Annotated in this window: 54 protein-coding genes and 1 tRNA gene (2 of these 55 cut by a window edge); 32 read left to right on the forward strand and 23 right to left on the reverse strand. The window is 60.0% G+C overall.

The genetic code is table 11. The features are described from left to right. Positions 1-306, forward strand: the 3' end of a protein-coding gene (locus AC07E3_RS01150) for a DUF2865 domain-containing protein (protein WP_478360044.1). It extends 792 nt beyond the left edge of the window; only the last 306 of its 1,098 coding nucleotides appear in the window; the start codon falls outside the window, past its left edge; it ends in the stop codon at positions 304-306. On the opposite strand, the gene gltX is transcribed toward AC07E3_RS01150, so the two are convergent. Then, complete coding sequence (gltX, locus tag AC07E3_RS01155; protein WP_478360045.1) at positions 224-1,597, reverse strand: glutamate--tRNA ligase; 1,374 nt, start codon at positions 1,595-1,597, stop codon at positions 224-226. The genes AC07E3_RS01150 and gltX overlap by 83 nt on opposite strands. A gap of 50 nt (positions 1,598-1,647) precedes the next feature. Beyond that, positions 1,648-2,865 (reverse strand): MFS transporter, encoded by a 1,218-nt coding sequence (locus AC07E3_RS01160; RefSeq protein ID WP_478360046.1) that lies wholly within the window; start codon positions 2,863-2,865, stop codon positions 1,648-1,650. A 158-nt stretch (positions 2,866-3,023) separates the two neighbouring features. Between AC07E3_RS01160 and AC07E3_RS01165 the strand changes: the two genes are divergently transcribed. From AC07E3_RS01165 to AC07E3_RS01175, 3 genes are read left to right on the forward strand one after another with little or no spacing between them, the layout of a single operon-like run. Further along, positions 3,024-3,338: an ArsR/SmtB family transcription factor gene (locus tag AC07E3_RS01165; RefSeq protein ID WP_478360047.1), complete on the forward strand. Its 315-nt coding sequence runs from the start codon at positions 3,024-3,026 to the stop codon at positions 3,336-3,338. Beyond that, entirely contained in the window at positions 3,335-3,691 is a 357-nt protein-coding gene (locus AC07E3_RS01170; protein WP_336068600.1) for an SRPBCC family protein, read from the forward strand. The genes AC07E3_RS01165 and AC07E3_RS01170 overlap by 4 nt, the downstream gene beginning before the upstream one ends. Before the next feature lie 60 nt (positions 3,692-3,751). Next, positions 3,752-4,372, forward strand: a complete 621-nt coding sequence (locus AC07E3_RS01175) for an ATP-dependent Clp protease proteolytic subunit (protein ID WP_478360048.1) — start codon at positions 3,752-3,754, stop codon at positions 4,370-4,372. 36 nt (positions 4,373-4,408) lie between these two features. Here AC07E3_RS01175 and AC07E3_RS01180 read toward each other — a convergent pair whose 3' ends face one another. From AC07E3_RS01180 to rpiA, 8 genes are all read right to left on the reverse strand, one after another. Continuing rightward, positions 4,409-6,094: an NAD+ synthase gene (locus AC07E3_RS01180; protein ID WP_223003974.1), complete on the reverse strand. Its 1,686-nt coding sequence runs from the start codon at positions 6,092-6,094 to the stop codon at positions 4,409-4,411. Between the two features lie 86 nt (positions 6,095-6,180). Then, positions 6,181-6,774 (reverse strand): hemerythrin domain-containing protein, encoded by a 594-nt coding sequence (locus AC07E3_RS01185; protein ID WP_478360049.1) that lies wholly within the window; start codon positions 6,772-6,774, stop codon positions 6,181-6,183. Next, the gene (locus tag AC07E3_RS01190; RefSeq protein ID WP_478360050.1) at positions 6,771-7,202 is read right to left on the reverse strand and encodes a GFA family protein; all 432 of its coding nucleotides are present in this window, start codon (positions 7,200-7,202) and stop codon (positions 6,771-6,773) included. Before AC07E3_RS01190 ends, AC07E3_RS01185 begins: the two co-directional genes overlap by 4 nt. A 100-nt stretch (positions 7,203-7,302) precedes the next feature. Next, complete coding sequence (locus tag AC07E3_RS01195) at positions 7,303-8,679, reverse strand: class II 3-deoxy-7-phosphoheptulonate synthase (protein ID WP_478360051.1); 1,377 nt, start codon at positions 8,677-8,679, stop codon at positions 7,303-7,305. Positions 8,680-8,812: 133 nt separating this feature from the next. Further along, positions 8,813-9,397, reverse strand: coding sequence for a gamma-glutamylcyclotransferase family protein (locus AC07E3_RS01200; protein WP_478360052.1), 585 nt, complete (start codon positions 9,395-9,397; stop codon positions 8,813-8,815). A gap of 19 nt (positions 9,398-9,416) precedes the next feature. Further along, the gene (gene gor, locus AC07E3_RS01205; protein WP_478360053.1) at positions 9,417-10,802 is read right to left on the reverse strand and encodes a glutathione-disulfide reductase; all 1,386 of its coding nucleotides are present in this window, start codon (positions 10,800-10,802) and stop codon (positions 9,417-9,419) included. Between the two features lie 164 nt (positions 10,803-10,966). Next, positions 10,967-11,509 (reverse strand): DUF2059 domain-containing protein, encoded by a 543-nt coding sequence (locus AC07E3_RS01210; RefSeq protein WP_336068582.1) that lies wholly within the window; start codon positions 11,507-11,509, stop codon positions 10,967-10,969. Positions 11,510-11,531: 22 nt separating this feature from the next. Beyond that, positions 11,532-12,248 (reverse strand): ribose-5-phosphate isomerase RpiA, encoded by a 717-nt coding sequence (rpiA, locus tag AC07E3_RS01215; protein ID WP_478360054.1) that lies wholly within the window; start codon positions 12,246-12,248, stop codon positions 11,532-11,534. 129 nt (positions 12,249-12,377) lie between these two features. Here rpiA and AC07E3_RS01220 point away from each other — a divergent pair, with 129 nt between their 5' ends. The 11 genes from AC07E3_RS01220 to AC07E3_RS01270 all read left to right on the forward strand — a co-directional run bounded on the left by AC07E3_RS01220 (position 12,378) and on the right by AC07E3_RS01270 (position 25,333). Beyond that, positions 12,378-13,061, forward strand: coding sequence for an HAD family hydrolase (locus tag AC07E3_RS01220; protein WP_336068576.1), 684 nt, complete (start codon positions 12,378-12,380; stop codon positions 13,059-13,061). A 78-nt stretch (positions 13,062-13,139) separates the two neighbouring features. Continuing rightward, positions 13,140-13,214: transfer RNA gene (locus tag AC07E3_RS01225), tRNA-Val, on the forward strand. A 185-nt stretch (positions 13,215-13,399) separates the two neighbouring features. Beyond that, positions 13,400-13,603, forward strand: a complete 204-nt coding sequence (locus tag AC07E3_RS01230; protein ID WP_478360055.1) for a hypothetical protein — start codon at positions 13,400-13,402, stop codon at positions 13,601-13,603. 197 nt (positions 13,604-13,800) lie between these two features. Then, a complete protein-coding gene (locus AC07E3_RS01235; RefSeq protein ID WP_336068571.1) occupies positions 13,801-14,286 on the forward strand; it encodes a hypothetical protein in 486 nt (161 codons plus the stop codon). Positions 14,287-14,784: 498 nt separating this feature from the next. Beyond that, entirely contained in the window at positions 14,785-16,584 is a 1,800-nt protein-coding gene (locus tag AC07E3_RS01240; protein WP_478360056.1) for a hypothetical protein, read from the forward strand. Positions 16,585-16,740: 156 nt separating this feature from the next. Next, on the forward strand, positions 16,741-18,711 hold the full coding sequence (locus AC07E3_RS01245; protein ID WP_478360057.1) for a type I secretion protein: 1,971 nt from the start codon (positions 16,741-16,743) through the stop codon (positions 18,709-18,711). Between the two features lie 19 nt (positions 18,712-18,730). Beyond that, positions 18,731-20,854, forward strand: a complete 2,124-nt coding sequence (locus AC07E3_RS01250) for a type I secretion system permease/ATPase (protein WP_478360058.1) — start codon at positions 18,731-18,733, stop codon at positions 20,852-20,854. Between the two features lie 13 nt (positions 20,855-20,867). Then, positions 20,868-22,211 (forward strand): HlyD family type I secretion periplasmic adaptor subunit, encoded by a 1,344-nt coding sequence (locus tag AC07E3_RS01255; protein WP_478360059.1) that lies wholly within the window; start codon positions 20,868-20,870, stop codon positions 22,209-22,211. A gap of 44 nt (positions 22,212-22,255) precedes the next feature. Next, positions 22,256-22,795: a hypothetical protein gene (locus AC07E3_RS01260; protein WP_418792985.1), complete on the forward strand. Its 540-nt coding sequence runs from the start codon at positions 22,256-22,258 to the stop codon at positions 22,793-22,795. A gap of 152 nt (positions 22,796-22,947) precedes the next feature. After that, complete coding sequence (locus tag AC07E3_RS01265; protein ID WP_478360060.1) at positions 22,948-23,748, forward strand: methyltransferase, TIGR04325 family; 801 nt, start codon at positions 22,948-22,950, stop codon at positions 23,746-23,748. A 130-nt stretch (positions 23,749-23,878) separates the two neighbouring features. Continuing rightward, positions 23,879-25,333, forward strand: coding sequence for a TrkH family potassium uptake protein (locus tag AC07E3_RS01270; protein ID WP_223003966.1), 1,455 nt, complete (start codon positions 23,879-23,881; stop codon positions 25,331-25,333). Positions 25,334-25,406: 73 nt separating this feature from the next. Here AC07E3_RS01270 and AC07E3_RS01275 read toward each other — a convergent pair whose 3' ends face one another. Together AC07E3_RS01275 and AC07E3_RS01280 are read right to left on the reverse strand one after the other, a co-directional pair. Next, positions 25,407-27,290, reverse strand: coding sequence for a L,D-transpeptidase family protein (locus AC07E3_RS01275; protein ID WP_478360061.1), 1,884 nt, complete (start codon positions 27,288-27,290; stop codon positions 25,407-25,409). Between the two features lie 122 nt (positions 27,291-27,412). Further along, entirely contained in the window at positions 27,413-28,366 is a 954-nt protein-coding gene (locus tag AC07E3_RS01280) for an alpha/beta fold hydrolase (protein WP_478360062.1), read from the reverse strand. 47 nt (positions 28,367-28,413) lie between these two features. Between AC07E3_RS01280 and AC07E3_RS01285 the strand changes: the two genes are divergently transcribed. After that, positions 28,414-28,866 carry a MarR family winged helix-turn-helix transcriptional regulator gene (locus tag AC07E3_RS01285; RefSeq protein WP_025030722.1) on the forward strand — a complete coding sequence of 151 codons (453 nt, stop codon included), beginning with the start codon at positions 28,414-28,416 and terminating at the stop codon, positions 28,864-28,866. Between the two features lie 31 nt (positions 28,867-28,897). Here AC07E3_RS01285 and AC07E3_RS01290 read toward each other — a convergent pair whose 3' ends face one another. Beyond that, positions 28,898-29,740, reverse strand: a complete 843-nt coding sequence (locus AC07E3_RS01290; protein ID WP_007010402.1) for an AraC family transcriptional regulator — start codon at positions 29,738-29,740, stop codon at positions 28,898-28,900. Between the two features lie 108 nt (positions 29,741-29,848). Between AC07E3_RS01290 and AC07E3_RS01295 the strand changes: the two genes are divergently transcribed. Together AC07E3_RS01295 and AC07E3_RS01300 are read left to right on the forward strand one after the other, a co-directional pair. Beyond that, on the forward strand, positions 29,849-31,051 hold the full coding sequence (locus AC07E3_RS01295; protein WP_336068549.1) for an MFS transporter: 1,203 nt from the start codon (positions 29,849-29,851) through the stop codon (positions 31,049-31,051). Positions 31,052-31,070: 19 nt separating this feature from the next. Continuing rightward, positions 31,071-31,421 carry a VOC family protein gene (locus AC07E3_RS01300; RefSeq protein ID WP_478360063.1) on the forward strand — a complete coding sequence of 117 codons (351 nt, stop codon included), beginning with the start codon at positions 31,071-31,073 and terminating at the stop codon, positions 31,419-31,421. 6 nt (positions 31,422-31,427) lie between these two features. On the opposite strand, the gene AC07E3_RS01305 is transcribed toward AC07E3_RS01300, so the two are convergent. Both AC07E3_RS01305 and AC07E3_RS01310 read right to left on the reverse strand, forming a co-directional pair. After that, a complete protein-coding gene (locus AC07E3_RS01305) occupies positions 31,428-32,057 on the reverse strand; it encodes a pyridoxamine 5'-phosphate oxidase family protein (protein WP_478360064.1) in 630 nt (209 codons plus the stop codon). Continuing rightward, positions 32,047-32,400 (reverse strand): gamma-butyrobetaine hydroxylase family protein, encoded by a 354-nt coding sequence (locus AC07E3_RS01310; protein WP_336068542.1) that lies wholly within the window; start codon positions 32,398-32,400, stop codon positions 32,047-32,049. Before AC07E3_RS01310 ends, AC07E3_RS01305 begins: the two co-directional genes overlap by 11 nt. Before the next feature lie 174 nt (positions 32,401-32,574). On the opposite strand from AC07E3_RS01310, the gene moaA reads away from it, so the two are divergent. The 10 genes from moaA to AC07E3_RS01360 all read left to right on the forward strand — a co-directional run bounded on the left by moaA (position 32,575) and on the right by AC07E3_RS01360 (position 41,433). Continuing rightward, positions 32,575-33,579 carry a GTP 3',8-cyclase MoaA gene (gene moaA, locus AC07E3_RS01315; protein WP_478360132.1) on the forward strand — a complete coding sequence of 335 codons (1,005 nt, stop codon included), beginning with the start codon at positions 32,575-32,577 and terminating at the stop codon, positions 33,577-33,579. Between the two features lie 253 nt (positions 33,580-33,832). After that, positions 33,833-34,783: a DMT family transporter gene (locus AC07E3_RS01320; protein ID WP_336068539.1), complete on the forward strand. Its 951-nt coding sequence runs from the start codon at positions 33,833-33,835 to the stop codon at positions 34,781-34,783. A gap of 112 nt (positions 34,784-34,895) precedes the next feature. Continuing rightward, positions 34,896-36,101: a multidrug effflux MFS transporter gene (locus AC07E3_RS01325; protein ID WP_478360066.1), complete on the forward strand. Its 1,206-nt coding sequence runs from the start codon at positions 34,896-34,898 to the stop codon at positions 36,099-36,101. A gap of 9 nt (positions 36,102-36,110) precedes the next feature. Further along, entirely contained in the window at positions 36,111-36,734 is a 624-nt protein-coding gene (mobA, locus tag AC07E3_RS01330; protein WP_478360068.1) for a molybdenum cofactor guanylyltransferase MobA, read from the forward strand. Further along, positions 36,731-37,249, forward strand: coding sequence for a molybdopterin-guanine dinucleotide biosynthesis protein B (gene mobB / locus AC07E3_RS01335; protein ID WP_336068534.1), 519 nt, complete (start codon positions 36,731-36,733; stop codon positions 37,247-37,249). Before mobA ends, mobB begins: the two co-directional genes overlap by 4 nt. Positions 37,250-37,410: 161 nt before the next feature. Next, the gene (locus AC07E3_RS01340; protein WP_065815155.1) at positions 37,411-38,196 is read left to right on the forward strand and encodes an ABC transporter substrate-binding protein; all 786 of its coding nucleotides are present in this window, start codon (positions 37,411-37,413) and stop codon (positions 38,194-38,196) included. Between the two features lie 163 nt (positions 38,197-38,359). Beyond that, a complete protein-coding gene (locus tag AC07E3_RS01345) occupies positions 38,360-39,073 on the forward strand; it encodes an ABC transporter permease (protein ID WP_336068531.1) in 714 nt (237 codons plus the stop codon). Positions 39,074-39,081: 8 nt separating this feature from the next. Further along, entirely contained in the window at positions 39,082-39,894 is an 813-nt protein-coding gene (locus AC07E3_RS01350) for an ABC transporter permease (protein ID WP_478360069.1), read from the forward strand. 36 nt (positions 39,895-39,930) lie between these two features. Then, on the forward strand, positions 39,931-40,800 hold the full coding sequence (locus AC07E3_RS01355) for an NAD(P)-dependent oxidoreductase (protein WP_478360070.1): 870 nt from the start codon (positions 39,931-39,933) through the stop codon (positions 40,798-40,800). A gap of 9 nt (positions 40,801-40,809) precedes the next feature. Further along, complete coding sequence (locus AC07E3_RS01360; protein WP_478360071.1) at positions 40,810-41,433, forward strand: DUF3299 domain-containing protein; 624 nt, start codon at positions 40,810-40,812, stop codon at positions 41,431-41,433. On the opposite strand, the gene AC07E3_RS01365 is transcribed toward AC07E3_RS01360, so the two are convergent. The 4 genes from AC07E3_RS01365 to AC07E3_RS01380 form a co-directional block, all read right to left on the reverse strand. Next, the gene (locus AC07E3_RS01365; RefSeq protein WP_025030713.1) at positions 41,388-41,882 is read right to left on the reverse strand and encodes an Lrp/AsnC family transcriptional regulator; all 495 of its coding nucleotides are present in this window, start codon (positions 41,880-41,882) and stop codon (positions 41,388-41,390) included. The two genes, AC07E3_RS01360 and AC07E3_RS01365, sit on opposite strands and share 46 nt — an antisense overlap. A 99-nt stretch (positions 41,883-41,981) precedes the next feature. Continuing rightward, a complete protein-coding gene (locus AC07E3_RS01370; protein WP_478360133.1) occupies positions 41,982-42,578 on the reverse strand; it encodes a uracil-DNA glycosylase family protein in 597 nt (198 codons plus the stop codon). Positions 42,579-42,618: 40 nt separating this feature from the next. Continuing rightward, positions 42,619-43,230 (reverse strand): glutathione S-transferase, encoded by a 612-nt coding sequence (locus AC07E3_RS01375; protein WP_478360072.1) that lies wholly within the window; start codon positions 43,228-43,230, stop codon positions 42,619-42,621. 7 nt (positions 43,231-43,237) lie between these two features. Then, positions 43,238-43,780, reverse strand: coding sequence for a thermonuclease family protein (locus AC07E3_RS01380; protein ID WP_478360073.1), 543 nt, complete (start codon positions 43,778-43,780; stop codon positions 43,238-43,240). A 127-nt stretch (positions 43,781-43,907) separates the two neighbouring features. Between AC07E3_RS01380 and AC07E3_RS01385 the strand changes: the two genes are divergently transcribed. Continuing rightward, a complete protein-coding gene (locus tag AC07E3_RS01385) occupies positions 43,908-45,437 on the forward strand; it encodes a sensor histidine kinase (protein ID WP_478360074.1) in 1,530 nt (509 codons plus the stop codon). A 23-nt stretch (positions 45,438-45,460) separates the two neighbouring features. Here the strand turns inward: AC07E3_RS01385 and AC07E3_RS01390 are convergent, their stop codons facing one another. Then, positions 45,461-46,516: a nicotinate-nucleotide--dimethylbenzimidazole phosphoribosyltransferase gene (locus tag AC07E3_RS01390; protein WP_478360075.1), complete on the reverse strand. Its 1,056-nt coding sequence runs from the start codon at positions 46,514-46,516 to the stop codon at positions 45,461-45,463. A 50-nt stretch (positions 46,517-46,566) separates the two neighbouring features. On the opposite strand from AC07E3_RS01390, the gene AC07E3_RS01395 reads away from it, so the two are divergent. Together AC07E3_RS01395 and AC07E3_RS01400 are read left to right on the forward strand one after the other, a co-directional pair. Beyond that, complete coding sequence (locus AC07E3_RS01395; protein WP_478360076.1) at positions 46,567-46,800, forward strand: DUF1289 domain-containing protein; 234 nt, start codon at positions 46,567-46,569, stop codon at positions 46,798-46,800. Between the two features lie 2 nt (positions 46,801-46,802). After that, positions 46,803-47,504: a retropepsin-like aspartic protease family protein gene (locus AC07E3_RS01400; protein ID WP_336068516.1), complete on the forward strand. Its 702-nt coding sequence runs from the start codon at positions 46,803-46,805 to the stop codon at positions 47,502-47,504. A 58-nt stretch (positions 47,505-47,562) separates the two neighbouring features. Here AC07E3_RS01400 and AC07E3_RS01405 read toward each other — a convergent pair whose 3' ends face one another. Continuing rightward, positions 47,563-50,172, reverse strand: coding sequence for a DUF7507 domain-containing protein (locus AC07E3_RS01405; RefSeq protein WP_478360077.1), 2,610 nt, complete (start codon positions 50,170-50,172; stop codon positions 47,563-47,565). A 929-nt stretch (positions 50,173-51,101) separates the two neighbouring features. After that, a complete protein-coding gene (locus AC07E3_RS01410; protein WP_478360079.1) occupies positions 51,102-56,003 on the reverse strand; it encodes a DUF7507 domain-containing protein in 4,902 nt (1,633 codons plus the stop codon). Positions 56,004-56,368: 365 nt separating this feature from the next. Here AC07E3_RS01410 and rpmG point away from each other — a divergent pair, with 365 nt between their 5' ends. Continuing rightward, positions 56,369-56,536, forward strand: coding sequence for a 50S ribosomal protein L33 (gene rpmG / locus AC07E3_RS01415; RefSeq protein ID WP_007008183.1), 168 nt, complete (start codon positions 56,369-56,371; stop codon positions 56,534-56,536). A gap of 649 nt (positions 56,537-57,185) precedes the next feature. Here the strand turns inward: rpmG and AC07E3_RS01420 are convergent. After that, positions 57,186-57,325 carry the final stretch of a PleD family two-component system response regulator gene (locus AC07E3_RS01420; RefSeq protein ID WP_478360080.1) on the reverse strand. The gene runs 1,225 nt beyond the window's last position, so the window shows 140 of its 1,365 coding nt (coding positions 1,226-1,365); the start codon falls outside the window, past its right edge; the stop codon is at positions 57,186-57,188.

Raw genomic sequence — 57,325 nt, forward strand, 5'->3', positions numbered from 1 at the left:
GGGGAAAGGACTGTCGACGCACGCACTCCCGTGCATACCCGACCGGCTCCCGCACGCGAAACCCGGTTGGTGGCGAAAGAGATGTCCGGCGAGACTTCAGCAAGCTTCTACATCGCGACACCCCCCAGACGAGACCCGGCGCAAGACAATGCAGCGGCAGTGCATGTAAAAGGGGATGCTCCCGTCAACCAGGTGCTGGAAGACGATGCAGCCCAGCGCCGTGTCAGGATAGTCGGGCCAGCGTTTCTTCCCGACCCAGAAGAGGCAATAGACCTGCGAGCTCCGGCCCCTGCTCCCGCCCCGTAAGGGCGATGCGGAGCGGCATAAAAAGGCCACGCCCCTTACGCCCCGTCTCGGCCTTGACGGCCGCCGTCCATACGCGCCAGGTTTCGGCGTCCCATGGCTCCTGAGGCAGGAGCTTCCCCGCCTCGCGAACAAAGATGCGGTCTTCGTCCGAAAGAACCGCATCCTGCGCCGGCTTCCCGCGAACGATGGTCCACCAGTCCGCCGCTTCCGCGACGGTCTCCAGATTGCCGCGCACGGCAAGCCAGAAGGCTTCTGCATCATCGCCGGCAATGCCAAGGGCGGCGAGCCGCTCTCTCACATCGCTGAACGTCATCATCTGAATGAGATGCCGGCTGAGGCCAGAAAGCTCCGCCGGATCGAACTTGGCAGCCGATTTCGACGTGGAGGTCGGATCGAACAGCGCCGCCAGTTCATCCATCGAGGAGGCTGCGGTAACGTTTTCGGATGTGCCTATGAGAACCGCAAGCGACGCGAGCGCCATCGGCTCGATGCCCGCATCACGCAAACTGGCAACGGAGAGAGCCCCGGTGCGCTTCGAAAGCCCCTCGCCTGACACCGTTGTCAGCAGATTGTGATGGCCGAAGGCCGGCGGCTCGGCGCCAAGCGCCCTGAAGAGCGCAATCTGCGCGCCCGTATTGGTGACGTGATCGTCACCGCGGATGATATGCGTCACGCCAAGGTCGATGTCATCAACAACGGAGGGCAGCGTGTAGAGATACGTGCCGTCCGCACGGATCAGAACAGGATCGGACATGGAGGCCAGATCGACCGTCTGCGGCCCGCGCACCACATCGTCCCAATGCACCTCCGTACGACTGGTCACGAAAGGATCGTCGGCGAAATTCGGGAGAAGAAAACGCCAGTGCGGCCTGCGCCCCTCGGCTTCCAGCGCCGACTTCTCCGCATCTGTGAGTTTCAGCGCCTCGCGGCCATAGACGGGCGGCAGACGGCGCGACAGGCGTATCTTGCGCCGGCGTTCAAGCTCTTCCGGCGTCTCGTAGCAGGGATAGAGAAGCCCGGCCGCCTTCAGCTTTTCAGCGGCGGAATCATAGCGGTCGAATCGGCCCGACTGAGCAACCGTTTGATCCGGTTCGATACCGAGCCAGGCCAGGTCGCAGGCGATGCCATCGGCATATTCCTGACGCGAGCGCTCTGCATCCGTGTCGTCGAAGCGCAGGATGAAGCGGCCATTCAGCTTTTTCGCATAAAGCCAGTTGAAGAGCGCGGTACGCGTGTTGCCAATATGAATGTGGCCGGTCGGAGACGGCGCGAAACGAACGGTGACTGTCATGGGTGCGGGGGTATCCAAAAGCGCCTCGCTTGGCAAGAAAAACGCGGCCCTCAGGCAGATTGCAGGCGGGCATTGAGCCCGCGCGAAACAAACAGGAGCATCACGCACGCCGCCAGGCAGTAAACGCCCATCACCCCGATCTGCAGCGGATAGCCAACGCCGCGGTCGATCAAGAAGCCTGTAATGCCCGGCCCCATGGCGGTGGCAAAGACCATGATTGCAACGGTCAGTGCGCGAATGGAACCCAAATGTCTGATGCCGTAAACCTCCGGCCAGAGCGCGCCGAAAAGCGTCGAGGAAAAGCCATAGGAAACGCCCATCAGCCCCATGAAGGCAAAGGCGCTCCACTGGGCTTCGCTACCGGCGAGAATGAGGCAGGCCGCCCCGAGTGGAACAAGGAAGCCTGGCAGAAGCGCGACGGCTGAAAAACGATCGATCAACTGGCCCGAGATCAGTGCGAAGACGACCGTCATGGACGCCATGAAGGTGAAGGAGGAGGCGAACACCTCCAGAGACCAGCCACGCAGTTCCACAAGATAGATCTGGTGAAAGAAGATCGTGGTGCCGATGAAGCCCGGCGCCATGACACCGAGAAGCAGGAGATAAAAGACGGGATCGCGCAGCACTTCCCCACGCGTCCAGTCACGTACCGTGCTCCTGCGCGCCGCCGGATCGCCAGCGCGTGGCGCACGTTCCACCGCAATCAGGCCGGAGATGACCGGCAACGCAAAGACGAGAAGAAGTGCGGCAGCGATGAACCAGCTATTGCGCCAGCCGACCAGCGCGGCAATGGCGACGAAGGCCAGCGGCAGGGTCGCCTCGCCGACATTGTGACCAAGCGTTGCGACGGAAACAGCCCGGCCGCGCTGCGCGGAGAACCATCGCCCCATGGCGGTCAGCGAGTTGTGCGTCATCATCCCCTGCCCGAACAGTCGCAGCATGTAGATCGTCACCACAAGCACCACGAGCGAATGCGAAAGCGCCATCGACACACAGGCAAGCGCCAGAAGCGGAATGATGATGAAGGCGACCCTGCGCGCCGAATAGCGATCGACGATCTGGCCGAGCCGCGGCAGGGTAAAGGCGCTGGCGAGCGTGGCCAGCATGTAGAGCGTGCCGAAGGCACCGTGCGACAGACCGTATTCGGCGCGGATATCGCCGGCAGACAGCGAAATGAAGAAGGTCTGGCCGAAGGATGAAAACAGTGTCAGAAGAAACCCGCCCGCAAGCCAGCGCGCGTTGTCGCGAAGAAACATCAGATAGGACATGAGCGGAACTCTGGTGCCGGGCAAGTTGCGGCGTAGAAACACTGCAAAACGAATTGCAGGCATCGTAAACGCAGGAGGAAAAAGCGCAATGGCCGCATAGCGCCGATTGGATGCGCCAGCCCCTTGCAAAATACATAAGAATCGACTTATCTATTCCCATGAGCGAAGCAGACATCTTCAAGGCCCTCGCCGATCCGACACGCCGGCAGATGCTCGAACGATTGAGCGGAGGCGAACGAAATGCGACCGAACTGCGGGAGGGGCTGGCCATGTCGCAGCCGGCGGTCTCGCAGCATATCGCCGTGCTGCGCGACGCCGGCCTGATTGAGGAAGAGAAATCCGGACGGCAGATGCGCTACCGCATAAGGCCGGATGGAATGGCGCCGGTGGTCGACTGGCTTACACGCTATCGCGGCTTCTGGCCCGAACGGGTCGAGAGGCTCAAAACACTGCTCAGGGAGATGGACCAGTGAGCGACGCCAACACTGAAAACACGAACGAAAACATTGTTCTGGAGTGCCTTCTGGAATCTCCGCCCGAAAAAGTCTGGCGCGCACTTACTGTTCCCGAACTTGCGGCAGGCTGGCTTGGTGAGCCCGGTAACGGCGGTCGGGACCCGGCTTATGAAATTCTCGACACTGAGCCCTGTTCGCGTGTGCGCTATACTTGGCGTGACGAGGAGACCGACGCGCCAGACACGCTGGTGACCTTCGAGATCAGCCCTGCACCCGACGGCAATACGTGGTTTCGTCTAACCCACAGCCACTGCGCCGTGCCACGCCTGGCTGCAAACAGCAACGGCGCGCCGACGGCACGCGCTGCCTGACATCCACCAGAACCGCCCCAGAACCGCCCCAGAACCGACATTGAGAAAAAGGAGATCGCGATGCGCGACACGATGGCGCTCGTCCCCATGGTCGTGGAGCAATCGCCGAGAGGCGAACGCTCCTTCGACATCTATTCGAGACTTCTGCGAGAGCGGATCATCTTCCTCAATGGCGAGGTCAATGACGACTCGGCCGCACTCATCTGCGCGCAGCTTCTATTCCTGGAATCGGAGAATCCCGAGCGCGAGATTTCCTTCTACATCAACTCGCCGGGCGGCGTGGTGTCGAGCGGCTTCGCAATCTATGACACGATGATCTTCATCAACAGCCCGGTGGCGACCGTCTGTATGGGTACCGCCGGTTCCATGGGATCGTTCCTTCTGATGGCGGGGGAACCAGGCCGGCGCGCGGCACTTGCCAATGCCAGCGTCGTTCTGCACCAGCCCTCCGGCGGCTTTCGCGGTCAGGCATCCGATGTGCAGCGTCACGCGGAGGACATATTGAAGCTGAAGCGCCGGATGATCCGGCTCTATGCGGAACATTGCGGGCGCACTGAAGAGGAAGTGGAACGCACGCTCGACCGCGACTTCTTTATGACCGCACAGGAAGCCTGCGACTGGGGTCTTGTCGACCGGGTCTACTCAACCCGGGCGGATCTGGAGCGCCAGAAAGCGCAATAGTCTGCCAACTCCTGAAAGCTGTTCTCTAACAGCTCGTTACGAGCGATCCCTGAATCTGTTCGTGATCGGATAACGACGGTCCCGCCCGAAATTCTTCTTCGTGATCTTCACGCCGGGCGCGGCCTGCCGCCGCTTGTATTCTGCAATATAGAGCAGGTGCTCGACGCGATGCACCGTCTCGCGCTCATGGCCCCGCGCAACGATCGCATCGACACTCATCTCGCCTTCGACCAGGCATTCCAGAATGTCGTCGAGCACCGGATAGGGCGGCAGTGAATCCTGGTCCGTCTGATCGGGACGAAGCTCGGCCGACGGCGCCTTGTCGATGATGTTTTGCGGGATGACCTCGCCGGAGGGTCCGAGCGCACCGGGTGGCACGGTCGTGTTGCGCCAGGACGACAGGGCATAGACCTGCATCTTGTAGACATCCTTGATCGGATTGAAGCCACCGTTCATGTCGCCATAGAGCGTGGCGTAGCCGACCGACATCTCCGACTTGTTGCCGGTGGTAACAACCATCGAACCGAACTTGTTGGAAACGGCCATGAGGATCGTGCCACGGGTGCGGCTCTGCAGGTTCTCCTCCGTCACCCCCTCTGCGGTGCCTTCAAAGAGCTGGCCAAGCGCGTTCGAAAATCCCTCGACTGGTTCCGAAATCGGCACGATGTCATAGCGACAACCGAGTGCACGGGCGCAGTCTTCGGCATCCTTCAATGAATCCTTCGAGGTATAGCGGTAAGGCATCATGATGCAGCGCACCCGCTCCTCGCCCAGCGCATCGACGGCGAGTGCAGCGCAAATCGCCGAGTCGATGCCGCCCGAAAGACCAAGAACCACATTCCTGAAGCCGTTCTTGTTCACATAGTCGCGCAGACCCAGCATGCAGGCGCGATAATCGGCCTCTTCCTTCTCCGGGATCCTCGACATGGGGCCGTCGTCGCAGCGCCAGCCCTCGCCCTCGCGCTTCCAAGCGGAGACGGAGACTGCCTCCTCAAACTGGCTCATCTGGAATGCAAGCGATTTGTCGGCCTGGATGGCAAAGGAAGCGCCATCGAAGACGAGTTCGTCCTGCCCGCCAAGCTGATTGGCGTAAAGGATCGGCAAGCCGCTTTCGATGACCTGGCGAATGACAACCTGGTGACGCACCTCGACCTTGCCGCGATAATAAGGTGAGCCGTTCGGCACCAGCAAAATCTCGGCGCCGGATTCGGCCAGTGTCTCGCAGACATCGAGTTCACCCCAGATATCCTCGCAAATCGGGATACCTATTCGGATGCCGCGGAAATTCACGGGCCCCGGCATATCCGGGCCTGGCTGAAAGACACGTTTCTCGTCAAATTCCCCGTAATTGGGCAGGTCGAGTTTGTATCGCTCGGCGATCACCTTGCCGCCATCAAGCACCATGATCGCATTGTGCAGACCGCTCTTGCGCTTCAGCGGCACACCGATGATGACGCCCGGACCGCCATCCTTTGTGTCATCGGCAAGTGCCTGGACCGCTGTCTCGCAGGCCTCCACAAACGCTGGTTTGAGGACGAGGTCCTCCGGCGGATACCCGGCAATGAACAGCTCGGTGAACAGGACGAGATCGGCCCCATGGCGCGCAGCGTCCGCCCGTGCCTCGCGCGCCTTCGCCAGATTTCCCGCAACATCGCCAACGACTGGATTAAGCTGTGCAGTGGCAATACGCAGAATGTCAGAAGGGGCAGACTTGGGAGGCATGACGTTCCTGTTCGGTGAGGCAAGGACGGCGAAGTGTCTAAAGCGTGTAGCCTTTGCACCCCATGCTTGCAACACTCCGGCGTGTATCAGAGGCCGACGCCAAGCCCCTCTTCACTTCTATCCAGAATGAGCGGAATGATGAGATCCTCCTCATCGTCCAGATGACGCAGCAGCATGGCGAGCAGAGCCTCGTTTTCCCGCGCATAGGCATCAGCGGCAAAGCGCACTTGATCGCCGTCCGCCTGAAGTGCCTGCAAAAACGCCGTACCACTCTCAGCATTGCGCTCCAGCGCGTCATGGATGACGTGATGGTCGCTGTCGAGCAAATCAAAACCGTGCTTCATGCGCGGCTCCGCTTTTGCAAAGACCGGGAAATAGTGCATGTCCTCGATTTGATGATGCCCGTGAAGCTGCTGCAGGAAAAAGCGCAGGCGAGGCGCGAACCAGACAGCGAAATCGCGCGGAGCGAGCTTCTGCTCCCGATAATCGCCCATGCCTGCCTTCAACATGCCGCCAAGCTCACGAAACATGTCGTGACGCTGCAGCCAGAACCGTGCCATCTCGCCAAGGTTCGGATGCGACGGCCAGACCTCTCGTGGGTATTTCTCCACGAGATAACGCAGATCGGCAGGCAATCCGTTCCGGGTCTCAAGATTCGGCATTTCTGGCAGCATCGTCATTCGTTGCGCCTGGTTTGAGCGACGGAAACACTCGGACTGCCAAGCGCGTGTTGGGGCAGCCCATCCGCAATAGCATAGAAGTCGCCCCTGTCGGCCACGAAAATGTGGCTTTCGGCCGCGAGGCCTGATGGCAGGTCGAAGGCACCGGCCAGAATCGAGATCTTGTCCGCATCATTGCGCTTCCAGAACAGGGCGGAGCCACATGTCCTGCAGAAACCGCGTTTGGCAAAATCGGAGGCCGCATACCAGGTGATGTTCCCCTCGCCTTCAATGACGACGTTAGACACATCGACATCCGTCGCGGCATAGTAGAGCCCTGTCTGCTTGCGGCATTGCGAGCAGTGACAATAGACAACGCCGCGCAGCGCGCCCCTGGTGCAAAAACGGACCGCACCACACAGGCACGATCCGCTGTTTTCTTTCGTCATGGTTCCCTCCGAACGCGATCCAGTCGTATCCGGAGCCATGTTTATCAGCTTAAAGCCGCAGGCAACATCAACTATGCCTGAAGTTAAGCATCAGGCGGCTTCAGCCGTTGGCAACCCTGTCTGCCGGCAGGGCCTCGCGGTCTTTCTTCAGGAGTTCGGCCACCAGGAAAGACAGCTCAAGCGCCTGATCTGCATTGAGACGCGGGTCACAATGGGTGTGGTAGCGATCCTGAAGCTCCTCGTCGCGGATGGCGCGCGCGCCGCCCGTGCACTCGGTGACGTTCTTGCCGGTCATCTCCACATGCAGGCCACCCGGATGCGATCCTTCGGCGCGATGCACCTCGAAGAAGGTCTGAACCTCCTTGAGGATGCGGTCGAAGGGCCGCGTCTTGTAACCGGCCGCGGTGACGGTGTTGCCGTGCATCGGATCGCACGACCAGACGACCTTCCGCCCTTCCTTCTCCACCGCGCGGATGAGCCTGGGCAGGTATTCACCCACCTTGTCCGCGCCGAAGCGTGCAATCAGGGTCAGGCGACCGGGCTCGTTTTCCGGGTTCAGAATATCGATCAGCTCGATCAGACCGTCGGGCGAGATCGAGGGACCGCATTTCAGGCCAAGCGGGTTCTTGATGCCGCGGCAGTATTCCACATGCGCGTGATCGGGCTGGCGCGTGCGATCGCCGATCCAGATCATGTGACCGGATGTTGCATACCAGTCGCCGGAGGTGGAATCGACGCGCGTGAGCGCCTCCTCGTAGCCAAGAAGCAGCCCCTCATGGCTCGTGTAGAAATCTGTCTCGCGCAGCGCATGCGTGCTTTCGCCGGTAATGCCGATGGCGCGCATGAAATCGACCGTCTCGGAGATGCGATTGGCCAGCTCCTGATAGCGCTCGGCCTGCGGACTGTCGGACAGGAAGCCTAGCATCCACTTATGGACGTTTTCCAGATTGGCGAAACCGCCCTGCGCAAACGCGCGCAGAAGGTTCAGCGTTGCCGCCGACTGGCGGTACACCATTTCCTGGCGAGCCGGATCGGGAATGCGCGAGGCTTCGTCGAATTCAATACCATTGATGATGTCACCGCGGTAACTCGGCAGCACCACATCACCCTTGGTCTCGTTGTCGGAGGAGCGCGGCTTTGCGAACTGGCCGGCAATGCGCCCGACCTTCACCACCGGCTGCGAGCCGGCATAGGTCAAGACAACGGCCATCTGCAGAAAGGCGCGGAAGAAGTCGCGGATATTGTCGGCACCGTGCTCGGCAAAACTCTCGGCGCAGTCACCGCCCTGGAGCAGAAACCCGTTGCCTTCAGCCACAGCAGCGAGCTGCTTCTTCAGCTTGCGCGCCTCACCTGCAAAAACGAGCGGCGGATACGTGGCCATGCGCGCCTCGACCTCGGCCAGGGCGTCAGCGTCCGGATAAGCCGGAACCTGCAGGATTGGCTTGTTTCTCCACGAATTTGGCGACCACTTCGTCATCTTGCTTACTCGACAGTTGCTATAGGATCATGCCCTCTATCCGCTGAAATCTCCAAGACGGATACTGGAAGGCCGCTTTCTTAACCAAAGGAAGCGTCCGATACTAGCCCGCAATTGTGGCGTTCAGGAAACACTAACGCACGAAAGATGCAGAATCGGAGATTTTCTGCATTATCAGTGCGTCGAAATACGCCTCCTCCTCGGCCTCAAGCCTCACCGCGCGCGGATAGTTCGGCGTCTTGCGATCAGCAATCACCGTAGCATCGAAACCGTCAGTCTCGCGAACAAAACGTTCGACGCCGGCGCGGCCATACTCGCGCAGAAACCCCTGCAGCACCGCATCGAGGTAAGACTGGATGATTTCGAGACGGACGGAAGCCTGATCCGCTGATGCTTCATAGACGTAGAGCGGACAGCCGGGCGGCAGCTCAGCAGACAATTCCAGATCAGACGGGGTGAGCGATACTCGCTGGTAGCGCTCTTCACGCTGATCGACGGCGGCGAGATTCTCTGACCGATCGACAACAAGCAGACCGTCGATGACGGAGGCAGGGTCGCGCCGCACACTCAGGAGAGCACGGCTGCTTTCGCCATCGCGGCGCACCCACTGGCGGCGCCAGCCCTTAAGCTGCGCCGGGTATGCACCGACAATCTCCGTGCGGTGCGTATCGCGGTTGACGAGCGACCCGTAGCCGAAATAGGCGACCAGATCATTCATGCCGCAGCCCTCACCCATGTCACTCGACCCGTTTGCCCTTCTCGACGCGATATGTCGGCTGATACATCGTAACCAGTTCTTCGGCCGCCGACGGGTGCACCGCCATTGTTCGATCAAAATCATCCTTGGTCAGCCGCGCCTTGAGCGAGATACCCAGAACCTGAGCCATTTCGCCGGCATCCGGCCCCATGACATGAGCGCCAAGCACACGCCGGGTCTCGCTGTCGACAACGAGCTTCATGAGCATCTTCTCCTGCCGCCCGGACAGCGTGTAGCGCATGGGCCGGAAGCTCGCGCGGTAGATTTCCAGTCGGTCGAAGCGCTGCGCGGCCTCGTCCTCGGAAAGCCCCACCGTGCCGATTTCGGGCTGCGAGAACACGGCCGTGGCAATCGTGTCGTGATCGACTTCGGTCGGATTGCCCTTGTATTCGGTCTCGATAAAGCACATAGCCTCATGGATTGCGACCGGCGTGAGCTGCACGCGATTGGTCACATCCCCAAGTGCCCAGATGTTATCGACATTCGTGCGAGAGAAACCGTCGACCGGGATTTCGCCGATCTTGCCGGTCTCCACACCGGCAGCCTCGAGCCCCAGACCTTCGGTGTTCGGAATGCGGCCAATAGCCAGCATGACCTGACCGGCCTCAAGGGTGGCGCCGGACTTGAGATGAACGAGAAGATCACCCTCCCCGCGCTTTTCCACTCTCGTCAGGACGTCCTGGCACAGGATCCTGATGCCCTTGGCCTCCATCGTGGCGTGGAGCTCACGGCGCAGATCCTGATCGAAACGCGACAGGATTTCCTTTCCGCGATAGACCAGCGTGGTGTCGACACCAAGGCCGTGGAAGATATTGGCGAACTCGACGGCAATATAGCCGCCACCCTCAATGACGATAGACGCGGGCAGCGCCTCAAGGTCGAAGGCCTCGTTGGAAAATATGCAATGCTCATGGCCGGGAAGCGCCAGGTGCGGATTGGGACGGCCACCGACAGCGATGATGATCCTGTCGGCCGTCACGCGCTTTCCACCAACATCGAGCGTGTGACGATCCACCAGCGTCGCGCGGGCCTCGAATATCTCGGCGCCGGCATTCTCAAGCCCCTTGCGATAAAGGCCCTCAAGCCTGGCAATCTCACGATCTTTGTTCGTGACGAGAGTTTTCCAGTCGAAGGTGGGCTTGGGCACGGTCCAGCCATAGCCGGCTGCATCCTCGAAATGCTCCGGAAACTGCGAGGCGTATACAAAGAGCTTCTTCGGCACACAGCCGCGAATGACGCAGGTGCCGCCAAAGCGGTATTCTTCGGCAATGGCGACGCGTTTTCCAAGGCCTGCCGCAAGACGCGCAGCGCGCACCCCACCAGAACCGCCGCCAATCACAAAAAGATCGTAGTCGAAATCGCTCATTCTCTGATCCTCGCCCCTTGAATACCGTGAATCCGCCGCGCCCACGCGCTTCTGAAGCTCTGCAGCAACGGGAATGCTGCACCGCCGCACTCACTTAGAAACGCCCGTAGAAGAATAAAAGCCCGGTGCGACGACCGGGCTCTAACTGTTTCGTGATCGAAAGCTTACTGGGCGGTTTCCTCGCCGGCAGCCTCTCCGCTGCCGGTCGCTTCAGTCGCTGCCTGGATCTGCTGCCCGACCATCTGGGCGAGATCGCGCGCGATGCCGCGACGCCAGATTTCACCGGCCTTCAGGACCTCGCGGGTCACAATGGGGCCGTCCTCGATCAGTTTCATGCCCGTCGGGGAGGTGTAGAACTGCGCGATCTCGGTGAGTTCCTGCTCGGAGAAGACGCGGGCATAGGCCTGCGCAGCTTCCCGCTCGAGGTCGACCCGACGGCTTGCCAGCTCAATGGCCTTCTCGTCCACCGTGGCATTGATCAGGGCCACCATATCCGGGTTCTTGCGGATCAGCTCCGACTTGAGCGCCGCAGCGGCCTGTGGCAGCACTCCATCAAAATCGTCGGTCGCGTTGATCGCATCAATCGCGGAGCGCGCCGCGGCGAGATGCGATGAGGAAATCTCCTGCGCGCCGGCAGGAGCGAAAGCGAACGTCATCGCCACGGCTGCAGAAGCTGCAACAAGGCGGATGCGGGTTGCCAGATTCATGTGTTTCTCACTCCATTCTTGTTCATGCGGCCCCGAAGGTTCGCACCTCGCCGTCCCCAGCCACGAAAGCGGTATCGGCAAGGTCGAGAAACAGGCCGTGTTCTACAACACCCGGTATGGCGTTTAACGCATTCGCCAATGCTCTTGGATCGGGAATGCGGCCAAAAGATGCATCGACGATGAGATGTCCACCATCGGTAACGAAGGGCTTTCCATCCCGCTCCCGCACTTTCAGGGGCCCCTCCAGTCCCAGCCCACGCGCCGCCCTTTCAATCGTCCGAACGGTCGCACCGAGGCCAAAGGAGTTGACCTCGATCGGCAGTGGAAAACGGCCAAGTGTTTCGACGAGCTTGGACTTGTCGGCAATCACGATCATACGCCGTGAAGCGGCTGCAACGATCTTTTCGCGCAGCAATGCGCCACCACCGCCCTTGATCAATCCAAGCTGCGGCCCGATTTCGTCGGCACCGTCGATGGTCAGGTCGAGTTCAGGGGTTTCATCCAGTGTGGTGAGCGGAACGCCGAGCTCCCGACACAGCGCAGCCGTACGCTCGGAGGTGGGAACACCGATCACGGTCAGGCCGTCGCCAACACGCTCGGCCAGAACGCGGACGAACTCCTCAGCGGTCGAACCCGTACCGATTCCGAGCCGCATTCCCTCTTCCACCTGATCAAGCGCAGCGCGAGCCGCCTCGATCTTCAATTCACGCATATCCGCCGACATCTCGCCCCCGGTCATATCTCAGCGGTTCCTAACCCGTTTTACCGCTCCCCGCAATGCAGGCTGCGTGCCTGCGCGGGGACAGTGCCCAACTTGCTTCACCCGGCCTTGCGCGGTATCCCAGTGAAATTCAAGCAAGGGGACATCATGTCAGCGCCAATCATCGTTTTCGACCTCGACGGAACGCTTGTCGACACGGCACCGGACCTGCTCGACAGCCTCAATCACTGCCTTGAAACCGTCGATATGGAACCGGTGAAGCATGAGGACGTCAACCGCATCGTCGGTTTTGGCAGCCGTGTGATGATCGAACGGGCCTTCGCACTGCGCAAACGGCATCTGGCCGGCGGCCAGCTCGATGCGCTTCAGGCTGCCTTCCTCGATCACTATACGGCCAACGTTCCCGGGCACTCCAGGCCGTTTCCCGGCGCCGTCGAAACGATCGAACGCTTCCACGCGGCCGGCTACACGGCAGCGGTCTGCACCAACAAACTTGAGGGCATGTCGCTCTCCCTTCTCGAAGCGCTCGGCATCGTCGGACATTTCAGCGCGATCTGCGGCGGCGACACCTTTCCGATGCGCAAACCCGATCCGGGGCATCTCCTGCGCACAATCGCAATGGCGGGTGCGGACCCACAACGAGCCGTAATGGTCGGTGATTCGCGCACGGACATCGACACCGCCAAGGCTGCCGGCATTCCCGTCATCGCGGTCGATTTCGGCTACACCGACCAGCATGTGAGCACGTTCGAGCCGTCACGCGTGATCTCGCGCTTTGACGAATTGACGGTGGAGATGGTGGAAGGCCTGATCGCCGCGACGGCATCCTGAGCACAGGCGCGAAACCGCGCTTGACACCCACCCGCCGCGCCCCTTATATCGCGGCTCGCTTGACGAAGCTTCGTCAGCGGGCGCGTAGCTCAGCGGGAGAGCACACCCTTCACACGGGTGGGGTCGCAGGTTCAATCCCTGCCGCGCCCACCATTGTATTTCTCTTCTTTCTGTTTTCCCTACACACCAGAAACGGCCGGCACTGGTGATGGCGTGCCCGCCTGAACTGTTAAAATTTTACTCTTATCCTATTGTTTTTGCTTACTTCTCTTTCATCAGAATCATTGATCTCTCGTTAGGCAACCCCTTGGAGAGCAATCTGATGAAGGAGACGGGAGATGAAACCCCGCTACGAGATAATCCTTGACCCTTCAGAACTTTGGACCGTTTGGGATAATTTGCTGAACGTACCCGCAATGATCGGCATGACAGTCGTGGCCGGCATCAGCAAGTCTGAAGCGGAAGACGCCTGCTATGTTCTCAACGAGGTGGAAAAGCGGCGCCTTGCGCGGGAGGAGCGCAAGAAGGTCGCCAACTCGTAAGCACATATCTCGTATCAGGTCGCGCGTTGGGGCAGGCTTTCGGCGCTGTCCCCTCGTCCCGCCGGAATCGCAACCGCAATCGAGCTTTGCGGTTGAAGCGCTGGCGATGGTGGACTGCGCCTCCCAATTCCGACCTTTTCAAGACCGGCGGATCATCCTAAGCGAAGGGGACCGAGCCGATTCCGGAGTGAACCCGCATGAACCGCACAGCATCCGCCTTCCTTCTCGTCGCCGTTCTCACCGGATTGCTGGTTGCCCTCGGCTTCGCGCTGCAGATCAAGGGTTATGGATTTGGCAGCCTCGGCAATGAACGGCTCGATGGCCTTGCCAGTGCGGCCACCTTCGTGCCGCTCGCTGCTCTCTATGCGTTTACAGCCATGCTGGTGACCATACTTCCGATCCGGGCAGCAGCAATGGTGCACGCCAATGGGACGACCCCGATCTACCTGACCGCCGTGGTGCTTTTCGCAACGATCGTCGGGATGCAGATCACGCGGATGGCTTTCGGGAATGCGGGAGCGCTCTGGGCACTGGTCGACTGGCAGTTCGTGTTTGCAGCCGGCATCGTCGTGGCCCATTTGTCGCTCGATGCGCTGCGGCGCAACCTGCTTTTGCGCACGCTTGCCTTCATCGGGTTCGCAGCTGCCACCCTCATCTGTCTCTACTGGACATTCCGCTTCTAGGTCCTGACCCCAAGCCTGAGCTTCGAATCGCTCCTACAGGGACAGAGGGGACCACAGGTACAAAACCGTGGAAAGCAGCACAAACCTGTCACGTTTGTCCCGGCTCACCCAAACCTGGCTACCCCGTCTCTACCCATTTTGATGTGGTGGGTGGACCTATGGTCAGGCCCTAAAGCGTCCCAATCGACCGAATTTGCAGGTTTTTTGTTGGCTGTCCTGGCACCACAATTCCTCCCGTCGGATAAGTCCGAACCCCTGTCGTGAAGACTGTTCATGGGTCGCAACGATGATGTGGGCGGTGGGGATTCGCGCCAGGAAGATCGGCACCATCCGACTGAGGGAGGAGTGCACCATCATTCAAACTCCGAACGTTGCTCTGCACTTCGAAAGACGGCCTGCGGGCCGTGAAACAGCAGGACCGTGTAGACACAATATCACCTGAGAGATGAACAGTGATCGTGTCCGCACGGTTCTCATTTTGAGGATGAGGACACGATCATGCCTAAGCAAAACGGATTTGGCGTCTTCTTCCCTGGTTGGCCAGGCAACAAGCAATGGCAGGACCAGGATCAGGACCAGCATCAGCACCAGGGTGAATGGCAGCATCAGGGCCAGGAGCAGAACGCCATCAACACTGCTGAAAATACGGCAGGCAACGATGCTGACAACGCCGCCACCAACGATGCAGACAACACCAGCAATAACTCCAGCGCGAATAGCGCTGCCAACGCGGCGCAGAATGCCGCGAACAATCAGGCTGGCAACACCGCAGACAACGCGGCCACCAATGCGGCCGACAACGCAGCCAGCAACAATGCCCGAAATGCGGCGCAGAACAATGCCGAGAACAACGCAACCAACAACACCGACGTGGCAACCAATGTCGCCACTTCCGTCAACACATCCGTGAATGTCGGTCTCGACGGCTTTATTCCCTCTGACGACGACTTCGCCGACGTGGACATCTATGGTGGTGGATCGGTCGACGAATTGTTCATCAATCGCGACGGTGAGATTTCCTACGATCCGGGCGACGACATGTCGTTTGAGGACATCCTCAACAACTCGCTCAATGGCGGCGGCAACGACAACGCCTTCGTGATCGGACAGGTAAACGACCTAGTCGACAACGACACGCTTGAAAACCCGAACGTCTCCAACGAAGCCGATTTTAACCAGAACGGCAACGCTACCGGCGGTAGCGCTACAGCCGACGACGGCATCGTGGCCGGAGGAGACGGTGGCGAAGGCGGTGGCGATGCCGATGCCGACGGCGGCGATGGCGCACACGGTTATGCCGATGGCGGCTATGCTCGCGGTGGCATGGCTGATGACGCCAAGGCCTATGGCGGCAATGGCAACGGTGCCGCCGGCGGCTCCGGTGGAACTGCGACCGGTACGGGTCTAGGCCTCGGCGGCCTCGGTGTAGGCGTCGGTCTCGGCGGCGACGGCGGCACTGGTGGTGCCGGCGGTGCAGGCGGTGCCGGTGGTGCAGGCGGCCTCGGTGGCTATGGCACCGGCGGCATGGGCGGCACCGGAACCGGCGGTGCCGGTGGTGAAGGCGCAGGCGGCGAAGGCGGCGAAGGCGGTGATGCCGGCGACGGCGGCGACGGCGCAGCAGCCGGTGCAGCAGCAGCAGATGCAGCCGCGGCGGCAGCCGCAGCGCTGGGTGTGGCTGACGCAGCCGCGGCAGCGGATGCCGACGCAGCCGCAGCAGCGGCGGCAGGCGGCGACGGCGGTGCGGCCGGTACCGGCGGTGCCGGCGGAACCGGAACCGGTGCTGCAGGCGGTGAGGGCTCCGGCGGAAATGGCGGAACTGGCACAGGCGGCGACGGCGGCATGGGCGGCATGGGTGGCTTTGGCGGCGCAGCCGATGGCGGTGGCGGCCTTGGCTTCGGCGCAGGTGCCGGTGAAGGCTTCGGCCTCGGTGCAGCGCGTGGCGGCAATGGCGGCAATGGAGGCGACGGCGCAGGCGGTTGGGCTTCTGCAGTCGGCGGTGACGCCGGTGATGCATGGGCCGGACCGGTCTCAGGCGGCAACGGCGGCGCCGGCGGTATGGGCGGCATCGCCACCACAGGCGCAGGCGGCGCAGGCGGCGCAGGCGGCATGTGGGGCTCCAACAATGGCGATGACGGCTATGTGAACGGCATCTCCGAGGCAAGCGCCGATGCACTTGTCGATACGAGCGCCTTCAACCAGCAGATCGTCATGGGCGCCAATGTGCTCGGCAACACCGTGGACACCACGGTTGTCGGCGGCGATCTCAACAGCACGGTCGTCGGCGAAGACGACGCCTGACGGCAGCACAGAGCATTCCGGCGCCCGATCCCCCTGGGCGCCGGAACTGGAGGTTTGCGCAATTCACCCTTCGTCTGACACCCGCAAACCTCCACACCCTTCGAACGGTGCACAGGCGGCGATGATCGACAGGAAGTCGAAGCAAGGTGATGCTTTATGCATATGGATCAAACCACGGAAGCGATCGCCCACTTCATAGGACTGTTCTCCCAGGCGGTTGAGGAAGCCCGGTTGCGGCTCGACTATTCGGATTTCAAGGCGCTTCCGGATGCACCGCTGGAGCAGAACGACCTCCTCAACATCAAAATCAACATCGTCAGCCCCTATTCTCTGGAGGGCTTCAAACCCCGGGTCGATTACACCCCTCCTCCGGTCGACAGGTTCGATGCGCAGGTTTCCGTTGCAATCCGGTACGATCCCATCCCTCTTTATAATGAAGGCCAAGGCGCGCCCGCCGCTACCATTTGGGGAGCTGGAACACCGCCCCTGATGGCGGACGGAGAGGCTTTTGTAGAATACCAGCCCCTTGGCTCGCTCGCGCTCTATCTCAAGCAGCAGGCGCACCTTGAGGACAACGACTATCTCAGCATCGGCGGCCACGGGCTGCATTTCAGCTCCGTCGGCGACACCGATGCGGCGCTTATAGCGCTGATCAAGGCAGCCTCCCCGTTCCAGCCTTTCGGGGATCTTCATGAGCCGGGCTCGGCAGCTGAAATCGGTGACTTCATTCTCCACGCTCCGCACATCGCCGATGCATTCATTGACGCGATCGATGGAAACGACGGCGTCTTCGTTATGCGGGGCGAAAGCATCGAGGGAAAGTTTTTGAATGGCGAAGAAGTCGATGAACTGCCCGCCCTGGACACCTATCTCCCCGAGAAATTCAGCGCGGAGGAAGAAGCAGGCGACGCGGAGACCGACTTTTCCACACATGCAACAATGGATGTCGAGGCAGGAGCGAACCTTCTCGTCAACGAGGCCATCCTCGTCAACGACTGGTATGGAGCACCGGTGCTCGCGATAGCCGGCGACTATGTTCATTTCAACGCGATCAGCCAGTTGAATGTGTGGAGCGACAACGACACGACAAGCGAAGCGCTCAACGGCTGGAAATCATTGACGGAGGCGCCGACCCAGGCGTTCAACACCGCCACCATCCGGACCATCGACAACCCGCCTCCACCGGGTCTGGAAAACGCCAACGGCGAGCCGATCTTCCCCGCACACTGGCAGGTTTCGCGGATTGATGGCGATCTGATGCTGGCCAACTGGATCAAGCAGGTCAGCTTCGTGGAGGACAACGATATCACGGTAATGTCGGCCAGCGGCGGCGGAACGGAAATCGTTCTCGGCAACAACACGGTTATCAATGCCACGTCACTTGCGGCGCTGGGAAACTACTACGACCTGATCATCGTCGGCGGCAACGTCTATCACGCCAACATCATCTGCCAGACGAACATCCTTCTGGACGATGATCTGGTAGGCACGGTCGGCGACTTCCAGACCAGCGGCGCAGCGTCGCTCTCGACGGGCGGAAACCTCCTCTGGAACGAGGCCTCCATCACCCAGTACGGCACCATGTCGTTCGACACGATGCCGCCTTCCTATCTGGAGGCGCTCGAAAAACTGGGCGATGGCCCGGGGGCAGCGCCGCAATCGCTGTTGTCGGGGTCGGATTTCGCCGGTCTGACGACAATCAAGGTGCTCTACATTTCCGGCGACGTGGTCGATCTTCAATATGTCAGCCAGGTCAACGTTCTCGGCGATGCCGACCAGGTCGCGCTGGCAAAAAGCCAGAGTTCCGCACACGCCGACGCCTCCTGGGACATTTCGACAGGCTCCAACGCGCTCATCAACCAGGCGTCGATTGTCGATGGTGGCGTCAATTCCACGACATATACGGGCGGCTCGGTCTATTCGGATGAACTGCTGATCCAGGCTGAACTGATTTCTGACGATACGAACCTTTACACGCAGGGTGCGGACGCACTGGTGAGCGAGGCGGTGGCGTTTCTCAGCGATGATCTCATGGCATCGCCGGAGGGTGACGCAGACCAGAATGCGCCGGATCCCTCCACGCCTGACGGCGGCACGGCCGACGTAATGCAGACGATGCTCGGATAGGACGATCGGGGGGAACGACATGCTGGACAAACCGACCAAGCGCCCGGCGCATGTGAACGACGCATCGTCCTGCGCGCTGGGTATGGAAGACGAAGCCCGCAAAATGCGTATTCTGCGTACCGCCGATGAAGAGATTTCCCGCATATTCCGGGAGGTCGACGCTCGGGCTGCACGGCAGCGGGCCGAAGCCACTGAAGCGGAAACCCGTGACGCCCCCACCCCCGCAGGTCACAGTGAAACAAAACCAGCCGAAGAGGAGCCGGCTGCCTCCCCCGAAGGCGCGGAAGACGCCGCTGAAAAAGCACAGACAGGGCAGCCGGAGACGGCGTCAAAGCAGGACAACCAGAAGCCGGAAGCAAACAGAAGCGATCCGGAGATCACCAGGGTTGACGGAGCAAAAGATCAGTTTCACCGCCGGCTCGGTCCGGCCGACTTTTCCAAAAGCCTCACCGCCGGCCTCGCCGCGGTGCGCAAAAACATGCTGATGGTGCTGCTTTTCACCAATGCGAGCAACATCCTCGTACTCGCCATTCCGGTCTATCTCTTTCAGATTTCCGATCGCGTTCTTACGAGCCGCTCCACGGACACGCTGATCATGCTGACGGTCGTGATCGTGGGCGCTGTGCTGCTGCAGGCGATTTTCGACGCGATACGACGGTTCATCCTGATGCGCACCGCAGTCGAGGTCGCCGCCCAGCTCGGCGCGCCCATTCTGAGCGCGGCAGCACGCGCCTCCCTTCATGGTACCGGGCGCGAGTACCAGACCCTCGGCGACCTCCAGCAATTGCGTTCATTTCTGGTCTCGGGCACGCTGCTCGCATTTCTCGACATACCCTTCGCCCCGATCTTTATCCTGGCGGTGTTTCTCGTCCATCCGCATCTGGGAAGCATTGTGGTGCTGTCGGCACTGCTGCTCACACTGGTCGCATTCATCAACCAGCGCGCCACTGCCGCCCCGTTCGGCGAGGCAAATGTCTACCAGAGCAAGGCCAATCTGCATCTGGACTCCATGGCGCGGAACTCGCAGATCATCAACGCGCTGGCGATGATCCCCGAGGCAGTCAAGATATGGGGTCAGGACACCGCCGGTTCACTGAAGGCACAGGTCAAGGCACAGGACCGGAACATCGTCTCGGCGGCAACCTCCCGCGCCATCCGCCTTCTGACGCAGGTCGCGTTGCTTGGCTGGGGTGCGTATCTCGCCATCCAGGGCTACATCACCGGCGGCATGGTGATCGCTGCCTCCATCATTGCAGGCCGGGCGCTCGCACCGATCGAGGGCTCGATCGAAGGCTGGAACCAGTTCATTCTTTCGCGCGGCGCCTATCGGCGCATCTCGACGCTGCTTCGGTCTTCGCCGCTGAACCTCGAACGTCTTGTCCTGCCCAAGCCCGAAGGGCGGCTCGACGTGGAACGCGTGCTGTATGTTCCGCAGGGAACCAAACGCGTCGTGCTCAATGGCATCAACTTCGCACTACGCCCCGGCGATTCACTTGCCGTGATAGGCAATTCGGGTGCCGGCAAGACAACGCTTGGCAAGATGCTGGTCGGTTCGATCCTGCCCACCTCCGGCAGTGTTCGGCTGGACCTTATGGATCTGCGCAACTGGGACCAGCGCCAGTTCGGTGACAGTATCGGCTATCTACCCCAGGACGTTCAGCTCTTCCCCGGTTCGATCAAGGCCAACATTGCGCGCATGCGCGACGATGTGGACGATCAGGACATCTATCAGGCTGCCATCCTTGCCGACGTGCACGAGATGATCGCAACATTCCCGCAAGGGTACGAAACAATCGTCGCGACCGATGGGTCGCCTCTCTCAGGTGGCCAGAAACAGCGCATCGCCCTCGCCCGCGCCTTCTTCGGCAATCCGCGCATGATTGTGCTCGACGAGCCGAACTCGAACCTCGACAGCGCTGGCGATGCCGCTCTTGCCCGGGCTCTGAAACACGCCAAGCAGAACAGGATCACCGTGATCGTGATCACCCAGCGCCCCTCCCTGCTGCAGCATGTCGACAAGATTCTGCTGATGACAAACGGCACCATTTCGATGTTCGGCCGCCGCGAAGACGTGCTGCGCGCGCTGGCAGCCCACCAGGCCGGACAGTTGCAGAATGGTCCATTCGCCACCCAGCTTCCCTGAAGGCAGGCACCCGATGAGCTCAACAGATATCGCAAAACTCCAGGACATGACGTGGTACGCGGAAGTGCCACGGTCGATCCGCAAGCAGTCCATCGCCGGGATCATACTGCTCATTCTCTGTTTCGGAGGGTTCGGCATCTGGGCGAGTTTCGCACCGCTCGCTGCAGCCGTGATCTCCCAGGGCAGTTTTGTCGCCACTGGTCAAAACAAGATCGTTCAGCATCTGGAAGGGGGCGTCATCAAGGAAATTCTGGTTTCGGAAGGCGACCACATCACAGCCGGCCAGCCCCTGCTCCAGCTTGATGAGACCTCCGCCCTTGCCAATGAACGGCAGCTCTTCCTGCGGCGTGCGCGCCTCCTTGCCATCGTCGCCCGACTGAGTGCCGAGTATCAGGAGAAGGACAGGATCGACTTTCCCGCCGAATTGACGGAGCGGACGGTCGACCCTGAAGTCGCAGAAATTCTCGATAGCCAGAAACTCAACTTCACATCCTCGAAACGCAAGCTGAACAGCGAGATCGAACTCCTGAACAACAACATCGCCGCGCTCGAAATCCGTGGACGCGGCTACGAAGCGCAGCACGAGGCGCTGACGCGCCAGCTCGCCTTCCTTTCGGACGAGTTCTCCGGCAAGCAGAAGCTCTACGAACAGGGGCTCATGCGCAAACCCGAAATTTCCGCGATCAAGCGCGCCATGGCCGAAGCGGAGGGACAAATCGGACGTCTTGCCGCAGAGGTGGACGAAACACAGGCCCAGATCGCTCGGTATCGGCAACAGGCCGACCAGACACTCGCCGCCTATCGTCAGGCGGCGCTCGACGAACTGCAGGCCATCGAAGCGGAACTGGACGCGGTGCGCGAACAGTCACGGACGGCCGAAAACGTGCTGCGCCGCGCCACCATCAACGCGCCTGTCACCGGCACGGTCATACGGCTCTACTACCACACGCCCGGCGGCGTGATCGAAAGTGGCAAGAGCATTGCCGAGATCCTGCCATCCGACGTCCCCCTGATCATCGAAACGCAGATACCGCGTACCAAGATCGACAGTGTCCGCGTGGGCCAGGAGGCAAACGTTCGGCTGACGGCACTCAACCAACGCACAACGCCCGTTCTGACGGGCGAGGTTTTCTATGTTTCAGCCGACGCCCTGCGCGATCAGTCGGCAGCCGACAAGCGCGAGATCTATCTTGCGCGCGTGCGCCTGCCACCGAGCGAACTTGCGCGCGTCCGCGGTTTCCTGCCCACACCGGGCATGCCTGCGGAAGTGCTGATCCAGACTGCTGAACGCACATTCTTCGAATACCTTTCGAAACCGATCATGGACAGTATGAACCGCGCCTTCCGCGAGGACTGAGCCGGTTCTTGCCGGCGTGGACGCCTGAAAAGCGGGGTGATAGCATGTTTTCCATCGAGCCATTCGAGGTGAGTGCTGGCAGTCTTGCGATGAAGGAAGGCAGTTCGCGTTTTCGGGACGTGCTGACGCTGCTGGGGCAGCTCAATTATACGTGGACGAACACGGAGAGCCTCCTTATCCACCTCATCGCCGGGCTGGCGCGCGTTGACATGGAAACGGCGACGGTCATCTTCCTGACCCTCAACACCTCCCGCGCCCGTGTCGATCTGGTCGAGCGCCTCGCAAAGCTCGATCGAACCGATGCGGATATTCGCAAGGACGTGTTGAACGTCACGCGCAGGATGATGAGCGAATCCAGGCTCCGGAACAAATACAATCACTGCATCTATTCCTTTGACGATAGCGGGGAAAACGTCTCAACGCTGCTCATGAGGATTTCCGATTCCGGCGACCGGCTCAAATACGGAAAAGTCGATGCGATCGACGATGCGGAGATCGCCAATATCACCAGTTCAATCAATCGGCTGATTGCCACGAACCGGGAAATCTGGGCGCTGGCGAAAAAGCATGGTTTTCCAGTGTGAACGCCCTGCGCGAAGCATCCCCACGCTCTAACCACATTGGTTTCACGATCAGCCTTATTGATGAATTGGTCGTGGCAGGCGACCAACGCTAGGGTTTCCCAAGATATCCGCGCCCTTCAGGGCACGGGTGAAAGCGGGCCGGAATTCTGAAAATGGCGCTGGATCAGATCAAACAGGGGCTCAAGCAGGCGCGTGGAGCCGCTTTCCTGCCGTTTCAGGCGGCAGCCGGGCGCATGCGGATGGTGGCGCATCGTCCGGTGCGTTTTTCCGGCGTCTACACGACATATGAGGATGCCTTGACCGCTGCAAATCAGCGCGGCCTTGCTGGATATGATCATGACGCGGTGGCCGGCGTGGCGTTCGATCAAATGTGCCGCCTGGTGCCCTGGGATTACCCGGTTCTGTTCTGGCTCAGCCAGATCAGGCAGGATATCCGATCACTGCTCGATGCAGGTGGCCATATGGGCACCAAGTTCCGCGCTTTCCGCACGATCCTGCCCGAAATCGAAACCCTGAAATGGACCGTCTACGACGTGCCGGCCATTGTCAAAGCGGGAGAGAAACGTGCCCGCGACGAGGGCATTGAAAACCTCTCCTTCACAAGCCGGCTGGATGGCCACGGCCCCTGCGACGTGTTTCTCGGATCAGGGCTGCTGCAATATCTCAACGTTCCATTGCCCGATCTTCTCGGCCGTCTCGCCGCGTCACCAAAACACCTGCTTTTGAACAAGGTGGCGTTGCGCAAGGGGAAAACCATCGTCACGCTGGAACGGATCGGGCCGGCTCTGGTCCCTTACCAGATACGCAATGAAGCCTCCTTTCTGGCAGAGCTCGAAGGCATCGGCTACCGCATCGCCGATCGCTGGAACATTCCCTCCCTTTCTCATGTGATAGACACGCATCCCGAATATGGTGCGAGCGAAAGCGCCGGTTTCTACTGCACAAGGCGCTGACCGCCCGTACCGAGGGGTTTTTCGCAGCCACAGTCATGCCGATTGCGCATGTCTGCCCTTCTTCTGAAGTCTCTTTCCTTGGAGCGCATTCTCCTCTACCACGGAGCCGGTTCATTTCGAGGTCGAGAAAGTGCAACCATCGACAATCCGGACGGCCACCTATCCAGCGGCCATTTTCGCTGTCTACGTCGCCGCTTCGATGCTTCTTCCAGCCGCGGTTGATCTCTATTACGGAAATGACGACTGGGAGATTTTCGTCGTCTGCTCGCTGGCCACGGGCGCCATTGCCCTGACCATTGCCGCCGCCACGCGCGCGCCGCTTACCCGTGGCTCGACACGATCGACCTTCCTGGTCGTGGTTCTCTTATGGCTGATGCTGGGATTGGTGGGCGCACTGCCATTTTACACGGCATCGCTGAAACTTGATCTTGCTGAAGCCGTCTTCGAATCGGTTTCCGCCATCACGACCACCGGCTCCACCGTCATTTCGGGACTGGACAACCTGCCGCCCGGGCTGCTGCTGTGGCGCTCCATCCTGCAATGGATCGGCGGGGTTGGCGTTGTCGCGCTTGGCCTCTTCCTGTTGCCGCTACTCAAAGTCGGCGGCTTTTCCTACTTTCGGGTGGAATCCTCGGACATCGAGAACCGACCTTTCGAGCGCTTTATCAGTTTTCTCATTGCGCTTGTCGGCATCTACTGCCTTTTGACCGCACTCTGTGCACTGGCCTATGCGGCCGCAGGCATGAGCAATTTCGATGCCGTCAATCACGCCATGACCACCATCGCGACCGGTGGCTTCTCCACCCACGACGCATCGTTCGGTTATTTCGAAGGCAACGCGGTTTTGTGGGTCGGCACTGTGTTCATGCTCCTCGCCGCCCTGCCCTTCTCGATCCTGGTTCTTTTCTTCGCACGTGGACGCCTCGACGCCCTGCGGGACCCGCAGATAAGACTGTTTCTCGGCTATGTGACTTTGATTGTCACTGTTCTGGCGGTCCAGCGCCGCATCACCACCGGCGATCCGTTTGACGACATTCTCGCGTCTACCGCCTTCAATTTTGCTTCGATCATCACAACGACGGGCTTTGCCAGCGAGGATTACACACTCTGGGGGCCGTTCGCTGTGACCCTGGCCTTCTTCGCCACCTTCCTGGGCGGCTGCTCCGGTTCGACGTCCGGCGGCATCAAGGCTTATCGCTTCCTCATTCTTGGTGCGATGCTGCGCAACGGGCTGCGTCTGCTCATTCATCCGCACTCCGTCCAGGCACTGCGCTATGGCAAGCGCATCGTCGATGAGGAGATGCAGCGATCGGTCGTGCTCTTCATCGTCGGCTTTCTCGCGTCCTGGGTGGTCGCGACGCTTCTCCTGTCGGCGACGGGCCTCGATTTCCTGACGTCGATCACGGGTTCACTCACCGCATTGACCAATGTCGGTCCCGGCCTCGGCACCACGATCGGTCCCGCAGGCAATTTCGTTCCGCTCAGCGACTTTGCAAAATGGGTCCTGTCGGCGACCATGCTGCTCGGCCGGCTCGAAATTCTCGCCGTCGTGGTGCTTCTGGTGCCCACCTTCTGGCGCGACTGATCAAATCCGCAAGCCAATCCGCCGATGGCTGCGGTCTGCGATGGGCACTTCAGCCCATCGGTTCCGTGCAGTGTCAGATGCTCGAGGAGCGCAGATCGGTGGTCTTTTCCAGCGCAGTTTTCAGACGTGCATCACGTCCATAAACGTCGCCGTGATAGGAGATAACGCCATCCGTCTGCGGCCAGGCCGTGAAATAGCCGACATAGACAGGAATATCGCGTTCGATCCTGCGCCGTGTGGGACGGCTGCGATCGCCACTCTCAATGGCACGCGAGACCTCGTCGACCGAAATGTCGAGGACCGCTGCCGCCATGGCCCGCGGATCTGCCAGTCGGACGCAACCGTGGCTGAACGCACGGGTATCGCGCTGGAACAGGCTCTTGGACGGCGTGTCATGCATGTAGATCGCATGCCGATTGGGAAACAGGATTTTCAGTTCCCCAAGCGCGTTGTTGCGCCCAGGCTTCTGGCGCACGCTATAGGGCACGTTGCTTCCATACTGCCCCCAGTTCACGGCAGAAGACGAGACCTGACGCCCCTGGCTGTTCACCACCTCATAGCCGTTGCGATCGAGATAGCTCGGATCGCGCCAGAGTTTCGGCAGCATCTCATTGACGAGGATGGACCGCGGAACGCCCCAATACGGATTGAACTCGACGGTTTCAAGCTTGTCGTAGAAAAAACTGGTCTGGTTGGCATTGCGCCCCACAACCGTGCGCATGGAGATGCGTGGCTTCCCGTTCTCGAAGAAGTCGACAGTAAATGAAGCAGCGTTGATCACCACACGCGTGTCACCCAGTTTCGAGGGATGCCAGCGCAGCCGCTCGAGCGCATAAAGCACCTTTTCGATGCGCGCTGCCTTTGAGACGCCCGCGATTGCCGCCACCGTGCGTGGCCCAATAATGCCGTCCGGCTTGAGCCCGTGGCTCTCCTGCGCCGCCTTGATCACCGGCACCAGCGCGTCGGAATATCTTTCGCTCCCCTCGTGCTCTCTCAAAGCCGCACCATGGGTCTCCATGAAGGCCCCGCTGGCGTCGCGTTCGATGATCTTGAGCAGCTTGGCAAGTTCAGAGCTCTCTCCACCGGGGCGCACAAACGTCTTCGGGTCGACGACAATTTCACGCTCGGCAGCCCCGCGCAAAACCTCCAGTTCCGCGCGAAGTTTGCGATAGACATCGTTGCGCGGATGCAGCCCTTCCAGATAGCGGTCCGCCTCCGGCATATTCGCCATGAAGCCGATGCTCTGCACCAGATCCATCGGTTTTTCGGGGAAATCGTGATAGCCGGAGAGCTTGTTCGGATTGACACGCCCGGCATGTGCATCACGCGCATAACGCAGGGCCCGCGCGGTCAGCGTCATTTCAAAACGGATCAACTCCTTCTGACGCGCCGCTATATCGTCATAGGAAAAGTCGCTACCGGGCACTCCAACCGTGTAGTCGACGTCGGAAAGCCCATGGCTGGAGGCTTCCGCAAGCACCCGCAACACGCGTTTTGCCCGCTCGTTGACCTGATAGCCGGAAACCCAGACGAAATCAGGATATTTCGAATAAAATGCGACGATTGCCGCTGCAATGTCCTTCTCAGCGTATAGCTCTACCCCTTCCAGCATGGGCAGGGCCTCGCGGAACGCAACACCCTCAAGGGCGGGCTGAAATGCGCTGTCGGCTGCTGGAACCGAAATATCGGAAAACTCGACGTGAACGAGCGGCGCAGGTCTGTAACTGTAGTAAGACGGGCCGGAAATCCTGGGTGCCTTTGCCGGCTGCCGCCTGACCGGCGCGGGTTTCACCGTCCGCGGCGGCTCGCTTCGCGCCCGGCTGGTGGCGCGGTTGCCGCCTCCGAACAGCATATCAAATAGATTGTCCGACTGCGCATGGGCCTGCCCCACGCTTCCGGCGAACAGCATTGCTGCCACACAGGTCAGCCCGCTTTTGCGCATGGACTTTAACATCATCGCTCACCCCGCCGAGACCAAGCCTCGTTGCCACAACCACGATATTCTGAATCACAACCAAAATAACAGGTCTCAGCTGCAGGGTCGCGGGGTGATCGATAAAATTATTATGAAATTCACGCTCAATCGCCAATTGGTAAACAATCTTCTAAAGACATGGCGGCGGCAGGTTGCAGGCGCCGCTCTCTGCGTGTCGCGACGAAAGCCGCCACGCGCGCCGCAATACCGGGATCGGCAAGAATCCGGCGATGCCCCAGACCGGGCGCCCAAACCAGCGAAACATGCGTGCCCGCATCGCCCATGGCCCTTGCATCAGATGCAGGAACTTCCTTGTCCTCCGGAGCGTGAACGATCAGGGTCGGCAGTCGCACATCGCGCAGCTGTTCCGCCGCGACGAACGCCTTCAGGGGCGTTCCGGCAATGGCCTCGACCCGGCCTTCGAACGCCTTTTGCGTCTTCGGTCCAAGGCCCATAAAGGCACCGAACTGGGAAAAGAGATCGGGCAGCGCGTTCGGCGAGGCAATGGTCACCAGTCGTCGAACGGAAACCTGCGGGACGCCGGCGACAGAGCCGGCAATCGCATTAAGAGCGACGGCCCCGCCGAAGGAGTGACCCACCATGGCATCAAACGGTCCCAGCCATTGCGCCACGGCGCTCACCGCCGCAACCGCCTTAGGGATATTAAGAATGCGTCCGCCCGAGACGCCATGTCCCGGAAGATCCATGGAAACGACGCGGAAGCCGCGCTGAAGCAATGCCTCAACGACCACGCGCATGTGCTCGGTACGCGAGCGCCAGCCGTGAAGAACAAGAACCGCAGGACCGTCACGACGTGCGCCCCAGTTCATAAACTCATAGGCAACAACCGCGCCATGCGTCGTCGTCAGCGGATGTTTGCGCGCTCGGCGCATGAAGTCTTTCGACTGGGCGAGAACGCGCCTTTCCTTCTCGGTCAGCCGCGTCGGACTGGGTGTTCGGCAAAACAGGCCAAACGCCATACGACCGCCGAGACTTGGCGCGACATGTTCGAGTGTGCCAAAAAGGCTCTTCAGGATGCGCAGGCCGAAACGAGTCATGGTGGAAACCCATATAATGTTCAAGCATGAACAAAGTTAGTTCAATCATGAACAAAATACAAGAACTCCCCTGGGACAATCCGCGTTTTCGCACATGGATCGCCGTGGCGCGCGCGGAGAAAGCCATTGTCCGGGCACTTAGCAAGGCGCTCGAACCGCTCGGCCTCAAGATTGCGCAGCTTGACATGCTGATGAATCTTTATCGCCACCCCGGGCAATCCCAACACGATCTTGCGCGTCGCCTGCTCGTCGGGCGCTCCAACATCACCATGCTGCTGCCGCAACTGGAAACGCAGGGACTGGTGCGCCGTGAAAGCGACGCCAACGACCGGCGAATCTTACGGCTCTACCTGACGCAGGACGGTGAAGAGCGTTTGATGGAAGCGCTCGCCGTCTACACCAGGCTGATCGACCGCGTGATGGCCCAGTCGACGCCGGAGCAATGCGAGGCCATGGGCGAGCAGATGCGCCGCATCAGTGAAGCACTCGCTGAAGATTGAATAGCGGCCTGTTAAGGAGACACAGGCCGCTTCACTGTTCCCCATCCGCTGCCGGAACATTCAGATAGTTGCGTGGCGAAGCCCCCAGCATCCTCTTGAACATCGTCGTGAAGGCGGCCACGCTCTCATAGCCCAGGTCCAGCGCCACGTTGGTTACAGCTTCGCCGCTCGCCAGCCTCGGCAAAGCAGCAAAAAGGCTGGCCTGCTGGCGCCAGAGCGACAGGCTGAGCCCGACCTCCTGCTTGAAACGGCGGGTGAAGGTGCGGCGGCTCATGCCCGCCGAATGCGCCCACTGATCGATCGTCACGCGGCTTTCCGGCGCGTCAAGAAAGGCGCGGCACATGCGTGCGAGCCGCGGATCAGAGGGAAATGGCAGACCCAGCGGCAGCTCCGGCAGACGCGGAATCTCATGCATGATGAGTTCATAGAGCAAGCCGTTGCGGCCCGTCGGTCGGGCAACATGCGGCAAAGGCGCCACCTCCTCCAGAAGGCTGCGCATCAATGGTGTGATGCCGACCACGCGCGGTCTTGCCGGCAACCCTGAAATTGCCTCGGGAAGCACGTAAACCGATTGCATGCGCACATCGGTCATCATTTCGACCGCGTGCTGGATACCCGGTGGAATCCAGATCGCCTGCCCTGCCGGCACCATCCAGTGTCCGAAGCCGGTCTTGACCAGAACCACGCCGCTGCTTGCGTGAAGGAGCTGCCCGCGGCTGTGGCGATGGATAGGCACCTGAACATGTGCCAATTGCGCAATCTCGCCAACAACCAGATCGCCCTCGACCTCCTCAAGCCAGTTGCGTCGCTTTTCGTCGTCGACCGGGCGATCAGTATTGAAAACCACCGTATTGGGGCTGCGCGGAGAATTCATTTGGCCCACTTGCGAAAAAAGTAGACCAAATCACCAAGGCAGGTCATTTGCAAGAGGCGTATAAGCGGCTGCTGTCTTGAGGGCGGCCTCTTCTCATGGAGCATTGACGTGACCGATACCACCGCCAACCGGCCCTCCACGCCGGCAGAACAGACCGCCTTCGCGGTCCTGCTCGCCGTCAGTTTCTGCCACATGCTAAACGACATCATGCAGTCAATGCTCGCGGCCATCTATCCGATGCTGAAGAGCGATTACGGGCTGGATTTCTGGCAGATCGGCCTTCTGACCATGGCGTTCCAGGTGACGGCGTCGCTGCTGCAACCGGCCATCGGGCTGACCACCGACAAGAAACCCATGCCCTACTCCCTGCCCGTCGGCATGGGATCGACCTTTATCGGACTTCTGCTTCTGGCCACGGCGGCCAACTACTCGCTTCTCCTGGTCGGCGCAATGTTCGTGGGCCTGGGCTCGGCGATCTTTCATCCCGAATCCTCGCGCGTTGCCCGCCTCGCCTCGGGTGGTCGATACGGCCTGGCGCAGGCCGTCTTCCAGGTGGGCGGCAATGCCGGCACCGCCATCGGCCCGCTGCTCGCTGCCTTCATCGTCGTACCCCGGGGCCAGGGCAGCGTCGCCTGGTTCTCGCTTGCGGCACTTCTCGGCATGATCGTCCTGTGGCGCGTGAGCGCGTGGTATGCGGAATACCGCCAGCGCACCGCCACACGTGCAGCACCTTCTCCGACCCTCACCCTGCCCCGCGGCAAGATTGCCATGTCTCTGGCAATCCTGGTCTCACTGGTGTTCGCCAAAAATGTCTATATGGCCGGCATTTCAAGCTATTATACGTTCTTCCTGATCGAAAAATTCGGCGTCAGTGTCCAGCAGTCGCAAATCCTGCTGTTCGTTTTCCTAGGCTCGGTTGCCGCCGGCACCGTGCTGGGCGGGCTGATCGGCGATCGTATAGGCTCCAAGACGGTCATCTGGTTCTCCATCCTCGGCGTGCTGCCCTTCACGCTGGCCCTGCCCTATGCGAATTTCTTCTGGACCCCGATTCTTACCGTCGCCATTGGCCTTATCCTTGCATCCGCTTTTCCGCAGATCGTCGTGTTCGCACAGGAGCTGTTGCCGGGCCGCGTGGGTATGGTCGCCGGCATGTTCTTCGGCTTTGCCTTTGGGCTTGGTGGCCTTGGCGCAGCCGTGCTCGGGATTATCGCAGACAGGACCGGGATCGAGTTCGTCTACCAGATCTGTTCCTACCTGCCGCTGCTCGGCCTGTTGACGGTTTTTCTCCCAAACCTCAAGAAGGCAGGCTGAACCCAAATGGAGACACATCGTGAAAGTAAAACGCATTGTCGCCAACATCGCCTCGGATCGGGTCGGAGAAGCGAAAAGTTTCTACGGCGATGTCCTCGGGCTCGACACGCTGATGGATCAGGGCTGGATTGTGACCTATGGTACGCAGGAAAAGACGCGCCTGCAGATGAGCGTCATGTCACAGGGCGGATCGGACACCCCCGTGCCCGACCTTTCCATCGAAGTGGACGACCTCGATGAAGCGCTTGAACGGGTTGAGAAAGCAGGCTTCCCCATCGAATACGGCCCTGCGGAGGAACCGTGGGGCGTGCGGCGCTTCTACACCCGCGATCCCTTCGGAAAGCTGGTCAACATTCTGACCCATCGCTGAGGCGGGTCACCACATCGTCTTCTGGGCGCGATCGGGCCATTCCCGGTCATAGGCCTCACCGTCGATCTCCCTGCGGCTCGTCGCCTGAAGAATCTGTCCGGGCGTCGGCAGATCCTCGGGGTTCGCATGCTTCGCACCGTTCCAGAGATCGGACCGGACAATCGCCCGCGCGCACTGGAAATAGACCTCGTCCACCGAAAGCACGATGACTGAGCGCGGTGCGGCTTCGTCTATGGCAAAGGAGGCACATAGTTCCGGATCAATTGAAAGCCTGGCCCGCCCGTTGACGCGCAGGGTCGTACCCGATCCGGGAATGAGGAAGAGAAAGGCCGCCCGTTCGTCACGAACGATATTGCGCAGCGAATCCGCGCGGTTGTTGCCGCGACGGTCCGGCATCATCAGCGTTTTCTCATCGTGGATACGCACGAAGCCGGGCCTGTCACCGCGCGGCGAGCAATCGATTCCCTCCGGCCCGATGGTGGCAAGCGCCACAAAGGGCGACGCGTCGATCAGTTTTGCATATTCCGGTATCACCCGGTCCGTCACCTTGACCAGCGACGCCTTTCCGGGCGTACCGTAGAGCGCCTCAAGTGCGTCAATCGACGTGATGGTGTACGCGTCCGCCTCAGGTGTCACGGCTCAACCCCTTCTCCTCTAGTTCGTCAAGATATCCCTGCCACCTGGCATCCTTCTGCGTGGCCAGTTCATGCAGATAAACCCAGGTGAAAATACCGCTCTGATGTGCATCGCTGAACACGAGACGCACGGCATAATTGCCCACCGGCTCCGCCCGAGTGATGGTCACATGCCGCTTGCCGGGAACCGTTATACGCTGCTCGGGTGAGTGTCCCTGCACTTCGGCCGAGGGCGAGAGCACCCGCAGCATTTCGGCCGAAAGTTGCACCGGTCCGAGATCCGGGAACAGAACCGTCATCACCGAACGATCCTTGGAAACACGCAGTTCCTTGGGAGGCTTCATCCGTCACCACCTTTCGCCCGTAGACCTATTCAGCTTTGGTCCAAGTGAAAAGCCCTTCCGTGCGATTGCCCCGGCAATTGTACAAATGCTAGCCTGCAGCGCTTGAACAGTGAGCACTATGTGACGACATAGCAGGGTAAGGTCCTGATGAAGAATGCCAGCGAAAGCGAGCCCATGACGCAGAGCACCATGATCGATCCCTTCGGACGTGCCATCGACTATCTGCGCGTTTCGGTGACCGACCGCTGCGACTTCCGTTGCGTCTACTGCATGGCGGAAGACATGACCTTTCTTCCCAAGCGTGACCTGCTCAGCCTTGAGGAACTGGACCGGCTCTGCACCGTCTTTATTGAGAAAGGCGTGCGGCGCCTGCGTCTGACCGGTGGCGAACCACTGGTGCGCAAGAACATCATGCATCTGGTACGCCAACTCTCGCGGCACCTGAAATCCGGTGCGCTCGACGAACTCACGCTCACCAGCAACGGATCGCAGCTCGAACGCTTTGCCGGCGAACTGGCCGATTGCGGTGTGAAGCGCATCAACGTCTCGATCGATACGCTCGATCCGGACAAGTTCCATGCCATCACCCGCTGGGGTCGGCTTGAAAAGGTGATGCGCGGCATTGAGGCTGCGGAGGAAGCCGGACTTAAGATCAAGCTCAACACCGTGGCACTCAAGGGTTTCAACGAAGGCGAGATTCCCGACATGCTGCGCTGGGCGCATGGGCGCGGTATGGACATGACCGTGATCGAGACGATGCCCATGGGCGAGATCGACGCCGACCGGACCGACCAGTATCTTCCGCTGTCCCTCCTTCGCGCTCAACTGGAGCGGCAGTTCACGCTGAAAGACATCCCTTTCAAGACAGGTGGCCCGGCGCGGTATGTGGAAGTCGCTGAAACGGGCGGCAGACTCGGCTTCATCACCCCGATGACGCATAATTTCTGCGAAAGCTGCAACCGCGTCCGCATCACCTGCACCGGCATGCTCTACATGTGCCTCGGCCAGGATGATTCAGCCGATCTGCGCGCCGCCCTCAGAGCTTCGGAAGGCAATGAGCTGCTGGCTGACGCCATCGACAATGCCATCGCCCGCAAGCCCAAGGGGCATGACTTCGTCATCGACCGGCGCACCAGCCGTCCCTCGGTCTCCCGGCACATGAGCGTCACAGGCGGCTAGCGCATTTTGCAGTCAGGTGGAATCACCTGACGTCCGCACAAATGCGGAAAAGCAGTCAGACAGATCGGAGCGGCGTTTCCGTGAAAAGGTGAATCGCTCCAGGACTGGATCGCCAGTTTTTCGGCAACGAACCAATTGCCAAGTCCATAAGGTATACTTAGCATCAATACCTGTTTTGGAGGTGGGATTCGTTTTTCACCAAAAATCGTAGGAACTCGTTCAACGTAGACACGCGGCCCCAAGGGCCGGATACGTGTCCAGCGTTGTGCATCGCGGGGTGGTCGTGTCGTTTTCGCCGAATGCGCGCGGTGCGCTTTTTATGTCCATTGCAATGGCCGGCTTCACCGTTAATGACGGTCTGACCAAGCTCGTCGCCGAAGCCATGAATATGGCGCAGGTCATGCTGGTGCGCGGGGTCATGGCGACGCTTGTCATGCTGCTGCTCGCCTGGCACTGGAAAGCACTGAAAAAGCCGCGCGCAGTCCTGCACCCGATGGTGGCGCTGCGTGTTGCAGGCGAGACCGGTGCCACCATTTGCTTTCTTTCGGCCCTCGCACATATGCCGATCGCCAACCTCGCCGCTGTCATGCAGGCGCTTCCACTGGCCGTTACACTCGGAGCAGCCTTCTTCCTGAATGAGCCTGTGGGCTGGCGCCGCTGGAGCGCGATTATCGTTGGCTTCATCGGCATATTGATCATCATCCGGCCCGGCTTCGACGCTTTCAACGCCTATTCGCTTTACGGTGTCGCTGCGGTTGCATTCGCCACCATGCGGGACCTGACGACCCGGAAGATTCCGTCCGATATACCCTCTCCGATGATTTCCACGGTGACGGCCGCATCAGTGACCATCGCCGGCGCAGTCCTGCTCGTCCCCTACGGAGGATGGTCCCCCATGAGTGGAGCAGACTTCGCCATTCTCGTGGGCGCCACCTTATGCATTGTCTGTGGCTATCACTTCATCGTTCTGTCCCTGCGGGCCGGCGAGCTCTCCTTCATCGCCCCCTTCCGCTATACCGCCCTCCTGTGGGCCATCGGCCTCGGCATCGTGCTTTTTGCAGACTGGCCCGATCGCGTCATGATGGCGGGGGCCTTTCTGGTGGTCTGCTCGGGCCTCTACACGCTTTACCGCGAACAGGTCGTCAACCGGACAAAGCCCGCAGCCAGGAGCACAGGCCCCGGCATGGCCACGGAAGGCACATGAAGATTTCGACCATTCATTCAAAACCGTCTGACTGGCTCGGATCCCATTCCAGCGCGCGCCAACTCCGGCCTGTTCGCACCGACCATTGATTATGCAAGGCTCGCAATACGTTATGGAAAAACTTTTATCCCGCTCCGCCACGCCCCCTCATATCGTCACGCTGGTTATCGCCACTGCGACGGCAGCGGTCTCGATGAACGTGTTCCTTCCCTCCCTCCCTGGTATGGCGGAATATTTCAAGGCGGATTACAGCATCGTCCAGCTGGCGGTCTCGCTCTACCTTGCCGCCACCGCCGTTCTGCAACTGGGCATCGGCCCGGCCTCCGATCACTTCGGCCGCCGTCCGGTCATGCTCACCTGCTTTGCCATCTTCATTCTGGCCACCATCGCCGCCCTGGTCGCGCCCAATATCACCGTCTTCCTTATCTGCCGGGTGATGCAGGCATTCGCTGCGGCAGGCATGGTTCTTTCCCGCGCCATCGTGCGCGACACGGTGGGCGCCGATGAAGCCGCCAGCCGCATCGGCTACATCACCATGGGCATGACGCTCGCTCCGATGCTCGGTCCTTTGATCGGAGGCTTTCTCGATGAGCTCTATGGCTGGAAGGCGACGTTTTACCTGATCCTGGGTTTCGGGCTGCTCTCTCTTCTGATCGTCTATCTTGATCTCGGAGAAACGAACCACACACCATCCAGCAGCATGACCGCTCAGGTCAGAAACTATCCCGAGCTCTTCCGGGCCCGGCGTTTCTGGGGCTATACGGCGACAGCCGCCATGGCGTCGGGAGCGTTTTTCGCCTTTCTTGGCGGCGGCCCATACGTGGCGACCGAAATTCTCGACCTCACCCCCTCGCAATACGGGATGTATTTCATACTGATCTCGGTGGGGTACATGATCGGCAACTTCCTTTCCGGTCGCTTTTCGAAGCGGATCGGCATCAATCCGATGATGCTGGCAGGCAATACTCTTGCATCTCTCGGGCTTGTCCTCGCGCTGGTCCTCTTTGCGGTCGGCTTCTTCCATCCCATGTCGCTTTTCGGCCCGTCATTTTTCGTCGGGATAGGCAATGGCATGACCATGCCGAACGCCAATGCCGGCATCGTCAGCGTTCGGCCGCACCTGGCCGGCTCCGCCTCGGGCCTCGGCGGCGCGCTGCAGATTGGCGGCGGCGCCGCACTTTCGGTGATCGCCGGCGCTGTCCTTTCGCCTGAAACAGGCCCGTTTCCGCTGATCTGGGTTATGCTCGTATCCTCCGTGCTCGCCATCGCCGCATCGCTCTACGTGATCTATGTTGCCAGGCAGGCTGGAAACATCTGAGGCCGAGCGATGAGAAAGGGCATTGTCGGAGTAATCCTCGCAGGTGGAACGGCACGCCGCCTGGGTGGTGGCGACAAGGGAATGCTGCGCCTCAATGGGAAAACAGTCATCGAAGCGGTCCTCGACAGGCTCTCGCCACAGGTTGACCGCATTGCCCTCAATGCCAATGGCGACCCGAACAGGTTTGCAGCGCTCGGACTTGAGGTGATCGCCGATCCGGTTCCTGAGCCCATTGGCCCTCTGGGAGGCGTGCTCGCGGCACTGCAGTGGGTGAGAAGCGCCGTCCCCGAGGCCTCGCATGTTGCAACGGCGGCAGCGGACACCCCCTTCTTTCCTCGCGATCTTGTTGCGCGCCTTGCTGATGCCGCGGGGGCATCTTCGGTTCCGGCCATCGCCCGAACCAGTGGCAGGCTGCATCCTGTCTTCGCCCTCTGGCCTGTCGAACTTGCCGATGATCTTGCCCGACATCTTGTCAAAGACGGTAGTCGCCGCGTCACCGCCTATGCGTGCGATCTTCACAACGCTGCCATCGTCGACTTTCCGTGTGGGCCCGGGGACGATCCGTTCTTCAACATCAACACGCCCGATGACCTTGAAAGGGCGCGCGAAAGGCACCGGAGGGAAACACCGTGAAACAACCGGTTTTCGGCATTGTCGGCTGGAAGAACTCGGGCAAGACCACCCTGACGGCAGCCCTTGTGACGGAGTTGACGAAACGCGGCTTCAGGATAGCCACCCTGAAACACGCCCACCATACGTTTGATATTGACCATGAGGGCACGGACTCCTTCCGTCACCGTGCCGCCGGTGCGCAGGAGGTCGCGATCGTTTCAGGCAGACGCTGGGCGATTATTCATGAACTGGCGGAAGAACGGGAGCCGACACTGCAGGAAATGCTCGCGCGCCTCTCCCCATGCGATCTCGTGCTGATCGAAGGTTTCAAGCGCGAAAACCATCCGAAACTGGAATGCCGCCGGCAAGACGCCAGGGACCGCAGCTTTCTGGCAACGGCCGACCCGGGCATCGTGGCGGTGGCGACGGACCACGACACCGAAAGCAGGAACCTGCCGCAATTCGCCCTCGGCGATATTGGCGGCATCGCCGATTTCATCATCGGCCATACCGGCATCGAACGAGAAGCGCGCTAGGGTCACGACCTGATAATATAGCGCTGTGCGCGCGCATTCATTGCATGGGACCAGTCACCTTTAAGGTTGCAATTTGAATCGGATCGGTGGGAATATCCGGCTTCAAGTTCCGCTCTGGCACGTGGCTGGCAGCGGTAGATAATAAGATGAGAGGAACCAGAATGCGTATTACAAGGCGTATCGCGCTCGCACTGCCTGCGGCAGCTTTGGCACTGGCAGTGGGCTCGGCCCATGCCCAGGACATGATGAAGCTCAAGATCGGTACCGAAGGTGCCTATCCCCCCTTCAACAACCTGACCGCGGACGGTTCTCTTGAAGGTTTTGACGTCGATATCGCCAAGGCGCTCTGCGAGGAGATGAAAGCTGAGTGCGAATTCGTGACGCAGGACTGGGACGGCATCATTCCGGCCCTTCAGGCCGGTAAATTCGACGCCATTGTCGCCTCCATGTCGATCACCGAAGACCGCAAGAAGCAGGTCGACTTCACCAACAAATACTACAACACCCCACCGGCGCTCGTCGTGCCGAAAGAGTCCGACATCGCCGGCACCTCGCCGGAGGACCTCGCCGGTAAGGTTATCGGCGCCCAAGGCTCAACCACCCATGCAAATTTCGCCGAGACCACCTTCACCGATAGCGATGTGAAGGTTTATCCGACCGCGGAGGAGTACAAGCTCGACATGGTCAACGGACGGCTCGATGCCGTCATCGACGACATCATCGTCCTGCAGGAATTCCTCGACAGCGAGGACGGCGCCTGCTGCAAGGTTCTCGGCACGCTTACACCGCGTGAGGATATCTACGGTCCGGGCATCGGCATTGCCGTGCGGCAAGGTGAAGACGAACTTCGCGAAAAGCTGAATGCCGCCATCACGGCCATCCGCGAGAATGGAAAGTATAAGGAAATCAACGACAAGTATTTCTCGTTCGACGTCTACGGCGACTGAGCGCCGTTACGATGTCCTGATTGATACTGCCGCAGGCGGACGAACCCGGGTGTTCGGCCGCCTGTATTGCATACGGCTCTAGAGATGGTGCCGGAATGAAAAGGAAAATCGCCAATCCGCAAAGGGATGCCGGGTCAGGCGGTTCGGACAGGGATTTTGGGAGATGGAAAGGGTTTGGACCCTTTTGAGTTTTGGCCCGGAAGGCTGGGGCGATGACATCGCCAAGGGCGTTCTTCTGACGGTTTCGCTGGCACTGGCCACATTACCATTAGGACTGGCGATCGGCTTTTTCGTCGCATTGGGCAAGCGTTCCAGCGAGAAGACATTGCGTCTGGCAGCCAACATATACACAACGATCTTCCGTGGACTGCCGGAGCTGCTGACGCTGTTTCTTGTATTCTACGGTGCCCAGATCGGCCTGCAGCAGCTTGTGCGTCTCTTCAACCCGGACGCCAGCATCGAAATCAACGCTTTTGTGGCGGGCATGGTGGCGCTCGGCGCCGTCTTCTCTTCCTACGCAAGCGAAGTGTTTCTCGCTGCCTTCCGGGCGATCCCACAGGGACAGTATGAGGGCGGTCACGCCATCGGCCTCTCGAATGCGCAGACCATGCGCCTCATCATCCTGCCCCAGCTCATCAGGCTGGCCCTGCCCGGCCTTTCCAATCTCTGGCTGATCCTCCTGAAAGACACCGCGCTCGTCTCCGTGATCGGCCTTGCCGACATCCTGCGCCAGACCGGCATTGCCGCGCGTGTCACCAAGGAGGCGTTTCTGTTCTTTGGCATCGCCTGCCTGCTCTATCTCGCTTTGGCCATGCTCTCCTCGATCGCTCTTGGCATCATCGAGAACTGGACCAAACGCCATGGAGCGCAGCGATGAGTGCAGACATGCAAGCAACCGTCGAGCGCCCGCCCGTCGCCAGACAGGCTTGGACGAGATCCCGGACAATCGGTGTGATCCTGCTCGCGATCTGGGCCGTCCTCGGCCTTGCGGTCCTCGGTTTCATGATCAACGCCTGGGACCCCAACATCTTCACCCGTTACGCGCCGCGCTATCTGTCCGGCCTTTGGATCACCATCCAGCTTGTCGCGGTTTCGGTTTTTCTCGGCGCGATCCTTTCCGTGCCCGTCGCGCTTGGACGTACATCAAGAAACAGGTTCATTGCCGCCCTTGCCTATGCATATGTCTATTTTTTCCGCGGAACACCCCTGCTCGCCCAGACATTCCTGGTCTATTACGGTCTTGGCTCTTTCAGACCCGAGCTTCAGGCGGTGGGGCTGTGGACGTTTTTCCGGGAAGCCTGGTACTGCGCCGTCTTCGCCTTCACCCTCAACACCGCCGCCTACCAGGCCGAAATCCTGCGCGGGGCGATCGAGAGCGTCGGCAAGGGCCAATGGGAAGCCGCGTCGGCACTCGGCCTCTCCAGGTTCCAGACCGCGCGCAAGATCATCATTCCGCAGGCGTTGATTGTCGCGCTGAGGCCCTATGGCAACGAGATCATTCTGATGATCAAGGGTTCTGCCATCGTCGCAATCATCACGGTCTACGACCTGATGGGCGAAACACGGCGCGCCTACGCTCGCACATTCGACTTCCAGACTTACATCTGGGCCGCCATCATCTATCTTGGCATCGTCGAGATCCTGCGCAACACGATAGACTGGATCGAGCGTCGTATCACGAAGCATCTGAAGCGCTGACACTTAGAACACGCATATCAGGGAGAAAATTTCCGAATGGCAGACGTCGCATTCATCGGGCTCGGGGTCATGGGATATCCGATGGCCGCGCATCTTCAGAACAAGGGCGGGCACAAGGTCACGGTCTATAATCGCACCGCCGCGAAGGCGCAGAGCTGGGTCAGGGAGCATGGCGGCGCGCACGCCCCCACACCTCGGGAAGCCGCTGCGGGCGAGGATTTTGTCTTTGCCTGCGTCGGCAATGACGATGACCTGCGCTCGGTGACGCTCGGCGAGAACGGCGCCTTCCAGAGCATGAAGGAGGGCGCAGTCTTCATCGACAACACCACCGCTTCCGCTGAAGTGGCGCGCGAACTCGCCGAAGAAGCGCGGAAGCGCGGTTTCGGCTTCATCGACGCGCCCGTATCCGGCGGTCAGGCCGGCGCGGAAAACGGTATCCTGACGGTGATGTGCGGCGGCGAGGAAGCGGTGTTCGAAAGGGCAAAGCCCGTGATCGAATCCTTCGCCCGGATGGTCGGACTTATGGGCCCGGCCGGTGCTGGACAACTCACCAAGATGATCAACCAGATCTGCATCGCCGGGCTGGTGCAGGGGCTCGCTGAAGGCATTCACTTCGGCCAGAAGGCCGGGCTCGACATCGAGAAGGTCGTCGACGTGATTTCCAAGGGTGCGGCCGGCTCCTGGCAGATGGAAAACCGTCATAAGACCATGAACCAGGGCACGTATGATTTCGGCTTCGCGGTCGACTGGATGCGCAAGGACTTGGGGATCTGCCTTGCCGAGGCCGACCGCAACGGTGCAAGCTTACCTGTCACCGCTCTGGTGGATCAGTTCTACAAGGATGTCCAGAAGATGGGGGGCAGCCGCTGGGATACGTCCTCCCTGCTCGCCCGCCTGGCAAAATAGGAGCAGGCAATGACTGGCCGGTGTGCGGCATTTCTCGCAGCAAGCCTCGGCGCGCTCTCTGCACCGGCCTTCATCGCCTCACCCGCCGCCGGTTCCGAAACCGCGCCGCAACCGGGATCGGTTCGCCCTGTCGAATGGGCTGCCCTTGCGTCCCCGGACCCCGCCAGTCCGCAACGCCTGTCAGCCAGCAAACTGAGCGGCCAGACGATCAGCCTTTCCGGCTACCTCCTCCCCGCCGACCGCGAGGGCGGACTGGTCTACTCGTTCATGCTGGTTGCGCGCCGCGGCGCCTGCAGCCACATGCAGCAGCCGCCACCCAGCCAGGTCATCCGGGTCGTGCCAGCAACCCCTTACCGCCTGAGCTCCAACTACGAGCCGGTGACGATAACCGGCGCACTGCAGCCCGGTCTGGAGAAAACCCAGCTTTTCATTCTGGATGGCGCAGCAGTGATAACGTCCGGCTATACGGTAAGGGGTGCCCGGGTGAGCCCGAATAGAACCCTGCCTGCCAGAACCTTGCCTGGGGGGCGGACGGCCTCCCCGGACAATCCCTGGCATCGCGTTGTCAACGGCACGAAATCGTCCAGTCAACCGCCATTGGTCCCGCCGGAATCCTTGTCCAGAACGAGATAGTCGAGCGGCAGCTCGGTCGTGTATTTGATCTGCTCCATCGCGAAGGTGGATGAGACATCGCGGATTTCGATCTTGGCAATCAGCCTCTTGTAGAAGGCGTCATAGGCAGCGATATCCGGCACCACGACCCGCAGCAGATAGTCCACATCGCCGCTCATCCGATAAAACTCGACCACCTCGGGAAACTGCTGGATCACCTCGGAGAAGCGCTTCAGCCACTCATGGCTGTGCATGTTCGTGCGGATCGACACGAACACATTGACCCGGGCATTGACCTTTTCCGGATCGAGCACCGCCACGCGCCGGCGAATGACACCTTCTTCCTCCAGCTTCTGGATACGCCTCCAGCAGGGTGTCGTGGACAGACCGACCTTTTTTGCAACATCGGCTACGGCAAGGGTCGAATTTTCCTGCAACAGGCGCAGGATCTTGCGATCAAGGCGATCCATGATGAACTCCGGAGAAAATGATTTCCTAAAATGGCAAGAGAATTCCAAACCAACAAGAAATTTTTTGCCCCATAAATGAGAACCGCGATCAGATATTCCTCATTTGTCTGAAAGAAGCCGATGAATTTCCTCACGAAGAACAGGCAACAGATCGCGTTCAAACCACAGATTCTTTTTCAGCCACCCCGTATTGCGCCATGAAGGATGCGGCAGTGGCAGAACGCGTGGTCGCAGGTCGAGCGCCAGCAACCGGCGCCAGTCGCGCACCGTCTCGGTGAGGGTCCTGGAACGCTCGCCGCCCAGGTGCCAGGCCTGGGCATACTGGCCAATCACGAGAACAAGTTCGATCTGCGGCATTGCTTCCATCAACTGCGCACGCCAGGCCGGCGCGCACTCCCTGCGCGGCGGCAGATCGCCGCCTTTGGCGTCGAGCCCGGGAAAGCAGAACCCCATAGGTGCAATCGCGAAGCAGGATGGGTCGTAAAATGTCGGGCGATCGACTTCGAGCCAGTCCCGCAACCGGTCTCCCGAACGGTCGTCAAACGGCAGGCCGGAAGCGTGAACCCGTGTTCCTGGCGCCTGCCCGGCAATGAGAATCCGTGCGCTGCGCGAGCCAACAACAACCGGTCGCGGCTCATGTGGGAGCGGTGTACCAGCCGGCTCCTCGACGCAGATCCGGCAGGCACGAATGCGCATCAGCAGTGTTTCAAGCCGATCATTCTGCACGTCCGCACGCTCAGGCCCTGGCGCTCGGTCGCCCGGCAACCGTGTGATACCAGCGCATCAGGTGATCGAGCCCTTCCGGGACAGTCAAACGCGCGAGCTTCATGAAATCGATGCTCACAAGCCCGGTGATATCGGCAATCGAATAGTGCTCGCCCGCGATGAATGGACGGTCGGCCAGTGCCTCATCGAGATAGGAGAGAAACTCAAGGGCTTTGGGCTTGTTGGCTTCGCCCCAAGCCGCGACCTGCGGCACCTCCCATTCCTTCATGGCCGGATGCAGATGCCGGAAGGCCTGTGCAATGGGATAGAACAGGTGCATCTCGACGCGGCGCTGCCACATCTCCACGGTGGCAGCTCCAAGCGCTCCCGTGCCGAAAAGCGCGGGCTCGGGGTGAAGCGCCTCGAAATAGCGGCAGATGGCAACGGTTTCCGTCAGCACTGTGCCGTCGTCCAGTTCCAGAACGGGCAAGCGCTGCAGCGGGTTAAGGCGAGTCAGCGTTTCAGACTTGTGCTCCAGCGCGCCCATGTCCACCGGTTCGATGGGTATCTCGACGCCCTTCTCCGCCAGGAAAATCCGTACACGCCGCGGATTGGGCGCCCTGCCGCCGTCATAAAGCTTCATGATCCAATCACCCTTCGCCTGAAAACCACTCCACAAACCTGTCCCAAAGGCGCTTAAGCAGATCGCCATCCGCCCGACGCGGCTCGCCCTGATGTTCCACACGCCAGTCATGCGGGGCCTCGAAACCGCCGGCCCATATGCCGCGCCGTGCCCGGCGCGCTTCTGCCTCGACCCCATCGTAAGCGCCATAGGCGAGCGCCCAGCCAGCCGCAACGAGCGCTTCGCCGATATCGTTCCCGTTCACCTTACAGCGCGCCAGAAGACGATCATAGCGGTCGCGCTCATAGCCTTCACACACTACCTCTGCGCCTGCCACCAGCCGGCGCAACGCCCGCAGCGCCTCTCGCCCGCAGGCATAGTTCTGACCGTCGCGGGTGCAGCTTTGCTGAAACTCGGGTGCGTCGATGCCTTCAAGGCGAATACGTTCACCGGAAACCGTCAGCGTATCGCCATCATGAACGATGACCTGACCGCTCAGCGTCTGGCTGCCAAAGCGCTGAAGCCGGTCCACCAGGAGCGCTATCCCGCCCAGCAGCAGCAGGGTCAACATCAGATCCGTCAGACGCATGGACCGGCGGCCGCGTTTCCGCGCGTTTCGGCGGCCTCTCATCTTTTGAAGGGTCTCTTAATCATTCACGAATAGTTTGAGCGGTGAATAGCGGGAATTCAAACGGGTTATGGTGCCGGAAGCGTCAAAATCGGCCGACAAGTTCATTGTGGACCGCACCAAGCCGCATCGCAACAGCAATGTGGGTCTTGCCGTGCGCCGCACGCGCGACCGGCTGTCTCAAAGCCTCGGCCCGCCAGATTTCAACCGCGACATGCTGAAATTGCACGCGCGCGCCATTCTCTCCAACGCCATCAAGCCAGTCCTGCTGATCCTGGCAATCAGCCTCGGGGGGCTTTACCTCGGGCTTGATCCGCAGGTCACGTGCCTGTGGGCACTTGCCTGCCTTGCCGGTTACCTGCCGCTCATTCTGCTTGCGCGCCGTCTCGAGGGGATGCAGGAAAACGAAATTGAGGTCACGCGGACACGGCAGTGGCTTTTTGCCGCCCATTTCGCCAGCGGCCTCGGATGGGCTTGTTTCGCGTTTCTGCCGCTTCCCGCCGGCATGTTCTCCGAAGCGCAGATCATGCAGGGTGCCCTTCTGCTTCTCGTCATCGCCGGAACGGCAGTCGTGACGGCGACACTGGGCGGCGCTCTGGTCGCTGCTTTCGCACTGCCGGTCTGCCTGTTCGCCTTCAGGGTCAGCAATGAACCCACAATAGGCGCATTGATGATGGGACTGGTCCTGGCTGCATCGCTGCCCTTCCTCGCCTATGTCGCGCACCATCGAAACCGCGCTGCGTTGACCCTTCTCTCATTCCAAAGCGAGAAGAACGCGCTCGTGGGCGAACTGGAAACGGCCAAATCCATGTCGGATGAGGCACGCCGGCGCGCCGAAGAAGCCAACCTGGCGAAATCACGGTTTCTTGCATCGATGAGCCATGAGCTCAGAACCCCCTTGAACGCAATTCTCGGCTTCTCCGAGGTCATGGCCAATCAGGTTCTGGGTCCGCTGGAAAATGCGACCTATCGCGACTACGCGAATGACATTCACAGTTCCGGCAAGCATCTGCTCAGCCTGATCAACGAGATACTCGACCTCTCGCGCATTGAGGCGGGACGCTATCGGCTCAATGAGGAGCCGCTGTCACTCGGGGCAATCGTCGAGGACTGCTGCCGCCTGATGGAAATGAAGGCACGCGGCAAGGACATCTCGTTCAGGCTCGATGTGGAGCCAACCCTGCTGCGGCTTTTCGCCGACGAACGCGCCCTCCGCCAGATCACGCTCAACCTTCTTTCCAACGCCGTCAAATTCAGCCCGACGGGGAGTTCCGTGCACATTCGGGTCGGCTGGACAGCCGGAGGTGGACAATACATCGCCATCAAGGACAACGGCCCGGGCATACCGGACGACGAACTTGCCGTGGTTCTCTCGGCATTCGGACAGGGGTCCATTGCCATCAAGAGCGCGGAACAGGGTACCGGCCTCGGCCTGCCAATCGTTCAGGGGCTGGCAGCGTTGCACAATGGCGTTTTCGAACTCAACACCAGGCTGCGCTCCGGGACCGATGCGATTGTTGCCTTCCCGCGTTCACGCGTGATGGAAGAGCTTCCCGCCGTTCCCACCGAGCGCAAGCGCGCATCGGGTGGCGGCACTTGACACCCCCTCCCCGACCCCATGGCTCACCCCATACGCCTGGCGACCTCCGCGATCCCACCGGCCAACGCGGCTGCTGATTTGACAAGACCAGCCGCGACAGCGCCAGCACATCCCGCCTCGCCGGAAAACTCCAGCTCAAGGAGTGGCTTAAGCTCAAGCTGTTCGGCTGCCCATATCTCAAGCGGGCTATTCGAACTCGCAAGGACGCAATGAGAAATCGCGTGCGGTGCCAGCCTGTAGAGCACCGCCGCTGCGGCCAAAGCCGGCAACCCGTCGAGAATAACGGGAATATTCTGCGCACGAGCTGCGAGAATGGCACCCGTAAGCGCTGCAATGTCCCGCCCGCCCAGTCGCCGCAGCACCTCGAGCGGATCGCTCAGGTGGTCGGCATGGAAGGAAATGGCTTCAGACACAATATTCCCGTCCGCAGCACCCACCTGTTCCAACTCCCCATTCAGAAGCGCGAGAAGAATTGCACTTGCGGCAATCGCAGCCTGTGCACCCAAAGCTCCGACACAGAGAAGGTCGGCACCCTCGGCTGTGGCTTCCATACCGAACGCAATCGTGGCCGCACAGGAGCGTTCGTCCAGAGAGGCATCCCCGCGGATATCTTTCGATGGCAGGTCAAGCGCCAGATCGAACACATTCAGGGAAAGATCGCCTGCCACGCATAAATGAGACACGGCAGCAGCGCCCGCAGCAACCGCATCGACCCGCGCGCGCTGCTCCGAAAGCGCATCCTCCGCGAAGCCGTGGGTTGCGGCATAGAGCGCGACGCCGGATTTGCCAATCAGCGGCGGCACAGCCCGGCGGGTACGTGCAAGCCATATGCCGAGCTCCTGCAGGCGCCCCAGCGCGGTCCCCGGGTAGCCGGCCCGCGCGAATGCCTGTGTCATCGCTTCAGCCAGGGTGTCGTCAGGCGTTTCGAGTTGGGAAAGCAGGGAGCGGACGTCGTCGAAAGGCATTCCGGAGAAGGACATGAACAATGGTTCCCGATTGGTGTCGGAAACGAGATAGCCACCAAGCGCCTCAAGCGCAATGGTATAGCGGCCGCGCTTGTGGCTTGCGCCGGCAGGCACAATACCCCATGTCTGGACCCCATGCCTGGGTTAAGAATGCTGGAAAGATCATGGCCGACATCAAATCCCCCTGCATCCTGGTATGCGCGATCGACATGAAGTCGGGCTACTGTTTCGGTTGCGGGCGCACGCGCGATGAAATTGCCGGCTGGCTCGCCATGTCGTCACGGGAGCGCGATACCGTCATGGCTGAACTTCCCGCGCGTCTTGAAACCGTGGAGCGCAGACCGCGCCGCGAAACCCGGCGCGCACGCCTTGCCCGCCAGCGCGCGGAGGGACAATAGCCATGCGGCTGTTCTGGATTTCCATGGCCGTACTGGGGAGCGGCCTGATCCTGCTGATCGCCAATCATGACTCCGGCACAGTACTGGGTCTTGAAAGCTCTGCCTTCGCCTCGACCCTCTATATGGGGCTCTGGGCTGCCGTTCTGATTGTCGGGATACTGGGCTCGGGCCTGCGGATCGGCGAGATGGCAAAAACGCTCGCCTTTTGGGTTTTTCTGCTTTTGGCCCTGGTGGCTATTTATCAGTACCGCTACGAACTGCAGGATATTGCAAGCCGCGTTACAGCCGGCCTCATACCGGGCAGCCCGATATCTGCAGTGGATAGCGACGGACGGGCGCAGGTGATGGTGGAGCGTTCCGCCAGTGGCCATTTCGAGGTCGTCGCGGATGTAAACGGTACCGGCCTGCGCATGCTGATTGATACAGGCGCTAGCAGCATCGTTCTATCGGATGCGGATGCGCGCGCGGCGGGTTTTGATCCTGAAGGATTGCAATTCCGGACACCGGTTGCGACCGCCAATGGCACCGCGCTGGTGGCCCGCGCCCGCGCGGCGGAAATCCAGGTGGGAGCCATTGTGCGAAGCAACCTGCCGGTCTACGTCGCGCAGCCGGGGCGCCTCGACCAGAGCCTGCTTGGGATGAGCTTTATCAATACGCTGGCCGGCTTCGAACTTCGCGGCGACCGCATCATTCTTCGAGATTAAGGGTGAGACCGGCACCGGTGGATGAACACCCGAAGCAGCGTCCGGGTGTTCATCTGCGCTACTTGTAGACCGCCTCGTGGGTTTGCCCCGGACGTCCACTGGTCCCACTCAGCATCCTGGATTCAATCTCCAGCCGATAGCGCCCGCCAACGACCCGCCATTCGCTTGCGATGAGCTTGCGCAGCGCGTTGATACGCCTTTTCGCCAGGCGCTTGCCCTCACCGCCTTCGGCATAGACGAGCCGCAGAACCGAAGGCTCGTGCTCGAGCAGGGCGATGAGTTGTGAGACATGTCCCTGCCAGTCGGACATCAGGCTGTGCGACCCCCGCACAAACGCCGCATCGGTAAGATCAAGCCGCACCACCCGGCCAATGGACGCGCCGAACAGGAATTCGGACGCCTTGCCCGCCGTCAACCGGACCACGCGCGGGTTCTCCGTCGTCAGACGGTATCCCGATGGCAGCGATCGCGGATCCAGCTTCATGATGTAGTTCGTGCCGATCCGCTGGTCGGGAAGATCCGCACAGGCCACATGGAAGCGCCCGTGATCGTCCGCCGTCAGCAACAGACCCTTCACTGTCGCTACCCGCACACCAGCCAGACCCGGTTCGCCTGCATCCTGATACCCGTTGCGGTTCCTGTCGTCGAACACCTTGCCTAAAATGTCGCCGCAGTCGAACACCGCCTCCACCACCACTTCGACAACGGCCTCCGCAATCCCTGACGCCATCGCGCCGGAAAGGTCCTCGACCCAGGCCTGGTTCACATATTCACCAGGCTTCGCCGCTGACGTCACCGCAAGCTCGAGATCAATCAGCACTGCCGTGTTCGCAGGAAGCGCAACATTCTCGAATGTCAGCTTCCGCCCCTCCGCTTTGGGTGTGACAGGACTGCCATCCAGTTGCGCCGACCCAGGCACGAAGGTCAGGCCCGGCGGTGTCATGTCGACAATGTTGACAGTGCTTTCTCCTGCCAAACCAAGCGACTTCACACGGATCGTGTATGGAACACGGCCGCCCCGCCGCACCTCCGCCATAGGCGTCACCTTGCTGATCGCATAGCCTGGCAGATCGACCACGGCCATCGCATCAGGTGACATCACAGCCTGCCCCAGCGGATCCCTGCCGCTCGCCGTCGCCGTGTTCTTCACACCATCCTCGACACCCTGCGCTGCATCCACATCACCCTGCGTCACCGTATAGGTCGCGGTAAACCTCACGCTTTCTCCTGCAGCCAGTTGTGCGCTAGAGGGCGAAAAAGGTGACAGCATCCCACTGCCGGCTCGCCCGTTGAAATGCGGCCCAGGATCGTTTGGAACCACATCGGTGGCGGTCACATTGCCGTCATTCGTTACATCGAACGTGTAGACAATCGTGTCCCCGGGCTCCGCAAACTGACCTTCCGTACCCTGGAAGGCTCCCGACTTCTCGAGCACAAGGGAAGCATTGTAGGGCAGCAGCGTCAGCGTTGGGTCATCAGGCTCGCCGTCATTTTCGACATCGGCATCGGCCACTTCGTCCGGATCGTCCGATATGTCGGTGATTGGCGTGTTGTTGGGGGCGATGGCATCCACGCTCGCCGTTGCGACAATCCCGCCAGCATCGATATCAGCCTGCGTCAGCGTATAGGAAGTCGTGAAGGTCGTGCGGTCCTCGCTGCCAGGTAGAAAACCCGACAGGCTGCCAGTGGGAACGGCAACCGATGGCAGGGGCTGAGACGTGCCCGGCCCGACCTGCAGCGACGAGAACGCGACGTTGTCCAGCGTCACATTGCCGGTGTTGCGAACCACAAATGTATAGACAACCGGCTCGCCGGGATCGGGGTAGCCGTTTCCGTTCGTGTCGATCCATTCATCGATCATGTCCACTTCGACCGCCGGGTTCGCCTCGAACGAGACCACCGTCGGATCACCTGGGATGCCCTCGAGCGCCCTCGACAACCGGTCCACATTCCGGCCCTGCGGGTCCTTCGCGACCGCTGTCCCCAGATTCTCGACAACCCCCCTGTCGATATCCTCCTGCGTGATCGCATAGGCGCCGGTCAGGTCGGATCTACCCTCCCCCGGGGCCAGCGAGGCGATCGGGCTGCCGGAGACCGGGGTCCTGTCATCCTCGACGACGATATCCGTCAGCGTCACATTGCCTGTGTTCTCGAGCGTGAACGTGTAGTTGATCAGTTCCCCGGCATCCGCCTGACCATTGCCGTTGAGATCTTCCAGTTCCCCTTGTTTGATGAAGTCATAGTCGGCATTGGGTGGGATCGCCACAATGGTGGGGCTCTCGTCAACATCCGTTGTGTCACTGGAGATGTCGTTGAAAAGGTTCCCGTTCTCGTCGGTTCCCTCGGCCGTGGCCACATTGGACAAGCCGCCAGCATCGATATCGTCCTGTGTCAGCGTGTAAGTCGCCGTGTAGGTCGCCGTTTCCCCTTCGGTCAGCGCGCCCTCGGGAGAACCGGCCGATGCAGAAACGAATGTCGGTCCGCTATCCAGGGTCAACGGTGTGCCGTCGGCCCGCACGAGAACATCCTCGCTGATCGAGACATCGCTCAGTGAGCCGATGCCCTGGTTCTCAACCGTCATCGTGAAGGTCAGAACATCACCAGCCTTATCGCCTGCCGAAACCGTCTTGATGATCTCAATGACTTCAGAACCAAGTACGAAGTTCATGACGCAGTGGGGATTCACATTCGCAGGATATGCAGCAATGGTCAGCGTTTGCGACGGAGAGGTTGCCGTAAAAACGAAAACACGCTGATGCCATCCATCCTCGGGGGGATAGAGAATGTCCGTGGAAGTACCTGTCGTGCTTGCGGTCAAGCCGTCACAAGCCACATACCCACCCTCAGCGGACCAAGGTGCTCCATACATAGGAATTCTGTATTCTCGCCCAGGCACGAGGCCAGTCATTGTCGTCTCGACAGACTCCGGTCCACCGCTGAAGAACGACGTGAACGTAGTATGCCCATCGGGGGTCAGCGGAATGGGGCCATTAGACCAAGGCACGGTGGCACTCCCGGCCCAATGCGTCCGGTTCGAGCAATCAGGTGAGCCGGTTCCGTTCGTCCATCCGGGCGGTGTCTGCCCCCACCCCACTGTACAGGGCGATGTTGGTGAGATGATCTGGGCATTGCCAGCCCCATTGGCGAATGCCAGCAGCCCGAGCGCCAGAAAAAGTGAAAGCAGAAACGCGCGGACAGCAGCGCGCACCCTGCCGCACGCCTTGTGCATGTTCTGGCGCGCGGAACTCCGGCGTCCGCACTGTGGCGACTTCAACGCTGCCCCAAACCAGGATCCAGCAAGCCCAAGCCCGTAAAACCGTTGGTGGGATTCAAATGTGCTTCCCGCTCTCTGCGGCTCAAGCAAAGTCGTCTGGAGATTCTCGAACATGACAAGCCTCGTCATACCATCGTCCACGGTTTGGTTTCTGATTGGGCCTCTTCGGCCAGACGCGAAACAAGGGACTCAGACAGCGCACGCCAGGCGGCAACGGAATGCCCGAGCACTGGGACAGACAAACGCGGCATGTCAGTTACAGAGGGGTAGTTTTACGGTTGGCGGCGCTAGGAGCACAGCACGCCGCGAACTCTTGGAAAGACTTACTTGTTCTCGAGCAGCCTTGGCGGCGTTGTGCGCGTCGTCTCTCTGGTCCCAAGTCTCGTCTCGATCTCGAGACGATACCCTCGTCCAATCTTGCGCCACTCTGTGGCGATCTTCCTTCGGATTTCTCGCAGGCGCTTCTGCGCCGATCGCTTGCTCCTTTCAGACCCTGAATAAACCACGCGTAATACGGAAGGTTCCTGATCGAGCAGCACAATCATCTGCTTGATCCGCTCCTCCCATTCAGGCAGCAGCTCCTGGGTGCCCTCAACAAAAGCCGCATCGGTGAGATCAAGCCGCACCACCCGGCCAATGGACGCGCCGAACAGGAATTCGGACGCCTTGCCCGCCGTCAACCGGACCACGCGCGGGTTCTCCGTCGTCAGACGGTATCCCGATGGCAGCGATCGCGGATCAAGCTTCATGATGTAGTTCGTGCCGATCCGCTGATCGGGAAGATCCGCACAGGCCACATGAAAGCGCCCGTGATCGTCCGCCGTCAGCAGCAGCCCCTTCACCGCGGCAACCCGCACACCCGGCAGCCCCGGTTCACCCCTGTCCTGATACCCGTTGCGGTTCCTGTCGTCGAACACCTTGCCAAAAATGTCGCCGCAGTCGAACAGCGCTTCAACCACCACTTGCACCACAGCTGTGGCAACACGAGAAACCATGGTGCCGGCGGGCGTCGCCACCCACGCCTGGTTTACATATTCGCCGGGCTTGGCAGCTCCCGTCACTGCGAGATCAAGCTCGATAATCATCGCTTCGTCGGTCGGAAGCGTAACATTTTCGAATGTTAGCTTCCTCCCTTCCACTTTGGGTTCCACCGCCTTGCCGTCCAGAAGTGCGCTTCCCTGCACGAAGGTTAGACCGGCGGGCGTCATGTCGACGATATTCACCGCGCTTTCCCCAACGGAGCCGAGCATCTTCACACTGATCCTATATGGGACACGACCACCGCGACGAACTTCTGTCAGGGGCGTCATCTTGCTGATCGCATAGCCTGGCAAGTCCACCACAGCATCGGCCGCGGGTGAAAGCACCTCCTGCCCTCCCCGTCCGGTTCCGGAAACCGTCGCCCGGTTCTGGATGCCGTCCTCAAGCCCCCGCGCCGCATCGATATCTGCCTGCGTTATCGTGTATGTTGCGGTGAACCCCGCATTTTCACCCGCGCCGAGGTTGGCACTGGGTGGAGAGAAAGAAGACAGCATCCCCCTGCCAGGCTGCCCGCCAAAGCGTGGTCCTGGATCGGAAGGCCTCACATTGGACATGGTCACATTGCCCTCATTGGTCGCTGTCAGCGTATAAAGGATGGTGTCGCCGGGCTCCGCGAGCCGCCCAGAATCTCCCTGAAAAACCCCCGTCTTCTCAAGTCCGAGAGCTGCGATTTGTGGCAGAGGGGTGGGCGTCGGATCATCCGGCTCACCATCATCTTCAAGGTCGATGTCAGCGATCTCGGCTGGGTCGTCGGATGCATCCGCCACAGGGGTGCCATCGAGAGCCTGCCCGCCTACACTTGCTGTTGCAATAATCCCACCAGCGTCAATGTCTGCCTGCGTCAAAGGATAGGAAACTGTGAGAAGAGAAGCATCCTCACCACCCGGCGCAAGACTCGCGAGCATGCCGCTCGGGGCGGGAACGGATATGGGTGGTGTTCCTCCACCCTCTGTCACCACGTCAAGGGAAACTATCGAAAGGTCCTTCAGCGTCACATTGCCAGTGTTGCGGACCACGAAAGAATAGGTGACAGGTTCACCGGGATCAGGAAAGCCGTTTCCGTTCGTGTCGTTCCATAAGCCCTGCAAGTCCAGTTCAACCGAGGGATTTGTGGCGAAAGGCATGACCGTCGCTTCGCCTGGCTGGCCCCCCGGCGGACGCGCTTGTTTTGGCACCTCCTCACCCCGCGGATTTTTTCCGACAGCAGTTGCCACATTCTCGAAGGAACCACCATCAATATCGTCCTGTGTGATCACGTGTGTTCCAGTCACGCTGGTATCCACTTCACCCGGTGCCAGCGAGGCTATTGGGCTGCCCGTGATTTCCGCCTTGTCGTCGGTGACCGCAATGCCCGTCAACGTGACATTGCCCGTATTCACGGTCGTGAACGTATAGTTGATCACCTCACCCGCGTCGGCAAACCCGTTACCATTGGCATCGTCAAGCACCGCATCCTTGACAAAATCATAGTCAGAAACCGTAGCAACACCTCCAGGCGGCTGTGTGGGATTGCCCTCTTCGCCATCAGGCGGACGAGACTGTTTGGGGACTTCAGCACCGTTCGGGAGCTTCGCATTTGATGAAGCGACATTATCGAGATTACCCGCATCAATATCCGCTTGAATGACGGTGTAGACGCCCGTAACGCTCGTGCTGTCCACCGCTCCCGGCGCCAGCGGTCCTGCAAGCGGACTGCCCGAAATTGTTGCCCGCGAATCCGTCACGACCACATTGGTAAGCGAGACATTGCCAGTGTTCTCAATGGTAAACTTGTAGTTGAGCACTTCACCGGCATCAATCAGGTTGTTGCCGTTGGCATCCACATGCTCCACTTCCTTCACAAAATCATAGTCTCCCTCGGTAGGCGTCTCAACGCTTGTCGTTTCACCTTCGGTGCCATTTGGTGGACGCGATTGCTTGGGGATGTCGTTGCCCCTCGGATTTTTGGCGGTCGCCGACGCAACATTATCAACACTGCCGGACGCAAGATCTGCCTCGGTGATCGTATAGACGCCGGTTACGGAGCTCGTATCGATCGCCCCCGGCGCAAGCGAGGGGATCGGACTACCGGAGATCGTCGCCTTTGAATCGGTCACAACCACATCGGTCAGTGTTACATTGCCGGTGTTCTCCACTGTAAACGTGTAGTTGACCACTTCTCCAACGTCCGCCCGCCCATTCCCGTTGGCGTCGTCATGTACCGCTTCCTTAACAAAATCATAGTCTGAGACCGGGTCATGATCGCCAGGCGGCCTGGTTGGATCGCCCTCACTACCGCCAGGCGGACGAGACTGCTTGGGGATTTCGCTGCCATTCGGGAGTTTCGCCGTCGATGAGGCAACATTGTCGAGGTCTCCTGCATCGATATCCGCCTGCGTGACGGTGTAGGTGCCCGTAACGCTTGTGGAGTCAATTGCCCCCGGCGCCAGCGGGCCGGCCAGGGGACTGCCTGAAACCGTTGCTCGCGAATCCGTCACGACCACATTGGTCAGTGAGACATTGCCCGTGTTTTCCACCGTGAACTTGTAGTTAAGCACCTCGCCCGCATCGATACGCCCGTTGCTGTTCGCATCTGCATGCACCGCTTCCTTGACAAAATCATACCCGCCCTCCAGCGGCGTATCGATGCTCGTCGAATCTCCCACCTCGCCATCGCGTGGACGCGACGGTTTCGAGAGTTCATCGCCATCCGGATCTTTCGCGGTCAATAAGGCAACATTGTCGACACTCCCGGAGATTAAATCAGCTTCCGAAATTGTGTAGGTGCCCGTCACTGAGGTGGTATCGACCGCGCCAGGAGCCAGTATTGGAATTGGGCTACCGGAAATCGTTGCCTTGGAATCCGTTACAACCACATCGGTCAGCGGGACATCACCAGTATTCTCAACCGTGAAATTGTAGTTGATAGCCTCGCCGACGTCGGCCCGCCCGTTTCCATTGGCGTCATCGTGTACCGCATCCTTGATGAGAGACATCGAAGCTTCTCGGTCGACATCGGAATCGTTATTGTCCGGCGGGGTAGTGTCTATGATCGTGTCGGGAAGTCTCAACGTTGCCATGTTGGTGAGGTCGCCGGAAAAGTCCGAAGGCACAGAAATCGTAAAGTTGTAGGTAGCCGAACCGCCTACAGGAAGACTGACCGTTTGATTGTCAAGCGCGCCAGTACCGCTCGCGGCATCGCAGACACCGCCGCCGGAGCCGGCGCATGTCCAGCTCGCCGACGTGATACCCGCCGGCAAGGGATCGTCTACTCCGACATCTGTCGCACCGAATGGCCCGTTGTTCCTCACCGTGATCTGATAGGTCACGTCGTCGCCTGGCGTATAGGCTTCCTGCCCATCAGTCTTTGATATGGCTATATCCGCCTGAAAGCTGAGTTTGGTGGTGGCGCATTTCATGCCGTCGTTGACTGACGAACCCGGTGCGTTTGAAATGCGTGTTGCCCGACCGGTGTCAAGATCGAACTCATAGAAGCCCTCTCCCGCGTTCCCTGAGCCATAAACGGCGTTGGGCGCACCGAACATTGCCCCAAAATAGCTGCCTGGGGAGAGACCGGTATTACCAACATTGGTGACCGCCCCGGTGACAGGATTTATGGAAATGAGTTGAGATGAGTCCCCTTCCTTGGAATAAAGAAGCCCGTTAGACCACGCGACGTCGGAAATGAAAACGCTTCTGCTCAATGTAATCCTGGTTGCAGTTCTTGTTGGAATATCTACTTTATATATATATCTATCGTGAGTCCTACCATAAATATAATATGATCCATCATCAGATATATCACCAGTATTAACTCTTAAATTCGATGGGACTCCAGATATAGTACCTAGACTTTGGGCAGCGCCATTTGATCCAATCCTGTAAAGAATTGTTGAACTATTATTAACAGCATATCCGTAATTGTCTATTGGATTAAAGGCAGTTCCATTGTATCCGAACGTCACCCCTCCTTGATTCACAAAAGTGAATGGGTTCGTGGATGTGTTGATTGCATTGAGACGGGTCTGGTTTCCCTGCGACAGCCACATTCGTGAATCGCACGTTCCGAAATCGGGCAGAGTTTGAGCAACAGCACCGCTGCCCAACATTCCCAGAAAGACCGCAAAGAATGCGCTTGCCTTTAACCAAGAATGAGAAAGAGCGATCATAAAATGCAATTTTGATGAATGAATAAATATTCTCATTATATATTTCCCATACCTTTGGGAAAAACTATTTATTAATAAATTTATACAAAAATAATATATTCGCAAAAAAGTATCAATACGGACAGCTAACGCTAAGAATTCAATCTCGTCTTCGAATCCGATTGTGAAGGAACCATGAGATGGTGGCCAGCAGTCCCAGCCCCCATCACAAGTCCGTTCAGCTTTCGGCATCGATGATATGAATGAGAAGGCAAGCCGACTGCGCCACTTGCCTCCCACTCATGCATAACCCGGCTTGACTTTCCGCGTGTACCCTTTATGTGTCCGCCAGACTCTTTAAGCGCTGGTGGAGAGATTCTGCTTTCGCGCGACCGACAAACCACCAGAAACGGACGACAGACATGGCGAAGGCCACGACCATCAAGATCAAGCTCCAGTCGACGGCGGACACGGGCTTCTTCTACGTCACGAAGAAGAATAGCCGCACGATGACCGACAAGATGACCAAGCGGAAATACGACCCCATTGCCAAGAAGCATGTGGAGTTCAAGGAAACCAAGATCAAATAGATCCGGTTTCGCCGCGCCTTATCGGAACGCCGCCCCCGGGCGGCGTTTTTGTTTGTGTTCCCGGGCGGTTCACCGTTTCACGGAAACGCCGCTGCGCTCCATCTGCCTGCTTTCGCGTGTTTATTCGGACGCCAGGCGTTTCCACCTGACTGCGAAATGCTTTGAATCCATACGCTTTGAAGGCCGTCTGGAGCGATCGGCCGGCCATGGGTGTTGAAAATGCCTGTTCGACGGGAAGAAATCGGGGGCCGGTCGGCAAACTGGCAGCGGTACGAGGAGGCCACTATAAACCAGCGCCGGCCGGCCAACCCCACGGACCCAGGAGATGCGGCGGACCTGAGCATCATGGGGTATCTCGAGGCGGCAGCCCGGCGATAAACGCCATGACCTGAAGCCCGCCCCTGTCGGTCGAGAGATTTGCGCAGGGCGGTCAGAAAATCAACACTTACTTAACCATTCCCGCCAACTCCCTGACGTTAGGGTTAAATATGGCGTGCACCTTGCGTTTCGTCAGCCCCTAATTGGTGGAGTGGGTTATCACTCTTTCGTGCTGCACGACTACCCGTGTGCTGGCAGTGGTGTGATCCAGGCACACCGAGGCACGGCGCCTGTCTGCCGCGCGCATTCACGATATGGGCATCACCCGGCCTCAGGCCGCGGAGGCCACCACGCGATTGCGCCCTTTGCTTTTCGCATCGTAGAGTGCAGCGTCCGCGCGCTTCAGAAGGTCAGCCGGGTCACCATTGCCCCCCGCACAACCAACCACACCAACACTGGTCGTGACCGCGA

Source organism: Nitratireductor lacus, from assembly GCF_056431025.1.

Coding starts and splice junctions, on each gene's coding strand:
- AC07E3_RS01195 (WP_478360051.1), bottom strand. CDS start 8,679: ATGACGAAGTGGTCGCCAAATTCGTGGAGAAACAAGCCAATCCTGCAG.
- AC07E3_RS01165 (WP_478360047.1), top strand. CDS start 3,024: ATGAGCGAAGCAGACATCTTCAAGGCCCTCGCCGATCCGACACGCCGG.
- AC07E3_RS01240 (WP_478360056.1), top strand. CDS start 14,785: ATGCCTAAGCAAAACGGATTTGGCGTCTTCTTCCCTGGTTGGCCAGGC.
- AC07E3_RS01180 (WP_223003974.1), bottom strand. CDS start 6,094: ATGCCTCCCAAGTCTGCCCCTTCTGACATTCTGCGTATTGCCACTGCA.
- AC07E3_RS01405 (WP_478360077.1), bottom strand. CDS start 50,172: ATGAACTTCGTACTTGGTTCTGAAGTCATTGAGATCATCAAGACGGTT.
- gor (WP_478360053.1), bottom strand. CDS start 10,802: ATGAGCGATTTCGACTACGATCTTTTTGTGATTGGCGGCGGTTCTGGT.
- AC07E3_RS01375 (WP_478360072.1), bottom strand. CDS start 43,230: ATGAAGCTTTATGACGGCGGCAGGGCGCCCAATCCGCGGCGTGTACGG.
- AC07E3_RS01325 (WP_478360066.1), top strand. CDS start 34,896: ATGGAAAAACTTTTATCCCGCTCCGCCACGCCCCCTCATATCGTCACG.
- AC07E3_RS01380 (WP_478360073.1), bottom strand. CDS start 43,780: ATGTTGACCCTGCTGCTGCTGGGCGGGATAGCGCTCCTGGTGGACCGG.
- AC07E3_RS01310 (WP_336068542.1), bottom strand. CDS start 32,400: ATGAAGCCTCCCAAGGAACTGCGTGTTTCCAAGGATCGTTCGGTGATG.
- AC07E3_RS01255 (WP_478360059.1), top strand. CDS start 20,868: ATGAGCTCAACAGATATCGCAAAACTCCAGGACATGACGTGGTACGCG.
- rpmG (WP_007008183.1), top strand. CDS start 56,369: ATGGCGAAGGCCACGACCATCAAGATCAAGCTCCAGTCGACGGCGGAC.
- AC07E3_RS01220 (WP_336068576.1), top strand. CDS start 12,378: ATGTCAGCGCCAATCATCGTTTTCGACCTCGACGGAACGCTTGTCGAC.
- AC07E3_RS01370 (WP_478360133.1), bottom strand. CDS start 42,578: ATGCGCATTCGTGCCTGCCGGATCTGCGTCGAGGAGCCGGCTGGTACA.
- AC07E3_RS01245 (WP_478360057.1), top strand. CDS start 16,741: ATGCATATGGATCAAACCACGGAAGCGATCGCCCACTTCATAGGACTG.
- AC07E3_RS01345 (WP_336068531.1), top strand. CDS start 38,360: ATGGAAAGGGTTTGGACCCTTTTGAGTTTTGGCCCGGAAGGCTGGGGC.
- AC07E3_RS01275 (WP_478360061.1), bottom strand. CDS start 27,290: ATGATGTTAAAGTCCATGCGCAAAAGCGGGCTGACCTGTGTGGCAGCA.
- AC07E3_RS01260 (WP_418792985.1), top strand. CDS start 22,256: ATGTTTTCCATCGAGCCATTCGAGGTGAGTGCTGGCAGTCTTGCGATG.
- AC07E3_RS01200 (WP_478360052.1), bottom strand. CDS start 9,397: ATGAATGATCTGGTCGCCTATTTCGGCTACGGGTCGCTCGTCAACCGC.
- gltX (WP_478360045.1), bottom strand. CDS start 1,597: ATGACAGTCACCGTTCGTTTCGCGCCGTCTCCGACCGGCCACATTCAT.
- AC07E3_RS01235 (WP_336068571.1), top strand. CDS start 13,801: ATGAACCGCACAGCATCCGCCTTCCTTCTCGTCGCCGTTCTCACCGGA.
- AC07E3_RS01290 (WP_007010402.1), bottom strand. CDS start 29,740: ATGAATTCTCCGCGCAGCCCCAATACGGTGGTTTTCAATACTGATCGC.
- mobA (WP_478360068.1), top strand. CDS start 36,111: ATGAGAAAGGGCATTGTCGGAGTAATCCTCGCAGGTGGAACGGCACGC.
- AC07E3_RS01355 (WP_478360070.1), top strand. CDS start 39,931: ATGGCAGACGTCGCATTCATCGGGCTCGGGGTCATGGGATATCCGATG.
- AC07E3_RS01410 (WP_478360079.1), bottom strand. CDS start 56,003: ATGAGAATATTTATTCATTCATCAAAATTGCATTTTATGATCGCTCTT.
- AC07E3_RS01365 (WP_025030713.1), bottom strand. CDS start 41,882: ATGGATCGCCTTGATCGCAAGATCCTGCGCCTGTTGCAGGAAAATTCG.
- AC07E3_RS01340 (WP_065815155.1), top strand. CDS start 37,411: ATGCGTATTACAAGGCGTATCGCGCTCGCACTGCCTGCGGCAGCTTTG.
- AC07E3_RS01160 (WP_478360046.1), bottom strand. CDS start 2,865: ATGTCCTATCTGATGTTTCTTCGCGACAACGCGCGCTGGCTTGCGGGC.
- AC07E3_RS01250 (WP_478360058.1), top strand. CDS start 18,731: ATGCTGGACAAACCGACCAAGCGCCCGGCGCATGTGAACGACGCATCG.
- moaA (WP_478360132.1), top strand. CDS start 32,575: ATGACGCAGAGCACCATGATCGATCCCTTCGGACGTGCCATCGACTAT.
- AC07E3_RS01395 (WP_478360076.1), top strand. CDS start 46,567: ATGGCCGACATCAAATCCCCCTGCATCCTGGTATGCGCGATCGACATG.
- AC07E3_RS01360 (WP_478360071.1), top strand. CDS start 40,810: ATGACTGGCCGGTGTGCGGCATTTCTCGCAGCAAGCCTCGGCGCGCTC.
- AC07E3_RS01210 (WP_336068582.1), bottom strand. CDS start 11,509: ATGAATCTGGCAACCCGCATCCGCCTTGTTGCAGCTTCTGCAGCCGTG.
- rpiA (WP_478360054.1), bottom strand. CDS start 12,248: ATGACCGGGGGCGAGATGTCGGCGGATATGCGTGAATTGAAGATCGAG.
- AC07E3_RS01350 (WP_478360069.1), top strand. CDS start 39,082: ATGCAAGCAACCGTCGAGCGCCCGCCCGTCGCCAGACAGGCTTGGACG.
- AC07E3_RS01400 (WP_336068516.1), top strand. CDS start 46,803: ATGCGGCTGTTCTGGATTTCCATGGCCGTACTGGGGAGCGGCCTGATC.
- AC07E3_RS01285 (WP_025030722.1), top strand. CDS start 28,414: ATGAACAAAATACAAGAACTCCCCTGGGACAATCCGCGTTTTCGCACA.
- AC07E3_RS01175 (WP_478360048.1), top strand. CDS start 3,752: ATGCGCGACACGATGGCGCTCGTCCCCATGGTCGTGGAGCAATCGCCG.
- AC07E3_RS01190 (WP_478360050.1), bottom strand. CDS start 7,202: ATGACGAAAGAAAACAGCGGATCGTGCCTGTGTGGTGCGGTCCGTTTT.
- AC07E3_RS01280 (WP_478360062.1), bottom strand. CDS start 28,366: ATGACTCGTTTCGGCCTGCGCATCCTGAAGAGCCTTTTTGGCACACTC.
- AC07E3_RS01230 (WP_478360055.1), top strand. CDS start 13,400: ATGAAACCCCGCTACGAGATAATCCTTGACCCTTCAGAACTTTGGACC.
- AC07E3_RS01185 (WP_478360049.1), bottom strand. CDS start 6,774: ATGACGATGCTGCCAGAAATGCCGAATCTTGAGACCCGGAACGGATTG.
- AC07E3_RS01265 (WP_478360060.1), top strand. CDS start 22,948: ATGGCGCTGGATCAGATCAAACAGGGGCTCAAGCAGGCGCGTGGAGCC.
- AC07E3_RS01385 (WP_478360074.1), top strand. CDS start 43,908: ATGGTGCCGGAAGCGTCAAAATCGGCCGACAAGTTCATTGTGGACCGC.